This window comes from Methylothermus subterraneus (assembly GCF_054656915.1).
Map to the genome: position 1 here is coordinate 111945 of NZ_BAAHXK010000005.1, position 55609 is coordinate 167553.

At 59.8% G+C, this 55609-nt stretch carries 54 protein-coding genes and 1 tRNA gene (2 of these 55 only partly in view); 30 read left to right on the top strand and 25 right to left on the bottom strand.

Annotated features, from left to right (window positions below; genetic code table 11):
* Positions 1-72, top strand: the final stretch of a protein-coding gene (locus ACYQ3M_RS06090; RefSeq protein WP_460035176.1) for a peroxiredoxin. The gene continues 399 nt to the left of window position 1, outside the view; only the last 72 of its 471 coding nucleotides appear in the window; the start codon falls outside the window, past its left edge; the stop codon is at positions 70-72.
* Here the strand turns inward: ACYQ3M_RS06090 and ACYQ3M_RS06095 are convergent.
* The 4 genes from ACYQ3M_RS06095 to rpoS form a co-directional block, all read right to left on the bottom strand.
* Positions 69-1073 carry a hypothetical protein gene (locus tag ACYQ3M_RS06095; RefSeq protein ID WP_460035177.1) on the bottom strand — a complete coding sequence of 335 codons (1005 nt, stop codon included), beginning with the start codon at positions 1071-1073 and terminating at the stop codon, positions 69-71. The genes ACYQ3M_RS06090 and ACYQ3M_RS06095 overlap by 4 nt on opposite strands.
* Positions 1057-1521 carry a bis(5'-nucleosyl)-tetraphosphatase gene (locus ACYQ3M_RS06100; protein WP_460035178.1) on the bottom strand — a complete coding sequence of 155 codons (465 nt, stop codon included), beginning with the start codon at positions 1519-1521 and terminating at the stop codon, positions 1057-1059. Before ACYQ3M_RS06100 ends, ACYQ3M_RS06095 begins: the two co-directional genes overlap by 17 nt.
* 54 nt (positions 1522-1575) lie before the next feature.
* The gene (locus tag ACYQ3M_RS06105) at positions 1576-2952 is read right to left on the bottom strand and encodes a DEAD/DEAH box helicase (protein WP_460035179.1); all 1377 of its coding nucleotides are present in this window, start codon (positions 2950-2952) and stop codon (positions 1576-1578) included.
* Between the two features lie 175 nt (positions 2953-3127).
* Positions 3128-4066, bottom strand: a complete 939-nt coding sequence (gene rpoS, locus ACYQ3M_RS06110; RefSeq protein WP_460035180.1) for an RNA polymerase sigma factor RpoS — start codon at positions 4064-4066, stop codon at positions 3128-3130.
* Between the two features lie 533 nt (positions 4067-4599).
* Between rpoS and gltB the strand changes: the two genes are divergently transcribed.
* Both gltB and ACYQ3M_RS06120 read left to right on the top strand, forming a co-directional pair.
* Entirely contained in the window at positions 4600-9234 is a 4635-nt protein-coding gene (gene gltB, locus ACYQ3M_RS06115) for a glutamate synthase large subunit (RefSeq protein ID WP_460035181.1), read from the top strand.
* 22 nt (positions 9235-9256) lie between these two features.
* A complete protein-coding gene (locus tag ACYQ3M_RS06120; protein WP_460035182.1) occupies positions 9257-10699 on the top strand; it encodes a glutamate synthase subunit beta in 1443 nt (480 codons plus the stop codon).
* A gap of 25 nt (positions 10700-10724) precedes the next feature.
* Here ACYQ3M_RS06120 and ACYQ3M_RS06125 read toward each other — a convergent pair whose 3' ends face one another.
* Both ACYQ3M_RS06125 and ACYQ3M_RS06130 read right to left on the bottom strand, forming a co-directional pair.
* Positions 10725-10874 carry a hypothetical protein gene (locus tag ACYQ3M_RS06125; RefSeq protein ID WP_460035183.1) on the bottom strand — a complete coding sequence of 50 codons (150 nt, stop codon included), beginning with the start codon at positions 10872-10874 and terminating at the stop codon, positions 10725-10727.
* A 149-nt stretch (positions 10875-11023) separates the two neighbouring features.
* The gene (locus ACYQ3M_RS06130; protein ID WP_460035184.1) at positions 11024-12529 is read right to left on the bottom strand and encodes a R3H domain-containing nucleic acid-binding protein; all 1506 of its coding nucleotides are present in this window, start codon (positions 12527-12529) and stop codon (positions 11024-11026) included.
* A 137-nt stretch (positions 12530-12666) separates the two neighbouring features.
* Here ACYQ3M_RS06130 and ACYQ3M_RS06135 point away from each other — a divergent pair, with 137 nt between their 5' ends.
* Positions 12667-14697, top strand: a complete 2031-nt coding sequence (locus ACYQ3M_RS06135; RefSeq protein ID WP_460035185.1) for a sodium-translocating pyrophosphatase — start codon at positions 12667-12669, stop codon at positions 14695-14697.
* Here the strand turns inward: ACYQ3M_RS06135 and ACYQ3M_RS06140 are convergent.
* Complete coding sequence (locus ACYQ3M_RS06140) at positions 14689-16980, bottom strand: DUF1631 domain-containing protein (RefSeq protein WP_460035186.1); 2292 nt, start codon at positions 16978-16980, stop codon at positions 14689-14691. The two genes, ACYQ3M_RS06135 and ACYQ3M_RS06140, sit on opposite strands and share 9 nt — an antisense overlap.
* A 127-nt stretch (positions 16981-17107) precedes the next feature.
* Here ACYQ3M_RS06140 and ampD point away from each other — a divergent pair, with 127 nt between their 5' ends.
* A complete protein-coding gene (gene ampD, locus ACYQ3M_RS06145; protein WP_460035187.1) occupies positions 17108-17674 on the top strand; it encodes a 1,6-anhydro-N-acetylmuramyl-L-alanine amidase AmpD in 567 nt (188 codons plus the stop codon).
* Positions 17675-17741: 67 nt separating this feature from the next.
* Here the strand turns inward: ampD and ACYQ3M_RS06150 are convergent, their stop codons facing one another.
* Genes ACYQ3M_RS06150 through ribF form a run of 4 tightly spaced genes read right to left on the bottom strand, consistent with a single transcriptional unit; the run spans position 17742 to position 22663 of the window.
* Positions 17742-18419: a hypothetical protein gene (locus tag ACYQ3M_RS06150; protein ID WP_460035188.1), complete on the bottom strand. Its 678-nt coding sequence runs from the start codon at positions 18417-18419 to the stop codon at positions 17742-17744.
* 13 nt (positions 18420-18432) lie between these two features.
* A complete protein-coding gene (lspA, locus tag ACYQ3M_RS06155) occupies positions 18433-18888 on the bottom strand; it encodes a signal peptidase II (protein ID WP_460035189.1) in 456 nt (151 codons plus the stop codon).
* Between the two features lie 10 nt (positions 18889-18898).
* A complete protein-coding gene (gene ileS, locus ACYQ3M_RS06160) occupies positions 18899-21727 on the bottom strand; it encodes an isoleucine--tRNA ligase (RefSeq protein WP_460035190.1) in 2829 nt (942 codons plus the stop codon).
* A 12-nt stretch (positions 21728-21739) separates the two neighbouring features.
* Positions 21740-22663 (bottom strand): bifunctional riboflavin kinase/FAD synthetase, encoded by a 924-nt coding sequence (ribF, locus tag ACYQ3M_RS06165; protein WP_460035191.1) that lies wholly within the window; start codon positions 22661-22663, stop codon positions 21740-21742.
* 219 nt (positions 22664-22882) lie between these two features.
* Here ribF and ACYQ3M_RS06170 point away from each other — a divergent pair, with 219 nt between their 5' ends.
* Genes ACYQ3M_RS06170 through ACYQ3M_RS06195 form a run of 6 tightly spaced genes read left to right on the top strand, consistent with a single transcriptional unit; the run spans position 22883 to position 27488 of the window.
* Positions 22883-23428 carry a hypothetical protein gene (locus ACYQ3M_RS06170; protein WP_460035192.1) on the top strand — a complete coding sequence of 182 codons (546 nt, stop codon included), beginning with the start codon at positions 22883-22885 and terminating at the stop codon, positions 23426-23428.
* Positions 23428-23895, top strand: a complete 468-nt coding sequence (locus ACYQ3M_RS06175; protein ID WP_460035193.1) for a hypothetical protein — start codon at positions 23428-23430, stop codon at positions 23893-23895. The genes ACYQ3M_RS06170 and ACYQ3M_RS06175 overlap by 1 nt, the downstream gene beginning before the upstream one ends.
* Positions 23892-24242 carry a copper resistance CopC family protein gene (locus ACYQ3M_RS06180; protein WP_460035194.1) on the top strand — a complete coding sequence of 117 codons (351 nt, stop codon included), beginning with the start codon at positions 23892-23894 and terminating at the stop codon, positions 24240-24242. The genes ACYQ3M_RS06175 and ACYQ3M_RS06180 overlap by 4 nt, the downstream gene beginning before the upstream one ends.
* Positions 24243-24249: 7 nt before the next feature.
* Positions 24250-24855 (top strand): hypothetical protein, encoded by a 606-nt coding sequence (locus ACYQ3M_RS06185; protein ID WP_460035195.1) that lies wholly within the window; start codon positions 24250-24252, stop codon positions 24853-24855.
* Entirely contained in the window at positions 24852-26954 is a 2103-nt protein-coding gene (locus tag ACYQ3M_RS06190) for a TonB-dependent receptor family protein (protein WP_460035196.1), read from the top strand. The genes ACYQ3M_RS06185 and ACYQ3M_RS06190 overlap by 4 nt, the downstream gene beginning before the upstream one ends.
* 9 nt (positions 26955-26963) lie before the next feature.
* Positions 26964-27488 (top strand): hypothetical protein, encoded by a 525-nt coding sequence (locus tag ACYQ3M_RS06195; RefSeq protein WP_460035197.1) that lies wholly within the window; start codon positions 26964-26966, stop codon positions 27486-27488.
* A 1-nt stretch (position 27489) separates the two neighbouring features.
* Here the strand turns inward: ACYQ3M_RS06195 and ACYQ3M_RS06200 are convergent, their stop codons facing one another.
* Positions 27490-30837: a VanZ family protein gene (locus ACYQ3M_RS06200; protein ID WP_460035198.1), complete on the bottom strand. Its 3348-nt coding sequence runs from the start codon at positions 30835-30837 to the stop codon at positions 27490-27492.
* Entirely contained in the window at positions 30834-32381 is a 1548-nt protein-coding gene (gene murJ, locus ACYQ3M_RS06205; protein ID WP_460035199.1) for a murein biosynthesis integral membrane protein MurJ, read from the bottom strand. Before murJ ends, ACYQ3M_RS06200 begins: the two co-directional genes overlap by 4 nt.
* A 114-nt stretch (positions 32382-32495) precedes the next feature.
* Between murJ and mgtE the strand changes: the two genes are divergently transcribed.
* A complete protein-coding gene (gene mgtE / locus ACYQ3M_RS06210; protein WP_460035200.1) occupies positions 32496-33863 on the top strand; it encodes a magnesium transporter in 1368 nt (455 codons plus the stop codon).
* Positions 33860-34075, top strand: coding sequence for a DUF2905 domain-containing protein (locus ACYQ3M_RS06215; protein ID WP_460035201.1), 216 nt, complete (start codon positions 33860-33862; stop codon positions 34073-34075). Before mgtE ends, ACYQ3M_RS06215 begins: the two co-directional genes overlap by 4 nt.
* 5 nt (positions 34076-34080) lie before the next feature.
* Here the strand turns inward: ACYQ3M_RS06215 and panD are convergent, their stop codons facing one another.
* Positions 34081-34461, bottom strand: coding sequence for an aspartate 1-decarboxylase (gene panD / locus ACYQ3M_RS06220; RefSeq protein WP_460035259.1), 381 nt, complete (start codon positions 34459-34461; stop codon positions 34081-34083).
* Positions 34462-34622: 161 nt separating this feature from the next.
* Here panD and ACYQ3M_RS06225 point away from each other — a divergent pair, with 161 nt between their 5' ends.
* The 13 genes from ACYQ3M_RS06225 to ACYQ3M_RS06285 all read left to right on the top strand — a co-directional run bounded on the left by ACYQ3M_RS06225 (position 34623) and on the right by ACYQ3M_RS06285 (position 45067).
* Positions 34623-35429, top strand: coding sequence for an ABC transporter ATP-binding protein (locus tag ACYQ3M_RS06225; protein ID WP_460035202.1), 807 nt, complete (start codon positions 34623-34625; stop codon positions 35427-35429).
* Entirely contained in the window at positions 35423-36202 is a 780-nt protein-coding gene (gene mlaE, locus ACYQ3M_RS06230; protein ID WP_460035203.1) for a lipid asymmetry maintenance ABC transporter permease subunit MlaE, read from the top strand. Before ACYQ3M_RS06225 ends, mlaE begins: the two co-directional genes overlap by 7 nt.
* Position 36203: 1 nt before the next feature.
* On the top strand, positions 36204-36680 hold the full coding sequence (mlaD, locus tag ACYQ3M_RS06235; RefSeq protein ID WP_460035204.1) for an outer membrane lipid asymmetry maintenance protein MlaD: 477 nt from the start codon (positions 36204-36206) through the stop codon (positions 36678-36680).
* On the top strand, positions 36673-36981 hold the full coding sequence (locus ACYQ3M_RS06240) for an STAS domain-containing protein (RefSeq protein WP_460035205.1): 309 nt from the start codon (positions 36673-36675) through the stop codon (positions 36979-36981). The genes mlaD and ACYQ3M_RS06240 overlap by 8 nt, the downstream gene beginning before the upstream one ends.
* Positions 36974-38233 (top strand): UDP-N-acetylglucosamine 1-carboxyvinyltransferase, encoded by a 1260-nt coding sequence (gene murA / locus ACYQ3M_RS06245; RefSeq protein WP_460035206.1) that lies wholly within the window; start codon positions 36974-36976, stop codon positions 38231-38233. The genes ACYQ3M_RS06240 and murA overlap by 8 nt, the downstream gene beginning before the upstream one ends.
* Complete coding sequence (hisG, locus tag ACYQ3M_RS06250; protein ID WP_460035207.1) at positions 38234-38866, top strand: ATP phosphoribosyltransferase; 633 nt, start codon at positions 38234-38236, stop codon at positions 38864-38866.
* Positions 38863-40167: a histidinol dehydrogenase gene (gene hisD / locus ACYQ3M_RS06255; protein ID WP_460035208.1), complete on the top strand. Its 1305-nt coding sequence runs from the start codon at positions 38863-38865 to the stop codon at positions 40165-40167. Before hisG ends, hisD begins: the two co-directional genes overlap by 4 nt.
* On the top strand, positions 40164-41246 hold the full coding sequence (gene hisC / locus ACYQ3M_RS06260) for a histidinol-phosphate transaminase (RefSeq protein WP_460035209.1): 1083 nt from the start codon (positions 40164-40166) through the stop codon (positions 41244-41246). The genes hisD and hisC overlap by 4 nt, the downstream gene beginning before the upstream one ends.
* A gap of 89 nt (positions 41247-41335) precedes the next feature.
* Complete coding sequence (gene petA, locus ACYQ3M_RS06265) at positions 41336-41929, top strand: ubiquinol-cytochrome c reductase iron-sulfur subunit (RefSeq protein WP_460035210.1); 594 nt, start codon at positions 41336-41338, stop codon at positions 41927-41929.
* Between the two features lie 2 nt (positions 41930-41931).
* Positions 41932-43317, top strand: coding sequence for a cytochrome b (locus ACYQ3M_RS06270; RefSeq protein WP_460035260.1), 1386 nt, complete (start codon positions 41932-41934; stop codon positions 43315-43317).
* Positions 43314-44027: a cytochrome c1 gene (locus ACYQ3M_RS06275; RefSeq protein WP_460035211.1), complete on the top strand. Its 714-nt coding sequence runs from the start codon at positions 43314-43316 to the stop codon at positions 44025-44027. The genes ACYQ3M_RS06270 and ACYQ3M_RS06275 overlap by 4 nt, the downstream gene beginning before the upstream one ends.
* A gap of 44 nt (positions 44028-44071) precedes the next feature.
* The gene (locus ACYQ3M_RS06280; RefSeq protein WP_460035212.1) at positions 44072-44689 is read left to right on the top strand and encodes a glutathione S-transferase N-terminal domain-containing protein; all 618 of its coding nucleotides are present in this window, start codon (positions 44072-44074) and stop codon (positions 44687-44689) included.
* Between the two features lie 3 nt (positions 44690-44692).
* The gene (locus ACYQ3M_RS06285; protein WP_460035213.1) at positions 44693-45067 is read left to right on the top strand and encodes a ClpXP protease specificity-enhancing factor; all 375 of its coding nucleotides are present in this window, start codon (positions 44693-44695) and stop codon (positions 45065-45067) included.
* A gap of 1 nt (position 45068) precedes the next feature.
* Here ACYQ3M_RS06285 and ACYQ3M_RS06290 read toward each other — a convergent pair whose 3' ends face one another.
* The 3 genes from ACYQ3M_RS06290 to ACYQ3M_RS06300 are packed head-to-tail and all read right to left on the bottom strand — an operon-like array spanning position 45069 to position 47679.
* Positions 45069-45386 carry a DUF1820 family protein gene (locus ACYQ3M_RS06290; RefSeq protein ID WP_460035214.1) on the bottom strand — a complete coding sequence of 106 codons (318 nt, stop codon included), beginning with the start codon at positions 45384-45386 and terminating at the stop codon, positions 45069-45071.
* A 27-nt stretch (positions 45387-45413) separates the two neighbouring features.
* Positions 45414-46526, bottom strand: coding sequence for a carboxylate-amine ligase (locus ACYQ3M_RS06295; protein WP_460035215.1), 1113 nt, complete (start codon positions 46524-46526; stop codon positions 45414-45416).
* Positions 46516-47679: a M20 metallopeptidase family protein gene (locus ACYQ3M_RS06300; protein WP_460035216.1), complete on the bottom strand. Its 1164-nt coding sequence runs from the start codon at positions 47677-47679 to the stop codon at positions 46516-46518. Before ACYQ3M_RS06300 ends, ACYQ3M_RS06295 begins: the two co-directional genes overlap by 11 nt.
* Positions 47680-47785: 106 nt before the next feature.
* On the opposite strand from ACYQ3M_RS06300, the gene crp reads away from it, so the two are divergent.
* A complete protein-coding gene (crp, locus tag ACYQ3M_RS06305; RefSeq protein ID WP_460035217.1) occupies positions 47786-48442 on the top strand; it encodes a cAMP-activated global transcriptional regulator CRP in 657 nt (218 codons plus the stop codon).
* Positions 48443-48452: 10 nt separating this feature from the next.
* Here crp and gloB read toward each other — a convergent pair whose 3' ends face one another.
* A complete protein-coding gene (gene gloB, locus ACYQ3M_RS06310) occupies positions 48453-49220 on the bottom strand; it encodes a hydroxyacylglutathione hydrolase (RefSeq protein WP_460035218.1) in 768 nt (255 codons plus the stop codon).
* A 44-nt stretch (positions 49221-49264) separates the two neighbouring features.
* On the opposite strand from gloB, the gene ACYQ3M_RS06315 reads away from it, so the two are divergent.
* Complete coding sequence (locus tag ACYQ3M_RS06315; protein WP_460035219.1) at positions 49265-50014, top strand: metal-dependent hydrolase; 750 nt, start codon at positions 49265-49267, stop codon at positions 50012-50014.
* On the opposite strand, the gene ACYQ3M_RS06320 is transcribed toward ACYQ3M_RS06315, so the two are convergent.
* The 4 genes from ACYQ3M_RS06320 to ACYQ3M_RS06335 are packed head-to-tail and all read right to left on the bottom strand — an operon-like array spanning position 50000 to position 52463.
* A complete protein-coding gene (locus tag ACYQ3M_RS06320) occupies positions 50000-50995 on the bottom strand; it encodes a zinc-binding dehydrogenase (protein WP_460035220.1) in 996 nt (331 codons plus the stop codon). The two genes, ACYQ3M_RS06315 and ACYQ3M_RS06320, sit on opposite strands and share 15 nt — an antisense overlap.
* The gene (locus ACYQ3M_RS06325) at positions 50992-51480 is read right to left on the bottom strand and encodes an NUDIX domain-containing protein (protein WP_460035221.1); all 489 of its coding nucleotides are present in this window, start codon (positions 51478-51480) and stop codon (positions 50992-50994) included. The genes ACYQ3M_RS06320 and ACYQ3M_RS06325 overlap by 4 nt, the downstream gene beginning before the upstream one ends.
* Entirely contained in the window at positions 51477-51761 is a 285-nt protein-coding gene (locus ACYQ3M_RS06330) for a cupin domain-containing protein (protein ID WP_460035222.1), read from the bottom strand. The genes ACYQ3M_RS06325 and ACYQ3M_RS06330 overlap by 4 nt, the downstream gene beginning before the upstream one ends.
* A gap of 12 nt (positions 51762-51773) precedes the next feature.
* Positions 51774-52463 (bottom strand): SDR family oxidoreductase, encoded by a 690-nt coding sequence (locus ACYQ3M_RS06335; protein ID WP_460035223.1) that lies wholly within the window; start codon positions 52461-52463, stop codon positions 51774-51776.
* A 70-nt stretch (positions 52464-52533) separates the two neighbouring features.
* Here ACYQ3M_RS06335 and ACYQ3M_RS06340 point away from each other — a divergent pair, with 70 nt between their 5' ends.
* Together ACYQ3M_RS06340 and ACYQ3M_RS06345 are read left to right on the top strand one after the other, a co-directional pair.
* Positions 52534-53760, top strand: a complete 1227-nt coding sequence (locus ACYQ3M_RS06340; RefSeq protein ID WP_460035224.1) for an MFS transporter — start codon at positions 52534-52536, stop codon at positions 53758-53760.
* 32 nt (positions 53761-53792) lie between these two features.
* A complete protein-coding gene (locus ACYQ3M_RS06345) occupies positions 53793-54809 on the top strand; it encodes a Gfo/Idh/MocA family protein (RefSeq protein ID WP_460035225.1) in 1017 nt (338 codons plus the stop codon).
* A gap of 1 nt (position 54810) precedes the next feature.
* On the opposite strand, the gene ACYQ3M_RS06350 is transcribed toward ACYQ3M_RS06345, so the two are convergent.
* The 3 genes from ACYQ3M_RS06350 to pheT all read right to left on the bottom strand — a co-directional run.
* A tRNA-Pro gene (locus ACYQ3M_RS06350) sits at positions 54811-54887 on the bottom strand.
* Between the two features lie 24 nt (positions 54888-54911).
* Positions 54912-55229, bottom strand: coding sequence for an integration host factor subunit alpha (locus ACYQ3M_RS06355; protein WP_460035226.1), 318 nt, complete (start codon positions 55227-55229; stop codon positions 54912-54914).
* A protein-coding gene (pheT, locus tag ACYQ3M_RS06360; protein ID WP_460035227.1) for a phenylalanine--tRNA ligase subunit beta crosses the window boundary here: on the bottom strand, positions 55226-55609 show its final stretch. It continues 2010 nt past the right edge of the window; 384 of the gene's 2394 nt are visible here — the last part of the coding sequence; its start codon lies off the right edge, out of view — the gene reads right to left on this strand; the stop codon is at positions 55226-55228. The genes ACYQ3M_RS06355 and pheT overlap by 4 nt, the downstream gene beginning before the upstream one ends.

The following is a 55609-nucleotide window of genomic DNA, read 5'->3' on the forward strand; positions in this document are numbered from 1 at the left end:
GCCGAATACGGGGTCAAGCCGGAAGGTCACGCGCAAGCGGTGCTCGAGAAAGTCAAACGCTTGGCGGCTTAGTCTGCCTGCATCCTGCGGGTGTAGCCGGATGCCAGCTCAAGATACCGCGCGGCGCGGCGTCTAAGGCGCGGCCAGACAGAAGCAGCGCTCTCGCGTATCCTAGAGAGCAAAAGCCTAGCCCTTAAGGTCGCCCGGTAGGCGAGATAGAAGTCGAGCAGTCTAGGAGGCGGGACGTCTCGGGCGACTTGCGCGTAAAGCTCGAGAAACCGCCTGCCTGCCTCGGCGTACCCGAGATACTGGCACTCCAAGGCCAAATAGGCGGCTTCGTCGGCGCTGTCGAGCAGGCGAAGCTCGCGGCTAAATTCCAGGCAGTCGATGACCTTTGGCCAAGGAGGCTCGAAACACACGTGCTCGGGCCTAAGATCCCCGTGTCCTTCCACAATCCGGCCAGCGGCCGCCCGGGCATCGAACCAGTCCGCCCGCCGTTCCAGAAACTCCAGCTGGGCTTCGCACAAGGCGGTGCCATTCTTGAAACCCAGGGAACGAAGTTCGCGCAAGTTGGTGAGGATCGCCTCCCGGTAACGCGAGCGGTAACCTTCCCCATCCCAGTCCTGCTGCGCCCCGGCGCCATAGAAATCTTTAAGCACCCAAGCCAAAGCTTTTAGCTGGCGCTCTTCCAGGCGCCGCTGCGCGAGCAAACGGTCGAGCATCCGATCCTGCGGCAGGCGCCGCATCCAAACCAAAAAGTCGATGCTCTCCCCTGGCCCATCCAGAACCAACTCGCTTAAACCCTTCAAGGTCAGCGGGATGACTGCCAAATAGACATCCGGGGCCAGGCGCCGATTAAGGCGCAGTTCCTCACGGCAATAAAACCGCCGCGCGGCGACGGTGCTGAAATCCAGATAAGGATAACGGGCCGGTTTCTTGAGTTTATAGGCAAAGCGGTCGGTTAAAAACACCCAAGCCAGATGCGTCTCGATCGCTTTGACGCGCGTCGGCCGATCCGGATAACTTTCAGGACGCAGCAAAAAGGCGAGCTTGACCTTAAGGGGAACATCCACCGGAGCGCACCTCGCACGCGGTGACGATTCCATGCGCCCAATCGAGCACGGCTTGAAGCCTTGGCACCAGCAACGGCCTCGCCTCGGCGTACGCGAGCCAGCAAAATTCATGATGCTCCGGACGTCCGAGTTCGGGGTTGACGGGAAGCCGAACCTCCCCGCGGGGAGATTCGGCCAAATAATAGCGGGCTACCTTTGCTCGCCCGTAAGGGGGCGTTTGGTAATAAACCTCACCCCACCGGAAAACCAGGTCCGCAAGACCGGTCTCTTCCCGCACCTCTCGGATCGCGGCGGCAAGCGGCGTCTCGTCCGCCTCGACCAGGCCTTTAGGGAAGTCCCAGTAAGCAAACGCGCGCAGCAAGAGATAACGGGGGCGATCCTGCAACCTCACCACCACTACCCCAGCGGAGAGGCGAAGCTGAGCCGACTTGGTTTTGCTCCGGCGCATGCCGTTTATGATGGCGCACCCGCTGCCGCTTGCCAAGCTTGGCGCCGGCGGGCTTTAGCGATGCTCCCGTAGGCGAAGCGTGCGCCTTTCCCGGGAAGAGCCGCTCGCAGCGGCCGTCAACGAAGGCCTATTAGAGTCCTGGACCAGGATGGCCAAGGCCGCCGCGATGTCCATCGCCGGCACGTGCTGCTCCCTCTGATACTGGGTGAGCAGAGCGCGGTAAAACGGCATCTTTGGATCGGCTAAAGCCTCGCGGATACGCTGCTGCAAGCGGAGCATGCGCTGGCGGTGGATGGCTTCGGCCGAAGGCAGTTCCATAGGTTGGATCTTCTGCCGCGTGGCGCGCTCGATCGCTGCAAGCTGCCCCCGCTCCCTCGAGGTCACGAACAAAATGGCCTCCCCCGAGCGGCCCGCCCGACCGGTTCGGCCGATGCGATGGACGTAGGATTCGGTATCGAGAGGAATGTCGTAATTGATCACGTGGCTGATGCGGTGCACGTCCAATCCCCGCGCCGCCACGTCGGTGGCGACCAAAAGGTCCAATTGCCCGCTTTTGAGCTGTTCCACCGTGCGCTGGCGCTGGTTTTGCGGAATGTCGCCGTTGAGCGGTGAGGCGGCAAATCCGCGGGCCACCAGCTTATCGGCCAATTCCACCGTTTGAAGCTTGGTGCGCACGAAGAGGATGGCGGCTTCGAACGCTTCTACCTCCAGAATGCGGGTCAAAGCCTCCAGCTTGGCGTGGTCGGCAAGCAAGCAGTAGCGTTGCCGGACGGTTTCGGCGGTCGTCGTCCTCACCTGAATCTTGATCTCTTGCGGAGCGCGCAGATGGCGCCGGGCGATCCGGCGAATCGGAGGCGGCATGGTCGCGGAGAACAAGGTCACTTGCCGCGTGGCGGGAGTCTGGCCGAGAATCCAATCCACGTCGTCGACGAATCCCATGCGCAGCATTTCGTCGGCTTCGTCTAAAACCACCGTCTTTAAGCTCTCTAAACTCAAGGTGCCGCGGCGCATGTGATCCATCACCCTCCCCGGGGTTCCGACGACCACGTGGACCCCGCGTCTTAATGCGCGGATTTGGCGGCCGTATTCTTGGCCCCCGTAAATCGGCAAAACGTAAAGTCCGGGAAGGCCTGCGGCATAGGCCTGAAACGCCTCGGCCACTTGCAGCGCCAATTCCCGCGTCGGCGTCAACACCAGAACTTGAGGCCGAGGCAGCCCGACCTCGAGGCGGGCAAGGAGCGGCAAGGCGAATGCGGCGGTCTTGCCGGTGCCGGTTTGGGCCTGAGCGATCACGTCTTGCCCGGCCAAAACGTGGGGAATAGTCGCTGCCTGGATCGGCGTGGGACACTCATAGCCCAGCCGAGCCAATTCTTGGAGCAGGAATTCAGGCAGATCGAGTTCGCGAAAACTTGGAGCGATGAAACCAGACATAAAAACACCTTAGAGCCTTGAAGAAACAAAAACCAAGCCGCTCGATGCACTTTAAGCTGCTTGTGTCTTCAAAGGCGCCAAGGCATCGGGACTATCGAAAAACCGCCAGTTTTTGGCGGGGTTTTTTATATTAACATTTTTTGCCGGTTTGGAGGCAATTTTTGTAAATCGCAAATCAATGGAAAATCGTCTCGGCTGAAAACCCTTCCGCCTTGAGGAGCTCGCGCAGCTTTTTGATCGCCTCCATCTGAATCTGGCGCACCCGCTCGCGGGTTACCTGCATTTCTTGCGCTACTTGTTCCAAGGTCGAGGCGTCGTATCCCCAAAGCCCATAACGACGCAATAAAACCTCGCGGTGCTTGTCCGGCAGTTGCCGCAACCAGCGGTCCACGTGCGCGCTCAAGATCTCGTTGTCAAGCAGGACCTCCGGACCGGGCGCTGCCTCATCGGTCATAATCTCCAAAAGCGGTTTGTCCGACTCCTTGCCGTACGCCACATCCACGGAACTGGTCCGCTCGTTGAGCTTGAGCATCCGTTCCACGTCTTTGACCGGCTTGTCCAAATACTCGGCGATCTCCTCCGGGGTAGGATCGCGGTTTAACTTCTGGGCCAAGTGCCGCATCGCTTTGAGGCAAACGTTCATTTCCTTGACGATATGGATCGGCAGGCGGATGGTTCGGGTCTGACTCATCAAGGCCCGTTCGATGGTCTGCCGGATCCACCAGGTGGCGTAGGTGGAGAAACGGAAACCGCGCTCGGGTTCGAATTTTTCCACCGCCCGGATCAGGCCCAGATTGCCTTCCTCGATCAGATCCAAAAGCGGCAAGCCGCGGTTTAGATAACGGCGCGCGATCTTGACTACCAGGCGCAGATTGCTCTCGATCATGCGCCGGCGCGCCTCCTCGTCGCCGCGTCGCGCCAACGCCCCGTAGTATTTTTCCTCCTCCACGGTCAACAGGTCAGACTGACCTAGCTCGTTCAAATACATCTGAGTGGCATCGAACGGCGTGGCAGAATCGGCCTCCGCCACCTCGCCGCTCAACTCAAGCTCGTCCCATTCTAACCCCGCCGCGTCGTCCAATGCGTCTACCGCCTCTAGCATCTCTGGTATCATCTCCCTACCCTCCCGAATTTCTAAGAATTCGCATTTGACGGATGGTCCTCCTAGGTAGCGGCGGGTGCGGGAAAATCTTTAAGTCTTTTTGGGCAATTCCTTGACAAAGTTCACAAAACCAACTCAAGCGACAAGCTTTTAAACTCAATCGCAAAGTCCTTGCAAATCTCGCCTAACTTTCCTATTCTCTAGTGCTTTTCTGTGAAAGCATCAGGACCCTAAAGGAGCTAAACTCTAGTATTACAAAAAGTGCCTGATGGCGTATAACCATACTCATGGAAAGCACTAGGATGAGCGTAGGCACGGCGGCGCTCAACTTAAAACGGCTGGCCACCGCAACGGCCCTACCCGTGGCGAGTCCGTCCGGTAACGGCGGCGCTGCGGCAGAGAGGGTCTCTGCCGCAGTCGGGAAAGTCACGCCTGTCAGATACGACGCGCAAACGTCGGGGCAGGAAGAGAACGGTGCGCATATTTGCGCACTTTCTTGAGAGCAGAAACTGTAGGTCCTACGTATCGTGCAGACGAGGTCAAACATGAGTCACAGCCGATTGCCGCCTAAACAGGGTTTGTACGATCCCGGCTACGAACACGACGCTTGTGGTGTCGGTTTCGTCGCCGACGTCCAAGGCCGCAAAAGCCACGCGATCATTGAACAGGGCTTGGAGATCGTCACCAACTTGACCCATCGCGGTGCCGTGGGAGCCGACCCCCTAGCGGGTGACGGCGCCGGAATCCTGATTCAGATGCCGGACCGCTTCCTGCGTGAAGAATGCGCCAAACAGGGTATCGTCCTGCCGCCAGAGGGCAATTACGGAGTAGGAATGGTGTTTCTCCCGCAACGGTCGGAAAACCGGAAGCGGTGTGAACAGATTCTGGAGCGATTCATCGTCGCCGAAGGGCAAACCGTTTTGGGTTGGCGCGACGTTCCCACGGACAATCGCGAAATCGGCGAATCGGCCAGGGAAGTTGAACCGGTAGTGCGGCAGATCTTCGTCGGCCGGGGCGAAAATTGCCCGGACCAAAACGCCTTCGAGCGCAAACTGTTCGTTATCCGCAAACAGGTGGAAAACCAAATCCGTGCGCTCGGCCTGGACGATCCGGCGGGGTTTTGTATTCCCTCTTTCTCTTCGCGCACTCTGGTCTACAAAGGCATGTTGCTCGCCGCCCAAGTCGGCAAGTACTACCCGGAGCTGCACGATAAGCGCATGGTCTCGGCGCTGGCGCTGGTCCACCAGCGCTTCTCGACCAACACTTTCCCGTCTTGGGAGCTCGCCCAGCCGTTCCACCTCATCGCCCACAACGGCGAGATCAACACCCTGCGCGGCAACCTCAACTGGATGGCGGCGCGCCGGCACGCGATGAAATCCGAAATTTTGGGCGAGGATCTGGACAAGCTTTGGCCGCTGATCGCCGAGGGGCAGTCGGATTCGGCGTGCTTTGACAACGCCCTGGAGCTGTTGGTCGCCGGCGGGTATTCGCTCGCGCACGCGATGATGCTCTTGATCCCCGAAGCTTGGGCCGGCAACCCCCTGATGGACGAAAAACGCCGCGCTTTCTACGAATACCACGCCGCGCTCATGGAGCCTTGGGACGGTCCGGCGGCCATCGCTTTCACCGATGGCGTCCAGATCGGCGCTACCTTAGACCGCAACGGCCTGCGTCCGGCGCGCTATTTTCTGACCGAGGACGGGCTGGTGGTCATGGCCTCGGAGATGGGCGTGCTCAAGGTGCCGGAAGAGAAGATCGTCAAGAAATGGCGCCTGCAGCCCGGCAAGATGCTGTTGATCGACCTTGAAGCGGGCCGAATCATCGACGACGCCGAGCTCAAGGCGGAACTGGCAAGTCGCGCTCCCTACCAGGAGTGGCTGGACAAGACGCAAATCCGGCTGGAGAAGCTGGAACCGGAAGTGGCCCCCATGCCCCCGGACGAAAACACCTTGCACGAGCGGCTCAAAGCATTCGGCTACACCCAGGAAGACATCAAGTTCTTCTTGCAGCCGATGGCAGTAAGCGGGCAGGATCCGGTTGGGTCGATGGGCAACGACGCCGCGTTGGCGGTTTTGTCTAGCCGGGAGCGCCTGCTCTACGACTACTTCAAGCAGGCTTTCGCCCAGGTCACCAATCCGGCCATCGACCCGATCCGCGAAGAGCTGGTCATGTCCTTGGTGAGCCTGATCGGCCCGCGGCCGAATCTGCTTGGCCTGAATCATGGCGGATCGCACATGCGCCTGGAGGCGCAACAACCCATCCTCACCAACGTCGACCTGGAGAAGATCCGCTACATCGAACCGCGCACGCAGGGTGCTTTTCGCACCAAAACTTTAAGCTTTTGCTATCCGGTCGCCGAGGGCGAGGAAGGCATGGCCAGAGCGCTCGATCGCCTGTGCGAGCAAGCCGAGCGCGCCGTCCTCGACGGCAACAACATCCTGATCCTCTCCGACCGGGAAATGAACGCCGACCACGTGGCCATTCCAGCGCTCTTGGCCACCTCAGCCGTGCACCACCACCTGATCCGCAAGGGCTTAAGGACCGAAACCGGGCTGGTGGTCGAAACCGGAGAAGCGCGCGAGGTGCACCACTTCTGCGTCCTGGCCGGTTACGGCGCCGAAGCCATCAACCCTTACCTGGCTTTAGACGCTATTGCGCATTTGCGCCTTTTCGCGCCCGAACCGATCAGCGCAGAAGAAGCGCAAAAACGCTACATCAAAGCGGTGGCCAAAGGTATTCTCAAAGTCATGTCCAAAATGGGTATCTCCACCTATCAATCCTACTGCGGCGCGCAAATTTTTAACGCCTTAGGATTGAATCAGGACTTCCTCGACCGCTACTTCAGCGGCACCACCAGCGTCATTGAAGGCGTAGGTCTTAAAGAAATCGCCGCCGAAACCCTCAAGCGGCACCGACGCGCCTATCAAAACTCCTTAGAATTACGCAAATCTCTGGACCTTGGCGGCGAGTTCGCCTATCGCGTGCGCGGGGAGGTCCACGCCTGGACTCCGGAATCAATCGCCAAGCTCCAGCACGCCACCCGCAGCAACGATTTCAAAACGTACGAAGAATACACCCGCCTGATCAACGACCAGAACGAGCGCGTGTTCACCCTGCGGGGGCTGATGCGCTTTAAATTCGATCGCCCGCCGGTCCCCCTGGATGAAGTGGAACCGGCCAGCTCGATCGTCAGGCGCTTCGCTACCGGGGCGATGTCCTTCGGTTCGATCTCGTGGGAGGCCCACACCACTTTGGCCATCGCGATGAACCGCATCGGCGGTAAATCCAACACCGGCGAAGGCGGAGAGCTCCCGGAACGGTTCCGGCCTCTGCCCAATGGGGATTCGATGCGTTCGGCGATCAAGCAGGTGGCTTCTGGCCGGTTTGGAGTGACCACCGAATATCTGGTCAACGCCGACGACATTCAGATCAAAATCTGTCAGGGGGCTAAACCCGGTGAGGGCGGCCAGTTGCCCGGACACAAGGTGGACCAGATCATCGCCAAGGTGCGCCACTCCACCCCGGGGGTGGGGCTGATCTCGCCGCCCCCCCATCACGATATTTATTCCATCGAAGACCTAAAGCAGCTGATCTACGACCTAAAATGCGTCAACCCCAAGGCGCGCATCAGCGTCAAACTGGTCTCCGGCCTTGGCGTGGGGACGATCGCCGCGGGGGTGGCCAAGGCGCACGCCGACCACGTGACCATTTCCGGTTACGAAGGCGGCACCGGGGCATCCCCTTTGACCTCCATCAAGCACGCCGGTCTCCCGTGGGAGATCGGCCTGGCCGAGACCCACCAGACGCTGGTGCTCAACAAGCTGCGCGGCCGCATTTGCGTGCAGGTCGACGGCGGGCTGCGCACCGGCCGGGATGTGGTGATCGGCGCGTTGCTTGGGGCAGATGAGTTTGGATTTGCCACCGCGCCCCTCATCGTGTCCGGCTGCATCATGATGCGCAAGTGCCACCTCAACACCTGTCCGGTGGGGATCGCGACCCAGGACCCCGTCCTGCGCAAGCGCTTTAAGGGCAAACCGGAATACCTGGTCAACTACTTCTTCTTCGTCGCCGAGGAGGTCCGGCAGCTGATGGCGCAACTCGGCTATCGGCGGTTTGACGAGATGATCGGGCAGTCCGACCGTTTGGATATGACCGACGCCATCGATCACTACAAGGCCAAAGGTTTGGATTTTAGCAAGCTGCTCGCCAAACCCCAGGCCGGCCCCAAGGTAGCGATCTATTGCTGCGAACCCCAGCCCCACGAAATCGATCGCGCCCTAGACCACTTCCTTGTCGCAGCGGCCAAGCCGGCCTTGGAAGCGCAAAAGCCGGTGCGCATCGAACTTAAGGTGAACAACACCGACCGCTCGGTAGGCGCCATGCTCTCCGGTGAGGTCGCAAGGCGCTACGGCCACGAAGGCTTGCCCGACGACACCATCCACATCAAACTCAACGGAACTGCGGGGCAAAGCTTCGGCGCGTGGTTGGCGCGGGGAATCACTTTGGAACTTGAGGGAGAGGGCAACGACTACGTCGGCAAAGGGCTCTCCGGCGGCCGGATTATCATCTATCCGCCGAAAGCAGCGCCGATCGTGGCGGAAGAAAACATCATCGTCGGCAATACCGTCCTGTACGGCGCCATCAGCGGCGAATGCTTCTTCCGTGGGGTGGCCGGCGAACGCTTCGCGGTGCGCAACTCCGGTGCCATCGCGGTGGTCGAGGGCGTAGGCGACCACGGCTGCGAATACATGACCGGCGGCATCGTGGTGGTCCTAGGCGAAACTGGGCGCAACTTCGCTGCTGGCATGTCGGGCGGCATCGCTTACGTGTTGGACGAGCGCGGCGACTTCGAAAAGCGTTGCAACCTCGCGATGGTCGAACTGGAGCCGGTGCTGGCGGAAGACCAAGCTTTGGAAGCCTTAGAACATCAGGGCGGCGATCTGGAAACCCACGGGTGGGTCAAAGTCGCTCACGACTTAACGCGCTACGACGAACAGCGCTTAAAAAGCCTGATTCAGACTCATTGCCATTACACCGGCAGCCTGCGCGCACGCCAGATTTTGGAAAATTGGGCCAAGTTCCGGCCCAAATTCGTCAAAGTGATGCCGATCGATTACCGGCGCGCGCTCGAACAGCTGCAACAGCAATCGCCACGCGCGCGCGCGTTGCTGCCGGCTTAAGGTTCAAAGCAACGAGGTCTATATGGGAAAACCGACCGGTTTTTTGGAAATTCCTCGGCGCGATCGCGGCTATGCGCCGGTATCCGACAGAATCCAACACTTTCGCGAATTCGTCCTTCCCCTCACGGAGGAAGAAGTGTCCGAGCAGGGCGCGCGCTGCATGGACTGCGGCATTCCCTATTGCCACCACGGCTGTCCGGTAAACAACTTGATTCCGGATTGGAACGATCTGGTCTACCGCAACCGTTGGCGCGAAGCGATCGAAGAACTGCACCGCACCAACAATTTTCCCGAGTTTACCGGCCGCATCTGCCCTGCCCCGTGCGAAGCCGCCTGTACCCTAAACCTAGAAGACAGCCCAGTTACCATCAAGACGATCGAGTGCAGCATCGTCGACCGGGCCTGGGAAGAAGGCTGGATCCAACCCCAAATCCCCAAGGTGCGCACCGGCAAATGGGTGGCCGTGGTCGGTTCCGGCCCGGCCGGGCTTGCCTGCGCCCAACAATTGGCGCGGGCCGGTCACCGCGTGGTAGTGTACGAGAAAAACGACCGCATCGGCGGATTGCTGCGCTATGGGATTCCCGATTTCAAACTGGAAAAACACCATATTGACCGGCGCATGGCGCAGATGCGCGCCGAAGGCGTGGAATTTTGCCCAAACACCCACGTTGGGGTAAACGTTTCCGTGCCATCGCTGCTTGCCCGCTACGACGCCGTCGTCCTGGCGGGAGGTGCGGAAAAACCTCGCAATCTTGAAGTTCCCGGGCGCGAGCTCAAAGGCATTCATTACGCCATGGAGTTCCTGACCCAGCAGAACCGGCGCGTGGCCGGCGATGAGATTCCTCCCCACAAGGCTATCCTCGCCACCGGCAAGCGGGTTGTCGTCATCGGCGGCGGCGACACCGGCTCCGACTGCATCGGCACCTCCATCCGGCAAGGCGCGATCTCGGTCGTACAGCTGGAAATCCTGCCTAAACCCCCGGAAAAGGAAAACAAGCTGTTAACCTGGCCGTACTGGCCAAACAAGCTGCGCACCTCCACCTCTCACGAGGAAGGGTGCGAGCGCCTGTTTTCCGTGTCCACGGTGGCCTTTGAAGGCAAAGGCGGTCAGGTCAGGAAAGTTCACTGCGTCCAGGTCGAATGGCAACAGGATGCAAGCGGCCGCTACACGATGCGGGAAATCCCAGGGAGCGAGTTCACCCTCGACGCCGACCTGGTCCTCTTGGCCATGGGGTTCGTCCATCCCGTCCATCAGGGAATGGTAGAGCAGCTTGGGGTTGAGCTGGATCCGCGTGGCAACGTCAAAGCCGATACCCGCACCTACCGGACTTCCATCGACAAAGTGTTTGCCGCCGGCGACATGCGTCGCGGACAGTCCTTGGTCGTATGGGCGATCCGGGAAGGCCGCCAAGCCGCCCGGGCGGTGGACGAATACTTGATGGGCTATTCCGAGCTTCCCGCCTAGGTTTAAGGCGACGGCATCCCGCCGTTCAGGTGTCAAGCAAATACCAATTCAGCGGTTTTGCCAACGCGCTATCCAAGCGCATTTGCACGCTCTGGATGACGACGCCGTAGAACCACGCGCTCGCTACCGCCGGGTCCGCCCGGCGGATTTCCTTCGCCTGCATCCCTGCTTGCATAATCTAGGTAAGCTGCTGAAAGGATTGGGAAAAGTTAAAACCGCGACCTTCCTGCGCCAAAGCGCAGACAAAAAATCGCATCGCTTGGGGCGCGTGTTCAGCCAAGGCAAAAAAAACAATTCGACCCGCGCCCGCAGGCGCTCAAGAGATCAGCCGGGATAGATCACCAAACGCCGAAAAGGATCGCAGCCGACGCTCTCTGCGACCAGGTGATAGCGATTGACGATGTGGTGCTGGATTTTGCGAATCTCGCGTGGCTGAGGCGCCAGCTCCACCGCCACCGATTCTTCTAAAACTTTGCGCACCGCCGCTTCGGTCTCGTTCACGGCGGCCTCCACCTCATCGCCGTCTGCCGCGTCGACCGGCAGGCTAAAGACATGCAGGAGCAAGCGCCGGATCTGGGCGGTGGTGCTCTTTTTGACGCAATGGAGGGGTAGCTTATAGGCGTTGAGAATCCGGCGCAGGCGGGCATCCTCTGCCCGCGAGCGCAACGCCAGCACCATATCGGCGCGTTCGGGGTTGGCCACGGTGCGGGCATCGAAGCGGAAGCTGCGGATCACGCGCTCGACCAAATCGCGGCTGATCGCATAGGGATAAATGCGGATTTCTCCCTTGAGGAGCTCAGGGGACAACGCTTGCCCGGGGAATGGTGATGCGCTTTGGCTCATTGCCACCGGTGTTTCCCCAGCAGCGGTCCGCCGCACTCCCCCGGCGTCTTCGCCTCGCAAGAGGGCGTCCACCGCTGCGGCGGTATCCAAATGAACGATCAACTCGTCGCGACTGACCAATTCCACCACCTGCTCGAAAGTGGGCGGCGCTTTGCGCTCGCTGACGGTTTTTTGGGTACCGCGAAAGCGCGCTTCCTCGTCTCCCAGGGTAACCGTCTGTACCCCTCCCACCAAGTCGCAAAGCGTGGGATTTTGCACCAGGTTCGCCAAGGTGTTGCCATGAGCGGTGCCGATCAATTGCACGCCGCGTTCCGCGATGGTACGGGCGGCCAGGGCCTCAGCGGCGGTGCCGATCTCGTCGATGACGATCACCTCCGGCATGTGGTTCTCCACCGCCTCGATCATCACCGCGTGCTGTTTATCGGGATGGGGCACCTGCATCCGCCGGGCGCTGCCGATGGCTGGGTGGGGAACGTCGCCGTCGCCGCCGATTTCGTTGGAGGTGTCGATAACGATCACCCGCTTGCCGAAATCATCCGCCAAGACCCGCGCCACTTCCCGCAGCTTGGTGGTCTTGCCTACCCCGGGCCGGCCCAGAAGCAAGAGGCTGCGGCCGGATTCGATCAAGTCCCGGATCAGGTCGATGGTGCCGGTCACCGCCCGCCCTACTCGCAAGGTCAACCCGACGATCTCGCCTTTGCGATTGCGAATCGCCGAGATCCGGTGCAAGGTGCCTTCAATACCGGCGCGGTTATCCGCGCCAAATTCCCCGACCCAATCCACCACGTAGTTCAGATCGGCGCGGGTCACCGGCGTTTCCGCAAGAAGGAGCGACCGATCCGCGTAGCGCGCCTGCGGTGGCCGACCTAGATCCAGGACGATTTCCAAGAGGTCTTCGTTGGGAAGCTCGGCGAGCCTATCTCGCAGCGAACCGGGTAAAGTTTGCAACAGCAGTTCAAGATCGTCGTTTACCGGGTAAATACTCATAGGCGTGGCCCGCGGTAGGGTTGCACCGTTGCGATGCGCAATGCATTATTGCAAGAGACTTTAAGGCGTGCAAATCGAATCGCCCGTAAGACCCGCTTTAGGCGGCGGAGTTCAAACGGAAATTTAGGAGACAAGGCATGTGGCCCCTTAAGCTGAGTTTTCTGGCCGCCGCATTGGGCATCGCTTATGCGTTCGGCTGCGCCCTTTGGGTCCTGCGCCAACCGCGCGGAGGAGACGCCTTGCAGGCGCCCTATCGAGCGATACGCGAAGGCGCGGCGGCTTTTATCCAAGTCCAATACGGCACCATCGCTGCCGTCGGCGCGGCGGTGTTTCTTTTATTGTGGGCCCTTCCCCAATTCGGCCTGACAACCGCCTTAGGATTTGCCTTAGGGGGAGTAGGCTCGGCGACCGCCGGTATCTTAGGGATGGCGGTGGCCGTAAGAGCCAACGTACGCACTGCCACGGCTGCTCAAACAAACGTGGCGCGGGCGCTTAAAATCGCTTATCGGAGCGGCTCGGTCACCGGATTCTTGCTTGGGAGTCTGGCGCTCGCGGCCGTTTCTGGCTTTTATCTGTTCTTGCGCGCCGGGCCGGAACCTGACAATCTGACGCCCTTAGCTGGGCTTGGGTTTGGCGCTTCCCTGGTTAGCATCTTCGGCCGACTGGGTGGTGGAATCTTTACTAAAGCTGCCGACGTGGGAGCCGATCTGGCCGGCAAAATAGAGCAGGGCATTGCCGAAGACGATCCGCGCAACCCGGCGGTGATCGCCGACAACGTCGGCGACAACGTGGGTGATTGTGCCGGGATGGCAGCGGATGTGTTCGAAAGTTACACGGTTAGCCTGGCGGCAAGCGTCCTGGTCGCTTCCCGCTTGAGCGCAGAACCCATTTTCCAACATTACCCGTTGGCGCTAGGCAGTGCGGCGCTGCTCGCCCAGTTGCTCGGAAGTCAATTTCTCTGGCTGCTTAAAAACGCCGGCGTTGGTTTTGCCCTGCTGCGCGCAGTGACCATCAGCATTGGGTTTACCGCATTCAGTTATTATTGGATCGGCGAGCAGCTGCTGCAGGCGCATCCGGAATGGAAAAACGCGCTGTTTGGCACGGCTTTAATCGGGCTCGGGGTGGGATTGGGGCTGGTTGTTAACACCGCGTATTTCACCAGTCCCCGCTTCAGGCCGGTACAGCGCATCGCCGCCGCTTCCTGCCAGGGGCACGCCACCAACCTCATCGCCGGGCTGGCCGTGGGTATGCAATCCACCGCCTTTCCCACCCTATTGGTCGCCGCAGGCGTCGTCGGCGCCCATCAGCTTGCGGGGATCTACGGGATCGCGATCGCTACCACCGCTTTGCTGGCCCTGACCCCTATCGTCACCGCCATCGATGCTTACGGACCGGTGGCCGACAACGCCGCCGGTTTAGTCGAGATGGCCCACCTTCCCAAAGCGGTGCGGACGGGGACCGATGCCCTAGACGCCGCCGGCAACACGACCAAGGCCTTGACGAAAGCCTTTACCATCGGCGCGGCGGGGCTGGCCGCCTTGACTCTGATCGTCGCTTACAAGCTGGAGTTTGGGGTTCGCGCCGCCAACCTGAACTTTTCCTTGGACGATCCCTACGTAGTCGCAGGGCTTTTTCTCGGCGCGCTGTTGCCCTTTGAGTTCAGCGGTCTGGCCTTGGATGCGGTAGGAAAGGCCGCTTCCCGAATCGTGGAGGAGGTCCGCCGGCAGTTTCGGGACAATCCGGCTATTTTGACCGGGCAAGCCAAGCCGGATTACGCCCAAGCCGTCGCCATCCTCACCCGCAGCGCCATCCTCGGCATGATGGCTCCAGGTCTGCTGCCTATTCTCGCCCCCGTAGCTGCCGCCTGCATCGCGCCCTGGCTGCCTCCGGGGAGCATGGCGCTTCTGGTCGGCGGCATGTTGCTTGGATCGGTCACTGCCGGCCTGATTCTAGCCTTGTCCATGGGGACCGGCGGCGGCGCCTGGGACAACGCCAAGAAATACATCGAAGCCGGCCACTTCGGCGGCAAAGGTTCGGCGGCCCATCACGCCGCGGTCACCGGCGACACCGTCGGTGACCCTTACAAAGACACCGCCGGCCCCGCAATCAACATCATGAGCAAAGCGCTCAGCCTCGTGGCGGTGCTGCTGGCGCCGCTCTTACACTAATTCCGGCGCGGCCTGGAAATCGCCGCTTCCCATTTGCTTGGCCGGCGATTTGAGCACGTTCATCATCGCCGTCAAGGCCCGATCCATCAGCGGGATCTTGCCCTCGATGGTCTTAGCGCTGCCGCGGCGGAACTCCGCCGCCAGCCCGTGCAAAGTGTATTCGGCCACCTTCATCCCGCGGCGGTTGACAAACACCCGGACTCCGGTCACCTTGCTGATCCAGGAAAGCTTGACACGGTTGATTTTGCCTTGGGCATCGGTCAACTCGAGCCAATCGCCAACCTCCAATTTCCTAGCCTGGGCTAGGAATTCGTCCTCCTCTTCGGATTGGATTTCCGTCGCCAGAACGATTTCCTCGGCGATGTCTTCTTCCCGAATATCGACCAGTTCGGTGACCGAAATCCCTTCCACTTCCGGCAAGTTGGCAGAGATCGCCTCGATTTCCTGCGCAAGATAAGGTTCCGGCCCGCTTTCTTGAAGATGCAGCGCGCGATGCGCCGCCTCCAGCTCCTTGAAAATCAAGGCGATCTGTTTAGGATCGAGCGAGATCGCCTCCAATTCCTGGCGCAATGCGCGCATAAGCCCCGGGAGTCGCTGCCTTATGCGTTTGGCTTCGCTTGCGTCCTTAGGCGGGGTCAGGCTTCGCAGCAAGGTATCGGTCAACGCCAGCTTGGCTTGCCACGCTTGGGGGTCTTTGTCCTGACGCAGACAGGCCAACAGCAACACGTCTTTCCAAGTGGCGGTGAAGAAACGTTTGAGGTTGGGGCTAAGCTGCCGACCGCGCAAGCGGGAAGCCAACTCGTCGGCGACTTGTTTTTTTGCCAACAGCAAATGCTCTTTACTCTGGGTAGCTTGGCGAGTGCGCTCCTCTAAGCGCTCGCTGCGTTGGGCCTCCTGCTCCAAAAACTGAGTAAACTCTTTCAGCAACTCGTCGAACAAACCCACATCCTGCTCGAACTCGAGCAGGACCCTCTCCACCGTGGCGCGGATTTTCTGGAACACCGGGTTCTCTTCCAACGCCTCGTCCCCCGACAAGCCGATGCCCGCGTGGGCCAATTGGTTCAGCAGCAGGCGCGCCGGATGGGATTTTTTGGAGAAGAAGGATTTGTCTAGGAGCGCCACTTTAATGATCGGAATCTGCAGGCGGCCGATCAAAGCCTTAACCGGGGTCGGTAAGCCGCGGTCCTCGAGGATGAAATCGAAGATCATCCCGATCATGTCGATGATGTCTTCGTCCATCGGCGTCAGCGCCCGTTTGCCTCCATGCTCTTCGCCCAGGCGGCCGACCAGCATGAGCTTGAGATTGGCCTCCTCGCCTTTTTGCAGGGCTTCGGTCAACTTGGCCGAAAGCGCCGGATCCTGAAAGGCAGAGAGGGCAGAGACCACCTCTTGGGTGTTGCTGACCACCACCCCCGGTTCGTGACCGCTGGCCGCCAGCGAAGGCAGCCCCGCTTGCGCCCGCCAGGCGGCGAGCAGCGAATGCATGGCCTCAAGCGCCTGCACGTAGGCGGCCTGCTCAGGGCCAAAATCTTGCCGCTTGCCCTCCTCTTGGGCAATTGGGCGATCGTGGCTTGCGCTCTTGCGCGGCTTTCTTGGAATCTCCGGCAGGATCCCCCCCTTGGCCAGAGCTTCGTTCAGGCTGTCGTACACCCCCTCCAGTTCGGCGATGACGTAGCGCTCGTAAAGCTTATAAAGGATCAGCTTGACTTTTAACTCCAAAGTCAATGGCCGCAGCGCCTCGGCCAAAAGCCGCCCTAATCGGTGCGGTCCAAAGGGATTGTCCTCCTCGCTTAGCTCCGCGCATCCGAGCAATTTGGCAAAGCGCTTGTTCAAGGCGTAGAGATCCTTGTAATAGAGGTTGTTGCCCTTGCCGATCAAGGTCGAAACCGCCAAGTCCTCTTCCAGTGCTTCGGGGTCCACCAGCGTTAAATCGTCCTCGCGCAAACGCTTGACCTCGGCCTTGGCGGCTGCCGCCGGCTTGGGCGGCAAAATCCAAAACTCGTCGTAACCTTTTAGGATCGCCTGCAGATAGGCGCGTTCCAGACTGTCCCGCTCGCGGCGCAAATAGCGCATCGCCTCAAAGTACATCTCCTGCAAAATGTGGCTCGTCGCTTTGTCGGACAGGGTAAACAGCTCATCGTCCAATTTCTCAAAAAAACGCGCCCACAAGGGTTGGAATTCCTTCTGAAATAGCGCGCGGCACTCGGCCACCAAAGGGCTGAGCTTGAGATTTTGCGGGCGACTTACCGAGCTCAGATCGACGACTTTGTTTTCCGGAACCATAACGCGTTCTCCAAAAATTAAACCCATGCGTGGTCGTTGTCGCACCTTTGGCTTTAGATTTAAGCTTAAGCGCTCGCTTACCAAGAAGGCGTGACTCAAATCGCAAAAACGGAAACTTTCTGACACCATGCGAACAAAATTGACCATTCGCGAAGGCTGGCTGGAGCCGGTCCGCAAACTCCCTAGCCCAAATCAGGACCTACGCCCGACAGGGGAAATCTCCCTGTTGGTGATTCACTGCATCAGCCTGCCTCCTGGGGAGTTCGGTAAAGGATTTATCGACCAGCTGTTCACCAACCGGCTCGATCCCAAAGCCCATCCTTACTTTGCCGGGATCGCCGAACTTAAAGTGTCGGCGCACCTTTTCATCGACCGTCAGGGAAACCTGACCCAATACGTCCCTTTTCACCGCCGCGCCTGGCACGCGGGGGTTTCCTCTTTTCAAGGGCGCGAAAGATGCAACGACTTTTCCATCGGCATCGAGCTGGAAGGCACCGAAACCCTCCCCTACACCGAGGACCAATACCGAATTTTGGCGAAAGTCGTGCGCGTGCTGCTCAACGCTTACGAAGGGCTGTCCCTAGAGCGCATCGTAGGCCACAGCGACATCGCCCCGGGGCGTAAGACCGACCCCGGGCCGAGTTTTGACTGGCCGCGGCTCCGCCAGCTTGTGGCTTCTTCCGCGCCTATTTGAACTAAAGCGGTCTTGACGCTACGGTTTTCCTTCCCACACGGAAGAATAGCGGCCGGTCCTGGCCGAACTAGTCGGCTGCGGAAGGCGCCTCCAGCAATTCCGGCCGGCTGGCCTGCGGCTCGCCGTCGATTTCGATGAGGTAGTCGAAATTGCCCTCGCCCACGCGCTCTTTGAGCTTGTCCAAAACGTAGCGCACCGTTTTCATATCGTCGTGGGGGCCTTGGATGTAACAAGGCCGGCCCTCCCGCCCGTAGGTGTAATCGGTCGCGCACTGGGAAGGATCGGCCGCGCCAAATAATTTCTCCGCCCGCCAGTAGTCCTCGGCGGGCTCAAAACCAAGCTCCTTGGCGTACGCCACCGCGCCGTGCAAGAGCTTGCGCGCACAGGCCGGTTCGACCGGGCGAATGCCTTGCTCCTCATGGGTCTTGGCCAGCATCGGCTTGAACTTGCCCAAGTAATCGGCCTTGCGCATGACGGTGAAGAACGCCTCTTTGACCCCCAGGCAATAGACGTCCACCACGAAGGCGCTGACTGCGACCTCGGCGTAGGGCGTTTCGCGCGCCAATAACAGGCTGCCTATGCCTACGCGGTGGACGCTCTCGCCCAACAGGCAATCGAGCACGGGGTATTTAAGGTACTTCTCCGGTCGCAGTCCCCGCGCCTGAGTTTTAGCCGCGACTTTCTGCTTGCGCTTTTGCAGCTTGCGCTGCAATTGTTTTTGCCGTCTCGAAGGATCAATCGCCATGTTTTTTCCTTGCTCAGTTCCGCTTGCCTCGCCACATCAGCAGCGCCACCCCTAAAGTGATCGCCGCGTCGGCCAGATTAAAAGCCGGCCAGTGCCAGCTTTGATAGTAAAGGTCCAAAAAGTCGATCACGTAACCAAACCGCGCCCGGTCGATAAAGTTGCCGATCGCCCCGCCCAAGATCAAGGCAAGGCCTACCCCCTCCCAGGGTTTGCGCTCGTCAAGCCGCCACAGCCAGACCAAAATGGCGCCTGCGGCCACCACCGCAAGCCCCAAAAACAACCACCGCTGCCAGCCGGAGGCCGAGGCCAAAAAACTAAACGCCGCGCCTGGGTTGCGCACGTGGGTCAGGCGAAAGCACGGCAAAACCTCCACGCTCTGGCCAAGAGGAAGGCGTGCGGCGATCCAGATTTTGGTGAGCTGATCGAGGGCTGCCACCACCGCCGCCACGCCTAGCCAGATTAATTGCACTCGTTTTGCCTCACGCATACCGCCGCACTTCGCCCTCGCCTTCGACGTTCTCCACGCAGCGCCGACAAAGACCAGGATGCCTAGGATCGGTCCCGACCTCGGGGCGGCGATGCCAACAGCGCACGCACTTGGGATGCGGCGAAGGCTCGGCCAGAATCTTAAGCCCCGCCAGCGCTTCCGCTTCGCTTGCGGCCGGCGGGGCCTGGTCCAGGGGCAGTACCTCGGCTTTGGAGGTAATCAAAACGAAGCGCAATTCGTCTTCGAGCCGGTTGAGCAGCGCGTACAGCTCGTCGTTGCAGTAAAGCCGCACTTCGGCTTCCAGAGAAGCGCCGATCCCGCCGCGCGCGCGCAGCTTCTCCAGCTCTTTGGCGACCTCCCCCCGCACCGCGATCACTTGCTCCCAAAACGCGCGGTTCATGGGGTGGTCTTCCGGCAAAGCGCAAAGGCCCGAATACCAAGTCGTAAGAAACACCGACTCCTCGCGCTCGCCAGGCAGGAATTCCCACACCTCATCGGCGGTGAAGCTCAAAATCGGCGCCAGCCAGCGCACCAGTGCCTCGGCGATGTGGTACATCGCGGTCTGGGTCGAACGTCGCGCCAGACTGTCGGTGCGGCAGGTGTATTGGCGGTCCTTGATCACGTCCAGGTAAAAGCCGCCCAAGTCCACCGCGCAGAAGTTGTGGACCTTCTGATAGACCTGATGGAACTGATAGCTTTCGTAAGCCTTGACCACTTCCTGCTGGAGCCAAAAGGCGCGATCCACCGCCCACGCGTCCAAAGCCAGAAGGTCCGCGTAAGGAACTAGGTGGCAGCCAGGATCAAAGCCGTTCAAGTTGGCGAGCAGATAGCGGGCAGTGTTGCGCAACCGCCGGTAGGTCTCCGCCACCCGGGTCAAGATTTCCTGAGAGACTGCCATCTCGCCGCGGTAATCGGTCGCCGCCACCCACAACCTCAGCACGTCCGCGCCGAGCGTGCTCACCACTTCTTGGGGGGAGACCACGTTGCCGCGGGATTTGGACATCTTGTACCCTTTCTCGTCCACGGTGAACCCGTGGGTCAGCACCGCCCGGTACGGCGCACAGTCTGCCATCGCCACCGCGGTCAATAGCGAAGACTGAAACCAGCCGCGGTGTTGATCCGAACCTTCCAGGTATAAATCCGCCGGAAAACCCAACTCCGGGTGCGTCTTCAGGACGCATTCGTGGGTGACGCCCGAGTCGAACCAGACGTCCAAGATATCGCTAGCTTTTTCGTAGCGCTCGGCTTCTTCGCCGAGCAACTCCTTAGGATCCAGATCGAACCAGGCATCGATTCCCGACGTCTCGATCCGCTGCGCGACCTGTTCGATCAATTCCAACGTGTTGGGGTGCAGATGCCCAGTTTCACGGTGAACGAATACCGCGATCGGCACGCCCCAGTTGCGTTGGCGTGAGATGCACCAATCGGGCCGATTTGCCACCATGGCCTCGATCCGACTCTGCCCCCAGGACGGAACCCATTGAACTTTGCGGATTTCCTCCAAGGCGCGTCGGCGCAGGCCGCATTTGTCCATGGCGATGAACCACTGCGGCGTGGCGCGAAAGACGATCGGGGTTTTATGACGCCAGCAGTGAGGGTAGCTGTGCTCGATCACCTCTTCGTGGAGGAGCGCGCCGTGGGCTTTGAGCACCTCGATCACGCGGTCGTTGGCGGTGAACACGTGCTCCCCCGCAAACAACTCGGTGTCGGGCAAAAAGCGGCCGTCGTCGCCCACCGGATTGACCACCGGCAGACCGTAGCGTCTTCCCACCACGTAGTCCTCCTGGCCGTGGCCGGGAGCGATGTGGACCGCGCCGGTGCCGGCCTCCAGGGTCACGTGCTCGCTCAGGACAATGGGCACCTCGCGCGCGTAGAAGGGATGGCGCAGCCTTAGGCCTTCCAGATCGCGCCCGCGACAGTAGGCTACCACGCGATACTCGGCAATCCCGTACCGACCCATGACGTCCTTGAGCCGGCCTTCGGCGATGAGCAAGCGCTGCGGGCCCTGCGAGGGGCGGCACTGGACCAAGGCGTAGTCGAACTCCGGGTGGAGCGCGACGGCCTGATTGGCGGGCAAGGTCCAAGGCGTGGTCGTCCAGATCACGACCGCGATCGGCCCTTGGCCTTCGTGTCCCGGCACGTGATGGCAGCGCGCCAGAAACGCCGCCTCGTCCGCCGCCGCAAAGCGCACGTCGATCGCGGGCGAGCGCTTGAGCTCGTACTCTACCTCCGCTTCCGCCAAAGCCGAGGCGCAATCGGTGCACCAATACACCGGCCTCAAACCGCGCTCGATGTGCCCGCGGGCGTAAATCTTGCCCAGCGCGCGCAGGATGTCTGCCTCAAAGCGCGGCGCCATGGTCAAGTAAGGCCGATCAAAATCCCCAAGAACCCCAAGCCGAATGAAATCCTGGCGCTGCAGTTCGACCTGAGATCGGGCGTACTCGCGGCAGGCTCGGCGAAACTCGGCCGCAGACACTTTGACGCCGACCTTGCCGAGCTTTTGCTCCACCTTAAGTTCGATCGGCAGGCCATGGCAGTCCCAACCCGGCACGTAGGGTGCGTCAAAACCGCTCAAAGTCTTGGATTTGACGATGATGTCCTTGAGGATCTTGTTGACCGCATGGCCGATGTGGATGGGGCCGTTGGCGTAGGGAGGGCCGTCGTGGAGGATGAATTTCGGCCGGCCCCGGCAGCGCTCGCGCACTTTTTGATACAGGCCCAAAGCCTGCCACTTGGCCAGCCGCTCGGGTTCGCGGCCGGCGAGATTGGCGCGCATGGGAAAGTCGGTTTGGGGTAGGTTTAAAGTGTTTTTATAGTCCATAGGATTTGGCACTCAAAGTTGCAACAGCTTGCGGGCAACCGCCGCGTCTTTTTGAATCTGCGCGCGCAGCGCTGCCACGGTGGGAAATTTAAGCTCATCGCGCAGCTTGTGGTGAAAGAAAACCTCAAGATAACGGCCGTAAAGCTCGCCCGTAAAATCGAACAAGTGCACTTCCAACAGCACTCGACTGCCCCGCTCCACCGTGGGACGCACGCCCACGTTCGCCACCCCCGGCCAGGGCCGGTCGGCCACGCCCTGGACAGTGACCGCAAACACCCCGCAAACCGGGCTTCTTAGGCGCTGCAGGTTGAGGTTGGCGGTAGGAAAACCGAACTCCCGCCCCCGCTTGCGGCCGGCGATCACGCGCCCGCACATGGAATACGGGCGGCCGAGCAGGGCTTGCGCCAGTTTCAAATCTCCCTGCGCCAGCGCCTCGCGGATGCGGGTGCTGCTCACGCGCATCCCGTCCAAGGCAAAAGTGGGCGCAGCGCTCACCTCAAACCGATAGCGCACTCCCGCCGCTTTAAGCAGCGCAAAATCCCCCTCGCGGTTGCGACCAAAGCGGAAATCCTCTCCCACGACCAGGTGCTTCACCTTAAGCCCTTTGGCCAACACCCGCTCGATGAAGTCCCACGCAGGCAAGGCGGCGAGCTTCCAGTTAAACCGCAGCACCACCACCTGATCCACCGGCAACCCCTTAAACTGCGCCAGCTTTTCGCGTAGACAAGTCAGCCGCGCCGGCGCCCGCTCTTTCAAGAAATATTCCAGCGGCTGGGGCTCAAACAAGACCACCGTCACCGGCCAACCTAAGCGCTCACCTTCGCGCGCTAGAGTATGGATGAGATGGCGGTGGCCCAAATGCACCCCGTCGAAATTGCCGACGGTGGCCACGGTACCCGGCGGCGGGGAGCGATGCAGACCGACGATCAAACGCATCGCAAAATTCTAGCAAAATTAGCCGCCGCAACCGATGCGGCATATCCAATAGCTTTAAGGCATCTGCCCCATTCGGGCAGAGCTTTTTATACGAGCAATGGCTTGCGACCAGCGAGTTTTAAGACGGCACAAATTATGCAATTACTCCTTCGCAAAAAGCTCAGCTATGAGGCCAAAAAACCGGCCCGGTCAAGCAACCCGAACTTTTACGAGATTTTTATGCAGGACTTAGTCTGGCTGCAAATTGGCTTCGTTCTTCTCCTCACAGGAGGAGGAGAAGCCTTGCTTTGGTTTTTCCCGAGCCCTTACCAGATCAAGGCGGCGGTCCACGGCTTAAGCTCGATTTTGGCCCTCGCCGCGGTCACCTATCTCGCGCATCGACTCTACCCGGTACTGCGCGGCGCCCGGACTGCGTGGGAAGTCCTGCCAAATGGGCTGCTTATCGCTCTTGCAGCCAATTTGGCCGCTGCCTTGAGCGGCAACTGGATCTACATGCGTTACCGTGGGGAAGAGGGGCCACGCGATTGGATTTTGGCCAACGCGCCGGCCTTTCATAACGTGCTGATGGAATTTAAGGAATTCGTGTCTCTTTTCCCATGCTTGCTTTTGACGACCGCGGTGTTTTGCGCGTTTTATTACGGCGAGCAAGTGCTCCGGCGGCGCGAACTGGCACAGTTTTTCGCCGTGTTGATATTGGCTGCTTGGATGTTTGCGCTCATCGGCTGGGTCAGCGGGGTAACTTTAGCCAAACTCAGGTTCGTATAATGCACCGGCAATCTCATTCTGTACCCTCTTTGCTCGTCTCGGAACCTAAGACGGTCGCTGTCAAGATCTCCAGCGCCCTTAAAGCCAAGCCCTCTGGACCGCTGGTAGCCGCTTCCACTTCCGTGCTGTTTGCCGTTTTCACCTTGCTGGTAACCCACCATTTGTCGCGTCTGACGCCCGAATTAGAGCAAGCGATCTTCGCGTTCGGCGCTTGGATCCCTTGGGCGCACGGGACAGGGCCCAACGGCAATATTGGTTCGTATGCAGGCAAGGAAACCCTAGCTGCGCTCGTTTGGGCAATAAGCTGGGCGGGTTTCCATTTAGCCTGGCGCCGCCTCGACTTCGACCTCAGGATCTGGCTTTGGGTATTCGTTATCGCCCTAGGCACTTTGACCCTAGGATTTCTCCACCCCATCGCGGATCCCTTGGTTTTAACCCTCGCAGGCTGGTTAGGAATTATCCAATGAAGCGCCGTTTTCTCTGGTCTTTGCTCGCGCTTACCCAGATCGCCCAAGGCGACGCCTTGTTAGTCGCCTCGACGCCGCCAGCCGATGCCAAACTCTCTCATTTTGCCGGCCAGGTGATCTTTCGCTTTCGAGGGAATATCTCAGCGCAGGCACCGAGCTTGGTCGTGGTCGACGAATTTGGCAATCGCGTTGATCGAGGCGACATGCAAATCCGTTTGATCGAAGACGGTGCAGAACTCTCCACCACGACTCCGCCTTTGACATTAGGGCGTTATGCCGTGCGTTACCGGGTGCTCACCGAGGATGGTTTGGTGCTCAGCGGCATTCAACATTTCACGATCCATTGAGGAATCTATGCAGCGCCGTTGGTTGTGGAGTTTACTGTTTCTCAGCGCAATCGCTCACGCCTCCGTGCCTTTAGGTAAGCCACGCAACCCAGCAGGCAGCAAAAGCGGTTTATTCGGCTGCCTGCAAACCAACCCCTATTATGCGGCCAACTTTGCTGCCTACCTTGCCGATATCAACATCGCAAAAGGGCGCCAATCCTTAAAGCCCTGGTGCCAAAACCTACCGCGCGCGGGCCTCATCCACATCTCTATCGATCTCCTCGACCGCGATGCACGCCACAAACCGGTGATGCTGCGGATCGTCGATAGCCAAAGGAACGTTTTAGCGCAAACGGAGCCAAAAATAGCCCCAACCGGGGTGGTTACCACCACCGCCGATCTCACCTCGAACGGCGATTACGAAGCAGTCTTGCTCGTGTACGACGACGAGCTTAAAGTCCCTCCGGAAACCTCGGCCTTACACATTCCGATACACGTCGGCCCTGCAGGTAACGGGTCGATCTCCAACCGGCTCGTGTTGAGCCTGGTTGTCCTAATGTTGGGGCTTGCTTTAATCCTAGTTTTGGCCTTACCCAAGCTTATCCCAGTTAGACCGAATCCCATCGAAGAATGAAGAAAAAATGGATTTCCTTGGCTCTGTCTCTCTGGCCGGCGCTTTCCTCTTATTCACATGCCAAAGAGCAGCTCAGCGAGCTTTCTACTCTGGTGGTAGAGAGCCAAAATCCTACGCAAAGCAGCTTGGGCGGATCCAGTCAAACTTTAGACTGGTCGCAGGATTTTTACCCAGCTCACGTCTTCAACGTTAACGAAGCCCTGCGCAAAGCGCCTGGCATTTACGTGCGCGACGAGGAGGGATTTGGTATTCGCCCCAACATTGCCTTTCGCGGTCTAAATCCTTTTCGTTCGACTAAAACCCTGTTTCTAGAAGACGGCCTGCCGTGGAACTTTGCCCCTTATGGCGATAACGACATTTACTACCATCCACCTATAGAACGCTATCAAGCAGTAGAAATCATCAAGGGTCCAGATTTAAATCGCTTCGGACCGCAGACCATAGGCGGTGCAGTCAACTACCTCACCCCGGAGATTCCCATGGGCTTTGCCGGCGAAATAAATTTCACCGGCGGCACTCGCGATTATAAAGCGGGGCACGCGCGTTTAGGCGGGGGAAATGAAACGGCTGGGTTGCTGCTTGACTACGTCCACAAAGAGGGGTTGGGCTCCAGACGCGAAACTTTTGTCGCGTTAGACGATGTGTTTTGGAAAACCCGTCTAAACCTAGGTCAAGCCCATACCCTGCAATTTCATGCCGATTATTACCGGGAGGATTCCCAATCGACCTTTGGTCTGACCGAAGCGGAATGGCGCCACTTTGGTCCAAGATACAATCCTTTCCCCAACGACGAGTTTGCGACCCATCGCTGGTCAGTTGCTGCCACCCATCAATGGCGGCTGAGCGATCGCTGGTTTCTGACCACCCGCTTTTATTGGTCGCGTTTTCACCGCGACTTCTGGCGGCAGATGAACCAGCAGCCCACCGACGATTATGCAAAGTTCGCTGTGGCCGCACGCGATCCAGATTGCGTCAATCTGCGCAACCTACGCATGCTCGGCGAGCGCATCGATGTCAATGCGTGCGACTTCAGCCGCGGCAGGCTGCGCAAATACGAAACCTGGGGCATCACTCCCGTATTTCACGCGAACTATCAACTTTTTGGCTTTGCCGGCGAACTAGAGACCGGATTTAGGGCCCATTTCGAAGACCAGGACCGACGTACTGAAGATGGGGCCGCCCCCAGAGCGCGTAACGGCGAGCCGGTAGAAATCAATAAACGCTATGCCGACGCTTACGCCGGCTATTTTCAAAACAAATTCCTATTTGGCGACCTCAGCCTTACCCCGGGGGTGCGGGTGGAAGCTATTGACTATCGCCGCATCAACCGTTTGAGCTCCCCGAATGTACGGGGGGATTTTTCGCTGACTAAGCCCTTGCCTTCGCTGGCTATAAGCTATACCCCCTGGCCAGAGCTCGAGCTGTTTTTTGGCCTTCACCGCGGTTTTGCCCCGCCTAGAGTAGAAGATGCGGTAGACAATCTCGCCGGCGGTCCGATCGAAATCGATGCCGAGCTAAGCTGGAACTACGAATTTGGCTTGCACGCTCGGCCTATTTCTGGCGTCAAACTCGACTTGAGCTATTTCCGCATGGATTTTGACTCCCTAACAGCGGTCGGCACAGTCGGCGGCAACGATACGCCGGTGGCGCAAGGAAAGGCCTTGTTTCAAGGGATGGAACTAGGGGTCAGGCTGGAGGCTGCGGAAATGTTCAACTGGTCGCACAACTTCTACCTTCAACTGGCCTACACTTGGATTCCCACCGCCGACGCGGAAAGCGCTTTTCGCTGTTTGCCGCAAACCAACGGCATTATTTCCCCGGCTTGCCCAAACGGCTTGGTATTCGGATCGAGTCCCGGCAACCGCCTACCTTATGCTCCCGAACACCTAGTCACCGCCACCGTGGGTTACACCCATCCCACCGGCTTGGACCTGCGCTTTGAGACGGTAGTGGTCAGCGAACAATTCGGCGACTTCATGAACCTCAAGTCCGGCGCCTACCATCCCAATGGGCCAAGCAGCGCTGAGGCCCTCTCGGGCCAATACGGCAGAATCCCGACTTACGCGGTGGTCAACGTTGACTATCGTTTCCACCTTTAGGAGGTCACTATGTATACCCCTCACGACGACACCTTAGGCAGCAACCTCAAAGCTTCGATCTGGCTCGCTATACCGCTTGCGCTTGCTTTCCTTTGGCTAACCTTAGGGTTCTCCCCCAAGGAAAGCACCCCCTATTTCCTAGGCGAAAAGGTCTTGGCGAAATGCCAAGATGCCTATTTGCTTGGCACCATAGAAAAAGTGCGCACCTTGGGCTACGCGGTCCATTTCGGTCCAGAAACCCAGCCGATCTTGTGCGCCAATTACCTCTGGCAAGCCGAGTTTTTAGAAAGCTACCAACCCGTGGCGCAATTCCAGCACGGCCAAACCACCTGGCAAATCGGCGACCAAGTCGAATTGGCTTTTTTGGTAGAAGGCAAGAAACGAACCCTCAAAGCTAAAATTTCCGACTTGACCTCAAGCGGGAAGGTGAGTCTGAAATACCCGGAAGGCGAACCGCTTGCAGTCGCCTATTTTCAAAGCCATATAGGCAAAAACTACGTGCCCCTTGGCGCTTATTGGATGCGTAAGCTGTAAATCACGGCACGGTCAGATCCACTTGCCGGCCAGCCCAGTTTAAGACAAGCCCAGAGCGATCCGACGGATAGCTGAGTTCGACGACGCGCTCCGGTCCTAAAAGGCGGCAGATGAACTCGCCCGCACGCTCGCGCAACTGCACCTGGGTAAGGTTCTCGCGGCCAAAGAGCGAAGGCTTGAGCGCCACCAAAAAGCGGTCGCGCCGTTGGGCCACAGGCGGTACGATCTCGATGCGCCAGCGCCCAGGTTCGGGCGGATGCCGGCGATAGCGGGCGAGAAACGGCCAGATTTTTCCTTCTTCGTCGTAATTTCGGCCGTCGACCCAAAACTCCGCGCCTCGGCCGCCGACCAGGTTCAACCACGCCTCCTTTGGAAACAGCACCTCCCCTTCCAGGCGGCCGCCAACTTGGTTCCGGGCCGGATCGGGAAGCACTTCCACAAAGAATTTGTTGCCTAGGACGCGCGGGCGCTCCTGGGTGTGGAGCAAAACGCGCTTGATGAAAGAAGGGTCGGTAGAGCTTGCGTCGTCGTGGATCAGGACCGTATCTTCTTTGCGGTCGTAGACGAAAGTCCGCACGTAGCGCTGCACCCGGCAGGTGCGGTCGTAAAAATTGCCCTTACCGCAGCGGCGGTTGGTATAGGCCGGGGTCAGATCGGCCACCGCCACGATGAGGTCGTCGCCGGCAAAATAGCGCAGAATTTTTCCGGTGTGATACGTCTCGAAGTTTTCCTGCCACTCGGCAAGATCGATCGGCGCGCGCTTGCCCCAGCCCGAACCCACCCGGCGCTGGCCGCCGTCGTTGGCGATTGGACGCGGCTCTTGCTCGTCTTTGCCCGGCATCCAAGCCGTGTCTTTAGGATCGGTGACGGTGAGGGTATTATGGGCGATGGTCTGATAAGCGTAGTTCAAGTGATGGTCCGAACCGTAGTGCGGGCCATAGACGCCGCTGTCGACGATCAATTCGGCGCCTTTGTAGAGGGTGAAAGACCCCTGATCCAAGTGCGAATGCGACCAAAAATTATCTCCGGCCTTGAACGTCACGTAGGTGGCTTCGCGGCTCCAGTCGCTGCGCGCGATCACCATGCCGATGCCGTCGAACCATTTTTCTAAAGGCAGCGTCGCAACTGCGCCAGGATCGCACAAAGAGTCGTCCGGAAGCGGCCCCCACGGCCAGGCGGTGGGCTGGAAGTTGCGAAGGCAGCCGAAAAAGCGGTAGGCGGCGCGATGGCGATATTCTAAGGCGAGGGCAAAGCGCTCGGGCTCCTCGCGGTCGAAAAACGCCCCATCCCCCCAGCGCATGTGCGTCCCGTCGGGGCGGCGGCGAAAGAGCAAAAAGTCCAAAAACCCCCGGATCCCGGGCTCGCTGGCGAACAGGTCTTCGCCGGTGGCAGAGCGCCACATCGCCGGCACGCTCCAGATCGCCTGGCCGATCCCGATGCCTACGTACTCGCCGCCCTCATGCCAGCCGCCGGCTTTGCCCATCACCTGGCGCCATACCGGAAGCACGCGGTGTTTCCAAAGCTCGTAGGCGAACGCCAGACACGGTTCCCCTTGAGGGTGGTCGCCGTACAGGGAAAGCGCTACCGCCATCAAGGCCTGGAACGGGCGGTTGTAGAAGTACACGTTGTACGGCGACAGCGCCTCCTTGCGGATATAGTCGGCAAGGTAGCGGCAGCCTTCGGCCAGTTTTTCCTGAAGCCTTTGGCGCTGAGGCGAAGACAGTTTTGGATAGAGCCAATCGTAGACCACCGCCAAAGGCTGGGCCTGCTCGTGGCCACGCCAAACGTATTGCAGCCCGGTTAGGCGTTCGACCACCCGATTAAGATCGATTTGCGCCGGGTCTGCTAAAGCCACCAGGGCGATGGAATAAAAGTCCCCTTCTCCTCTTTGCGCCTTTTGCGCGTGCAAGCGAAGATAGCTCGGATTGCGTCGCTTGAGCTCCAAAAGTTCGAGCGGCGAAGGCGCAGGCAGGCGCGGATGGGCAAAGCGAAACTGCGGTAAGTTCGGCGCCGGCAACTCCTCAGGGCGCGGCAGCGCCCGCTCGGATTTGTGGCCTGCCGCAGAATCCATCCAGACCAGGCGGCCGGTGGTCAAACTCACGACCGCCGCCAGCCCGTAAAGCCAAAGGCGGCCTTTGACCTGCGGCCGCCAGGCCAAGGCCGGCGCCTCTGGCCTGGCCTTGACTTTGAGCATCGCATACGCGAAAGCCGCCCAGGCCAAATAGGCGTCGGTCGCATCGGGATAGCGCCCAGGGATGGACCTTTGGCACCATTCCAGATACAGCGCCAGAGAAAATACCGCCGCGCCTCCCAAGAGCGCCGCCAGCCACCGCCTCGGTTCGGACACAAACGTATGGGCAAAAAAGCCTAAGGTCAGATACGGCCAGATTCCAAGGAGGATATCGATCAGGCCGGTGATGCCGTGCTGCTGGGCGGCAAAGGGAATCCAGTTGAGCGTCGGGACGACCCGCCCTCCCTCTTCGGCCGTCAGCGCCTCCGTGACTTGAGCGGCAAGCACTAAGACAATGCCCAAGACCGACCCGGCCCGCTCCTCCAGCCCTTTTAAAAAAGCCAGACCCAAACTCGCCCCGATCAAGCCTAAGCCAGCCTCTAAGCTCAGCTGCCGGCCCACGATCGGAATCTTGGCCAACAGCACCCCGCCCAAGACCGCCCAGAAAATCCTCCCAAACGGCGCCTTGGGCTGCAGGATACGGAACAACAAAAGCCCCAGAGCCGTAAAATGCAGCAGCGCCACCCAGGCTTTGGCCGCTTTCAGCGGCCGGATCCCCTGCCAGGCCTCCCACAGCGGTTTGACCCCGTGCTTGAGCGCGCTTAAGTCCAAAGAAGGCACCAGAGGGGTCAGCTCCGACAAGGCCCAACACGCCAGCGCCAAGGCCCCAAGATCGGCCAGAGGATCGGCGCGGACCCAGCGTAGAATTAAGGTTTTGCACCGCGCGCCCAGCGGCAGGCGCCGAAAAGCTATGCCGGCCAGGGCCCCCAACCCCGTCCCCAAGGTATTCATCGCCACATCGCCCAAAGAGGCGACGCGCGCTGGAAAGAACAGCTGCCAATACTCGACGGTCAAACTCAAGCCAAAGCCGCTCAACACCGCCGCCGCCATCGCCCACCCGACCAGCAAAAAGTCAAGCCGCGCGACTACTAGCCAGCCCCAGGGAAGATACACGAGCAAATTGACCAAGACGTCGGGCGCAGAATAGCTACGCCGCGCCGCCTCCCAATCGAACAAGCGATCGACCGCTACCGGCGTGTCCCAAGGCAGGTGCTCGAAAGGAAACAGGCTGCCATAGACCAAGAGCAGGCCATAGCCTAAGACCCAAAAGCCTCTCATGCGCTTTTGGCCGCTACCGTTACCAAGTGGCGGGGGCGGAGCCCGCCAAGCCACAAGCATCCCCCATAGACCAAAACCCCAACTCCTACCCCCAAGCCGAGCACCCATGCCCTCTCCGAACCCGGCATGGCCGGCCAGTCTCGGCTGGCCACGGCAAAGTACAACCCGCTGCCCAACACGGCGTTGGCCAAGATCACCCGCAGCAAGAACCCCCCCCAGCCGGCACCCGGTCGATAGACCCGCTCGCGCCGCAAGCGGACGAACAGGAGCCAAGCGTTCAAGCACGCCGCCAGCGAAGTCGAAAGCGCCAGTCCGGCATGCGCCAAAGGCCAGATCAGGGCGAAGTTGAAAGCGATGTTGGCGAGCATCGCCCACACCCCAAACCGGACCGGAGTTTTGGTGTCCTGGCGCGAGGTAAATCCGGGGACCAAAATCTTGACCAGGATAAAGCCCAAAAGCCCTCCGCCGTAAGCCATCAGGCTCAAGCTTGCCATGTGGGCATCATAGGCGGTAAACGAGCGGTACTGAAACAAAGTGATGAGGATCGGCTCGGCCAGGATTACCAGCCCCAGGGTCGCCGGCAGCCCGATCAGGATCACCCAGCGCAAGGCTACGTCCAAAGTCGCGGCAAACAACTCCCGCCGCCCTCCTGCCCAGTCCTTGGCCAGGTTGGGCAGAATCACCGTCGCCAGGGCGATCCCGAACACCCCCAAAGGAAACTCAACCAAGCGGTCGGAATAATACAGCCAGCTGATGCTCCCCGCCGGTAAAAACGAAGCAAACAGCGTGTCCACCAACAGGTTGATCTGGGTCACCGAAACGCCGACCAGGCCAGGCAGCATGAGCTTTAAGATCTTGCGCACGCCCGGATCGTGAAAGCCATAGCGCAGCCTGGGCAAAAGCTTAAGGCGCCACAGGCTGGGAAACTGAAATAAAAGCTGCAAAAGACCGGCCGCGAACACGCCCCAGGCCAAAGCCGTAATCGGCTGGGCAAGCTTAGGCGCAAGCCACAGGGCAGAAGCGATCAGGCTCAAGTTCAACCAGATCGGGGTCAAAGCCGGCAGAGCAAAGCGGCCCATAGTGTTGAGGATGCTGCTCGCCAAAGCGGTGGAAGAGATGAAAAACAGGTACGGGAAGGTGATCTTCAGCATCTCCACCGCCAACTCGTACTGGGAGCTAAAGCGCGCAAACCCCGGAGCGAACGCCAGCACGATCCAAGGCGCGGCCCAAATCCCAAGCGCGGTCACCGCCAGCAACACCAAAGCCAAGGAGCCTGCGGTCCGGTCAAGAAACGCTTTTAATTCCGCCTGGCCGCGTTTTTCCTTGTATTCGGCCATCACCGGCACAAAGGCCTGGGAGAACGCGCCCTCGGCGAACAGCCGGCGCAAAAAGTTGGGAATCTTGAACGCCACGAAAAACGCGTCGGTGGCCGCATCGGCCCCGAACACCATGGCCACGACCATGTCGCGTACAAACCCTAAGACCCTAGAAATCAAGGTCATGCCGCCGACGACGGCGGTCGACTTGAACAATCTGCCGCTCAACTTCCCCTCACTTTGGCAAAAGAGGTCTAAGTATAAGCACTTAACCGATACGGAAACAGCAAGCTCTGTTAGAATTTGGCTTTTCGCAATTTTCCGGCCAAGAAAGCTCCTTTTATGCCCCTGAGCGCCGAACACGACGATACCGAGCGGTATTTAAAGACCCTAACCGAAGACCTAGAGCACGGCAAACTGTACGAGCTCAGGCTGCTGCTCAAAGCGCTGACCCCGGCGGAAATCGCTGACCTGCTCGAGGCCCTCCCGCCCGGCGACCGGATCTCAATCTGGCGCCTGCTGCCGCCTGAAACCGCCGGGGAAGTGCTGGTGGAGTTGGGCGACGAGGTCCGCACCGGGCTGATCCGCGCGATCGAACAAACCGATCTGGAGGACCTGGTCCAAGCCGCCGGGAGCCTGGACCCGGACGATCTGGCTTACATTATCGAAGAACTGCCGGAAAAGGTCCGCGACAAGCTCATCCAAACCTTAAGCCAGACCGATCGCCGCCGGCTCGAACAAGTCCTAGCCTACCCCGAAGGCACCGCCGGCAGCCTGATGCACACCGACACCCTCACCGTCCGCCCGGACGTGACTTTGGACGTGGTTCTAAGATACCTGCGCCGCCGCGGCGAATTGCCAGACCTGACCGATAGTCTATACGTGGTGGACGGAAACGACCATCTGCTCGGGATTTTGCCCTTCGCTACCCTTTTGACCCGCGACCCGAAGAAAACCGTGCGCGAGCTGATGCTCACCCAAGTGGAGGCGATCCCGGCCGATCTGCCGAGCTCTGAGGTCGCCGTGCTGTTTGAACACCACGACTGGATATCGGCGCCGGTGGTCGACCGCCAGAACCGCCTCCTAGGCCGCATCACCGTAGACGACGTGGTGGACGTGATCCGCGACGAGGCCGACCACACCCTCATGGGGCTGGCGGGCTTGAGCGAGGAAACCGACATGTTCGCGCCGGCGCTGGAGAGCGCCCAAAAGCGGGCCGTGTGGCTGGGGATCAATTTGCTCACCGCTTTCCTGGCCGCCTCGGTGATCGGCTGGTTCGAGGCCACCATTCAAAAAGAGGTGGCGTTGGCGGTCTTGATGCCCATCGTCGCCGGCATGGGCGGCAATGCCGGCATTCAAACCCAAACGCTGGTCATCCGCGGGCTGGCGCTCAAACAAATCGGGAAATCCAACCTGCGCATGCTGTTCGCTAAGGAACTGACCGTCGCCCTGCTCAACGGCTTGCTTTGGGCGCTCATGGTCGGTGCGGTCGCCTTGCTTTGGTTTGGCAAACCCAAGGTCGCCTTGACGATCGGCGCGGCGATGGTCATTAATCTTCTCTGCGCCGCCGTGGCGGGGACGGCGATCCCCCTGCTGCTGCGTAAGCTCAAGGTGGATCCGGCGATCGCCAGCGGCATCTTTTTGACCACGGTGACCGACGTGGTCGGGTTTATGGCGTTTTTGGGACTGGCAACGTGGTGGTTGTTATGAGCGGAGGTAAGTTTTTCCTCGCTTTAGGCGTCGTTTTTCTCCTGATCGGCTTGATCTTAACCTACGCGCCGGGACTGATCGGCTGGTTTGGACGCTTGCCCGGCGACATTCGCATCCAGGACGAGCATAAATTCATCTTCGTTCCCATCACTTCGATGCTCCTCATCAGCCTGGTGCTGACTTTGATCCTTAACCTGTTTTTCCGCCGCTAGGGGATTTAGGCCGCCTGCACTGGAATGGAATGGCCGACGCGGACGATGCGGTTGCGCTCGTCAAGATAAAGCAAAGTCGGCCGAAAATTGGCGAGCTCTTGGCGATCTAAGGTGGCGTAAGCGCAGATGATCAGCGTATCTCCCACCGCGGCCCGCCGGGCGGCAGCGCCGTTGACGGAGACGATCCCAGAGCCGGCGGCGGCGCAGATTGCGTAAGTAACGAAGCGCTCGCCGTTGTTGACGTTGTAAATGTGGATCTGCTCGTACTCCAAGATCCCGGCTTGCTCGAGCAGGTGGCTGTCGATGGCGCACGAACCTTCGTAAAACAGCTCAGAGTGCGTCACCCGCGCTTGATGGAGCTTGGCCTTGAGCAAAGTCAAGTACATAGCGATATCCAAAGTAATTTTATTCATTATCCTCCAATTACTAAGCTCGCATCAAGCCAAAGCCTTTGGCTTGGGAAGCCACCGCCCAGTCCGGCGTTGACTTGCCGGGGATTCCTTAGGGAAAATGTTTGGCTTTGATCTGATTAACCCAGGCGAACGCTTTGAATCGGCCCTCCGAAGCAGTGGTAGTCATCGAGGACTTGGTGTTTTCGCGCGGCCGTCGCAAGATTTTCGATGGCGTCACGCTTACCATCCGCCGCGGCTCGGTGACCGCGATCATGGGGCCTTCCGGAACCGGCAAAACCACTTTGCTTAAACTCATCGGCGGACAGCTCAAACCGGACCGCGGCCGCATCCTCGTCTTCGGCCAAGAGGTGGCTAAACTCTCTCGCCGCCGCCTGTATGAACTGCGCCAGAGCATCGGCATGCTGTTCCAAACCGGGGCGCTTTTTACCGATCTTTCGGTATTCGACAACGTCGCCTTTCCTTTGCGCGAGCACACCGATCTTCCCGAATCCATGATCCGCACGCTGGTGCTGATGAAACTGGAGGCGGTGGGGTTGCGCGGGGCCAGGCACCTTATGCCGGCCGAGCTGTCCGGCGGCATGGCGCGCAGAGTCGCGCTAGCCCGCGCGATCGCCTTGGATCCGGCGATGATCCTATACGACGAGCCGTTCACCGGCCAGGACCCCATTTCCATGGGGGTGTTGGTAAAGCTGATCCGCACCCTCAACGACGCCTTGGGGCTGACCTCCGTGATCGTCTCCCACGACGTCCAGGAGACCGCCTCGATCGCCGATTACATCTACGTGCTGTCGCAAGGCAAGGTGGTGGGCTGCGGCACCCCCAAAGAGCTGGAGAACGCAGCTTCCCCGTGGGTCGAGCAATTCCTGCACGGGCTTCCCGACGGGCCCTCCCCGTTTCATTACCCTGCGCCCCGCTACGCTGAGGATTTGCTCCAATGCTAGGAGCATTGCAAAAGCTCGGGCACACTACCTTGGCCGGCTTTGCCAAACTGGGCCGCGCCAACCTGTTTTTGCTCCAGGCTTTAATCGGCAGTTTCGAGCTCCTGCGCCGGTTTAGGCTCTTAATCCGCCAGCTGTACGCGGTCGGCGTGCTGAGCCTGCCGTTGATCTCCCTGTCTGGCCTGTTCGTCGGTATGGTGCTGGGCCTGCAAGGCTACAACGTGCTCTCGGACTTTGGCGCCGAGGAGTCCTTAGGGGTGATGGTGGCCGCTTCCTTGGTGCGCGAGCTAGGACCGGTGGTGACCGCCTTGCTTTTCTCCGGGCGGGCAGGTTCGGCCCTGACGGCCGAGATCGGCCTGATGAAAGCCACCGAACAGCTCTCTGGGATGGAGATGATGGCGGTCGACCCCATGCGCTACGTGATCGTCCCGAGGCTGTACGCAGGCATTCTGGCGATGCCGCTTTTGGCGGCGCTGTTCACCTACATTGGCATCTACGGCGGCTACTTCGTCGGCGTGGGGCTTTTGGGGGTCGACGAAGGCTCGTTTTGGTCGCAAATGCGCGCCACCATCGATTTTCGCGAAGACATCGTCAACAGCGCGATCAAAAGCCTGGTGTTCGGAGTCATCGTCACCTGGATCGCGGTGTTCGAAGGCTACGACGCGGTCCCCACCGCCGAAGGGGTCAGCCGCGCCACCACGCGGTCGGTGGTTTACTCGGCGTTTGCGGTTTTGGGCTCGGATTTTATCCTCACCGCACTGATGTTTGGGAAATAACATGGGCAATTCCAGAATCGTCGAAATCTGGGTCGGGGTATTCGTCGCCGCAGGCCTGGCCGCCTTGTTTATGCTCGCCATGCAGGTAAGCAATCTGCGCGAATTTCACGAGGCGGACAGGGGCTATAGGCTGTTTGCCAGGTTTCAAAACGTCGGCACCCTCAAAGTCCGAGCCCCGGTCAAGATCGCCGGGGTGCTGATCGGCCGGGTGGCGAACATCCAGCTCGACAACGATCGTTACGAGGCGATCGTGGAACTGCGCATCGATCCTCGTTACCGCTTGCCGGACGATACCATCGCCAGCATCTACACTTCCGGGCTTTTGGGCGAGCAATACATCGCCCTGGAACCGGGCGGCAGCCCCGATTATCTCAAAGACGGCGACACCCTGGAGATCACCCAGTCGGCGCTGGTGCTGGAAGAGCTGATCGGCAAGTTTCTGGTCAAAAGCTCAGAAAAAAGCGGTACCGATGAGTGAGGTCTCCCTCGAGGAAACCGCCCCAGGCCGCTTGCAAATCCGCGGCGACTTGACCTTTGCCACCGCGGCGGCCGTGTGGAAAACCTCCAGACGCTTGCTCGCCAAGGCGGATCGGGAGATCACCGTCGATCTTTCCGGGGTGCGCCGTGCCGACAGCGCCGGGCTTGCCCTGCTCGTGGAATGGCTGCGTCTGGCCAAGAAGCGCAAGCTCCACCTGACCTTGGCCAATCTTCCTGCTCAGCTTCAGGCCATGGCCAGAGCCTACAACCTAGAAAACCTGCTTCCTATTAGGCATGGATAAGTTGCTCATTTCCGGCGGTCGCCCTTTGAGCGGTGAGGTGCGCATCTCGGGCGCCAAAAACGCTGCCTTGCCGATTCTGGCCGCCACCTTGTTGACCCAAGCGCCGGTGGTGTTAGAGAACGTGCCAGAGCTGCGCGACATTGCGACCATGCTCAAGTTGCTCTCTCAGCTGGGTGTGAGGTATCGCTTTGGCGCCAACACGCTCGAGATTGAGGCCAGCAAGCCGGAAAGTGTTCTTGCCCCGTACGAATTGGTCCGCACCATGCGCGCCTCGATTTTGGTGTTGGGGCCTTTGCTTGCGCGCTGCGGCGAGGCCATCGTTTCCTTGCCGGGCGGCTGCGCCATCGGCGCCCGCCCGGTGGATCTGCACCTTAAGGGGCTTAAAGCGCTAGGCGCCGACATTCGGGTCGAAGCCGGTTACATCCATGCGCGCGCCAAACGGCTCAAGGGCTGCCGGCTGGTGCTCGACCAAGTCACCGTGACCGGGACCGAAAACCTCATGATGGCCGCGGTCCTTGCCCAAGGCAAGACGGTGATCGAAAACGCCGCGCGCGAGCCCGAAGTTACCGATCTTGCCGAGTTTCTGGTCAAACTGGGGGCGAAAATTTCCGGCATCGGCAGCGACGTGCTGGAAATCGAGGGGGTCGATGGCCTAGACAGCGGTCCTGTGCACCACGTTATTCTGCCGGACCGGATCGAAACCGGCACCTACTTGACCGCCGCCGCCATCACCCAAGGCTGCATCCGCACTACCCACACCCGCCCCGAACTCTTGGACGCGGTGCTCGACAAGCTCAAAGAAGCCGGCGCCGCCATTATCCACGGGCCGGATTGGATCGAACTCAGCCAGACGAGCCGCCCCCGCGCCGTTTCCTTTCACACCGCCCCGTATCCCGGTTTTCCTACCGACATGCAAGCCCAGCTGATGGCTTTAAACTGCATCGCGGAAGGGGTGGGAATCATCACCGAGACGATCTTTGAGAACCGCTTTATGCACGCCCTGGAACTTCGCCGCATGGGGGCCGACATCACCCTCGAGGGTCATACCGCCATCTGCCGGGGGGTCGCAAAGCTCGAGGGCGCCCCGGTCTGCGCCTCGGATCTGCGCGCCTCGGCCAGTTTGGTGTTGGCCGCACTGGCGGCAGAAGGTGAAACCGTCATCGATCGCATTTATCATATCGACCGGGGGTACGAGCGCATCGAAGCCAAGCTCGCCAAACTCGGGGCCACCGTCCAAAGAATTCGGGAATAGATGCTGACCATCGCCGTCTCCAAAGGCCGAATTTACCAAGAAGCCCTGCCGCTGTTAGCGCAGGCAGGAATCGTACCGGTCGCCGACCCGGACTCGCGTCGCCTGCTCTTGCCCACCTCGCACCCTCAGGTGCGCTTGCTCATCGTCCGCGCCGCAGACGTGCCTACCTACGTAGAATACGGCGCGGCCGACCTGGGGATCGCCGGCAAGGACGTGCTGGTCGAGTTGGGCGCCGAAGGCTTGTACGAACCGCTGGACCTTAAGATCGCACGCTGCCGCCTGATGACCGCAGGGCCTGTAGGCGCAAGCTGGGACACGCGGCGATTGCGGGTGGCGACCAAATACGTCAACACCGCCAAACGCTATTTCGCCGAGCGCGGCATCCAAGCCGAAGTCATCAAGCTTTACGGCTCCATGGAGCTGGCCCCCCTGGTTGGCCTGGCCGAGTGCATCGTGGACCTGGTCGATACCGGCAATACGCTGCGCGCCAACGGGCTCGAGCCGCGCGATCTGATCCTGGAGGTCAGTTCCCGGCTGGTGGTCAACAAAGCGGCGATGAAGATCAAACACCGACCGATCAAAGCGCTCATCTCGGATTTGGCGCGCGCAGTCCACATCAAGGGGGAAGCATGAACCCGACTCTACGCCGTCTAAACACCCACGACGCCGACTTTGCCTCGCAATTGGCCTGGCTGTTGGCCAAAAACGCCCAGTTCGACCCGAAGATCCATCAGGCCGTGCTCGAAATCCTGACCCGCGTACGGTGCGAAGGAGATGCGGCGGTGTTGGACTACACCCGCCGTTTCGACGGGTTGACGTGCGCTTCGGTGGCCGAATTGGAGCTGCCGCGCGCCCGCCTTCAGGAAGCCCTAATCAAGCTCCCCGAGGAGCAACGCGAGGCCCTTGAAACCGCCGCGGCCCGCATCCGCGCCTACGCCGCGCAGCAAAAGCTGGCTTCCTGGCACTACCGCGACGAATTCGGCAACCTGCTCGGCCAACAGATCACCCCTCTGGAGCGAGTCGGCCTTTATGTACCCGGCGGCAAAGCCGCCTATCCCTCGTCGGTGCTGATGAACGCGATTCCGGCCAAGGTCGCGGAGGTGCCAGAACTGATCCTGACCGTCCCTACCCCCAAGGGCGAGCTCAGCGAGCTGGTGCTGGCGGCCGCCGCCGTCGCGGGGGTGGACCGAGTCTTCCGGATCGGCGGCGCGCAGGCGATCGCCGCCTTGGCCTACGGCACCGAAACCATCCCCAAGGTGGACAAGATCGTCGGCCCCGGCAACGTCTATGTGGCCACCGCCAAGAAGCTGGTGTTCGGGGAGGTAGGGATAGACATGATCGCCGGCCCTTCGGAAATCCTGATCCTTGCCGACGGTTCGGCCGACCCGGCCTGGATCGCCATGGACCTGTTCTCCCAAGCCGAACACGACGAGGACGCCCAAGCGCTGCTTTTGTGCCCGGACGGCGCTTACCTCGACCGCGTCGCCGCGTGCATCGCCAAGCTGTTGCCGGAAATGCCAAGGCAGGCGGTGATCCGCGCTGCGCTCGAAAAGCGCGGCGCGCTGATCCAGGTCCGCGATCTGGAGGAAGCGTGCGCCTTGGCCAACCGCATTGCGCCGGAGCACTTGGAACTTGCGGTGGCCGATCCAGAGGCGCTGTTGCCTAAGCTGCGCCACGCGGGCGCGATCTTTCTAGGTCCTTATACGCCAGAAGCCCTGGGGGATTATTGCGCCGGCCCCAACCACGTGTTGCCCACTTCGGGTACGGCCAGGTTCTCTTCGCCTTTAGGGACTTACGATTTCCAAAAGCGCACCAGCCTGCTCGGATGCAGTGCAGGGGGCGCCTCGCGCTTGGCCAAAACCGCCAAGGTCTTGGCCGAAGGGGAGGGGCTTATCGCCCACGCGCGCTCAGCCGCCTATCGAATCCAACCATGAGCCTAAAGCCGCAAGACTTCTTCCGTCCAGAAATCCTTAAAGCAACGGCCTATTCGGTTGCCGCCGCGGAAGGGAGGATCAAGCTCGATGCGATGGAGAATCCTTATCCGTGGCCGGAAAGCTTGGTCGAGGGCTGGCTTAACTACTTAAGCCAAGCCCGCCCCAACCGTTATCCCGACCCGGAGGCGTCGGCTTTGAAGGCAGCGCTGCGCCGCTACGCCAACCTCCCTAAGGACGCTGAAGTCTTGCTTGGCAACGGCTCCGACGAAATCATCCAGATCGTGCTGTTGGCCTTGGCAGGGCATCCTGGCGCGACTGTTTTAGCCCCGGAACCGAGTTTTGTCATGTACCGGCAGGTAGCGCAATGGCTGGGCGTGAATTTCGTCGGCGTTCCCCTTAACCGCGATTTTTCGCTCGACCTGGACGCCATGCTCGCGAACATCGCGCGTCATCGTCCAAAAATCGTGTTTCTTGCCTATCCCAACAACCCCACCGGCAACCTGTTCGACGCCTCCGCCGTCCTTACCCTCATCGAGCGGACGCCGGGGCTAGTCATTGTGGATGAGGCTTATGCGCCTTTTGCCCAGGTCAGTTTTACGGACCGGCTCGGTCAGTTCCCCAATCTCTTGGTGATGCAGACGCTGTCTAAGCTGGGGCTGGCGGGCCTTAGGCTCGGCTTTCTCGCCGGCCCGAGGGAGTGGCTGGAGCAGTTTAACAAGCTGCGCTTGCCTTACAACATCAACGTCCTGACCCAGCTCAGCGCCGAATTCGCCTTAACCCACCTTGAAGTCTTCCAGCAGCAGACCGCGCGCATCCGCGCCGAACGCGCGGCGCTCTTTACCGAACTGGCTTCGTTGCCGCAAGTTCAAGCCTTTCCCAGCGCCGCCAATTTCATTCTCTTTAGGGTCAAAGAGGCCGACCGGGTATTCAATGGTCTCAAGAGTCAAGGCGTATTGATCAAAAACCTCAATCCCCAGGGCGGGCTGCTTCAAGGCTGCCTGCGGGTGACGGTGGGCACGCCGGCAGAGAATCAGGCCTTCCTGCGCGCCTTGCGCGCTGCCTTGGGCTTTGCTGGCTAAGGGATGAAGCAACATTGACCCTGGCGGCAAATGACGGCAAAATCGGTTTTTTTACAGATGAGCGTCAAGAAGGGAAAAACGAGGTTTGCATGAATGAAACTCCCATCGATCTTGAAAAACGCCGCTTTTTGACGCAAACCGCTGCCGCCTTAGGCGCGGTCGGGGTGGCGTTTGCCGCGATGCCTTTTATCGGTTATTTGCGGCCCAATCACGGAACCTTGGAAGCGGCCAGCCCGATCGAGGTGGACATCGCCAAGCTTGAGCCGGGGCAAATGATCCGGGTGGAATGGCGCGGCCAACCCATCTGGGTGCTGCGGCGTACCCCGGAGATGCTCGCGACCCTCCCTGAGCTGGAGCCTTTGCTGCGCGATCCGGATTCGGATCAGTCCATCCAACCGGAAAACTGCAAAAACCGCTACCGCTCGATCAAGCCGGAGATTTTCGTCGCGGTGGGAATCTGCACTCATCTTGGCTGCTCGCCGAGTTATCGGCCCGAGGTCGCCCCGCCCGATCTGGGAAAGAACTGGCTGGGGGGGTTCTTTTGCCCGTGCCACGGCTCGCGCTTCGATCTGGCCGGGCGGGTGTATAAAAAGGTTCCTGCCCCCACCAACTTGACCGTCCCCCCGTATCGCTACCTCACCGACACGCGCATCGTCGTCGGCGAAGAACAGGAAGAGGCATGACCATGAACCAAGCGCACCCGAACCGACTCATCGCTTGGCTCGATGAGCGCTTCCCGCTGCTCAAGGTCTGGAACGAACATTTTGCCAAGTATTACGCCCCGAAGAATTTCAACTTCTGGTATTTTTTTGGCTCGCTGGCGCTTTTGGTCCTAGTCAACCAGATCGTGACGGGAATCTGGCTGACCATGAACTACAAGCCGGACGCTCGATTGGCGTTCGACTCGGTCGAGACCATCATGCGCGACGTCCGCTGGGGCTGGCTGATCCGCTACATGCACTCGACGGGGGCGTCGATGTTCTTCGTCGTGGTCTACCTCCATATGTTCCGCGGCCTGCTGTACGGTTCCTACAAAAAACCGCGCGAACTGGTGTGGATCCTCGGCATGAGCATGTTCTTAGCGCTGATCGCCGAAGCCTTCATGGGGTACTTGTTGCCTTGGGGACAGATGTCCTATTGGGGGGCCAACGTGATCATCTCGCTGTTTAGCGCCATCCCGGGGGTAGGCGAGACCCTTGCCACTTGGATCCGGGGCGATTTTGTGGTCTCCGACATCACCCTCAACCGCTTTTTCTCCCTTCACGCGATCGCCATCCCGCTGGTTCTGGTCGTTTTGGTGTTCTTGCACATCGTTGCCCTACACAAGGTGGGATCCAACAATCCCGACGGAATCGAGATCAAACAGCTCAAGGATGCCAATGGCGTCCCTCTGGATGGCATTCCTTTCCATCCTTATTACACGGTCAAGGATCTGTTCGGCGCCTGCGTATTTTTGACCCTGTGCGCTGTTATCGTGTTCTACGCCCCAGAAATGGGGGGGCTGTTTTTGGAGCCGCCCAACTTTATCCCCGCCGACCCGCTCAAAACGCCTGAGCATATCAAACCGGTGTGGTATTTCACCCCGTTTTTCACTGTGCTGCGGGCGATCCCGAGCAAGTTTGGCGGCATGCTGGCGATGTTTGCGGCGATTTTTATCTTGTTCTTTTTGCCGTGGCTGGACCGCTGTCCGGTAAAGTCCATCCGTTACCGGGGTAGGAGCTACAAGATCGCTTTGACTTTGTTTGCCATCAGCTTCATCGGCTTAGGCTATCTTGGCACCATTCCGCCTACCCCTACGGCAGCAGTGTTCGGCGTCGTCTTTACCCTAATCTATTTTGGCTTCTTCCTGCTGATGCCGATCTACACTCGCCTGGAGGCGACCTTGCCGGTTCCAGAACGGGTAGTGTGGCCGCCGGCGCCGCTATCCGAGCGTCAGGGCTGGCACTGGGACCGGATCCGCGCCGGCATCGCCTACCTTAAAAGCACCCCTTACTATCCAAAAGTCGCCGGAAAGTGGCAGCAAATCCGCGAAATCATTCAAAACAATAAATTTTTGAGCAAATTTCTATGAGGCTTTACGTTTGGATCCTGCTTGCCCTCTGGCCCATTTTGAGCAAGGCCATTAGCGCCCCCTTGGCACAACCCGATATCGATGTTTACGATACCGCCTCCTTGCGCCGCGGCGCCAAACTCTACGTCGACCGCTGCCTGGGCTGCCATTCCTTAAAACACCTGCGCTATCTGCGCCTTAAACAGGATCTTCAATTTAGCGATGCGGAGTTCAAGGCGCTGTTTCCTTCGCTGGAGCGCATCACCGGCACCTTGACCTCGAGCATGGCGAGCGAGGACGCTACCCATTGGTTCGGAGTGCCGGCGCCGGACCTATCCGAGCGCGCCCGGGCGCTTGGAACCGACTGGCTGTATACTTACCTTCGCGGCTTTTACCAAGACGATGCGCGCCCGTTTGGGGTCAATAACTTAGTCTTCAAAGACGTGGCTATGCCTAACGTGCTTTGGGATCTGCAAGGAAAACAGATCGCGGTAATTGAGGAAGTCGATTCTACCCCCAGCGTGCGCGGGCTTAAATTGGTCGAACCGGGCGCGCTGAGTCCAAAAGAGTTTGATCTGGCCGTGGCCGATCTGGTGAATTTTCTCGCTTACGCAGCCGAGCCGAGTCAACTCGAACGGCGCAGGCTGGGCAAGTACGTGATCGGGTTTCTAATCGTTCTGGCGTTGGTTATGTACCGCCTAAAGCAAGCCTATTGGAAGGACATCCATTGATTTTCTATGATAGAAATTTTACTTGTGTCCACGACCAGACCACGATGATCCTCTACTGCTCTCCCATTTGCCCTTACAGCCACCAGGTGCGTTTTGTCTGGCACGAAAAAGGCATTCATGGGGACATCCGCTTTATCGACTCCCAAAATCCACCGCCGGAGCTCGCCGAGCTCAACCCTTACGGCGATACTCCGACGCTGGTCGATCGCGAACTGGTCCTTTACGAGCCCAAAATCATCATCGAGTATTTGGACGAGCGCTACCCTCATCCGCCCCTTTATCCTTTGGAGCCCATGGCCCGGGCCCACACGAGAATGGTGATCCATCGCATCCACCGCGATTGGTATCGGCTGCTGGAAGAAATTCAACGCTCCCAAGAAAAAAAGGCCGCTCAGCTGCGCACGCAGCTTCAAGAAGAGCTGATCGCAGCTGCGCCGCTGTTTGCTGCCAAACCTTATTTCCTCAGCGACGAGTTTTCCCTCATCGACTGCGTACTGGCCCCTTTGTTGTGGCGGCTGCCTTGGCTAGGACTTGAGTTCTCGCAGACCCCTCGCCCCATCTTCGACTACGCGCAGCGGCTCTTTTCCCGCCCAAGCTTTCGCCGAAGCCTGAGCGGTCCCGAAAAAGAGATGTTCGAATCGCCTCAACGCTTGTCGGCTTAACCCATGACCGCACTTCGCCCTTACTTGATCCGCGCTGTCTACGAATGGATCGTAGACAACGCCATGACCCCTTACATTTTGGTAGATGCCGAACGCGAGGGGGTGGAGGTTCCTCGCCAATATGCTCAGAACGGCAAGATCGTGTTGAACCTAAGCCCCACCGCGGTCGTCAACCTGCAGCTGGGCAATGCAGCGATCGCTTTCAAGGCCCGCTTCGGCGGGATGCCGCTGCAAGTCCAGGTGCCGGTCAACGCGGTTTTGGCGATTTATGCCAAAGAAACCGGCCAAGGCATGATCTTCGACGAAGAAATTGAACCCTCTCCGCCCACGCCGCCCGAAGAAAAACCAAAGCGCCCGAGCTTGAAAGTCGTCAAGTAAACTACTGCTTTGGCGGGTAGATCGCCGTCACCTTGCCCGAACCTTCGGGCAGCGGCAAGATGCGGGCTGCGCCGCGCCTCTCCACTTGGTCGATGCGCAAGATCGCGTGCATGGGGATAAAGCTGCGCTTGACGTTGCCGAACTCGGCTTTGAGCCTTTCTTCGGAAGGATCGACGACGATCGCGCTCGTCTCGCCGAAGACGAAATCCTCCACCACCACGAATCCATACAGCTCGCCCTGGTACACCTGTCTGGCGTACACTTCATAGACTTGATTCTGGTTAATGAAGACGACTTTGAAAACCGATTTTGCGGGCATGGGCGGTTCTTGAATTAAATTTTAATTTTAACACAGCTCAGCCACCAGCTCGGCAACGACCGCGGTCACTCGCCTACGTGCCCAAAATATCCGAAGCTGCCTTTGCCAACCCAAACCTTCCCGCCAGCGCCGGTATAAATGGCGCAGATACGGCTGCAGCTCTCTCCCGGCTCTGGTCAGCAAAACTTGAAACAACCCTTCGATGATCTCGCGCAACGGATGGATGCCTCCCTGGTCGTCGAGATAACGGGCGCTGCTTCCTAAGCGAGTCGCCTGAAAATAATTTTCTTTCTCCAGCCACCAGGGTAAAGACCTGGGCACAAGCGAAGGCCGAAATTCAGGCGAGGTCTCTAGAAAATAATTCGCCAGCGCCTGGACAAACGCGGCGATGGCCAGCGCATCCTGCAGGCTGGACTGGGCGTCCATCGCCCGCACCTCCAAAGTCCCAAGGTCCGGGCGCGGGCGAATATCCCAATGGATATCGCGCAGGCTCGCAAAGACTTGCGCCCGCTGCATGAGCGCAAAAAATCGACAAAACTGCGCCCAGTCGGAAAAGGAAGGCGGGATCCCGTAACTGCGCCCGGAGGCCAAGATTCTTTGCCGGTAACAGGCAAAGCCAGTAGGGTAACCGCGCCAAAAAGGCGAATTGGCGCTCAAGGCGATGAGCACCGGCAGACAGGCTTTAAACTCCCGCATCAATTTCAACGCCGTTTGCGCATCCGGCATCCCCAAATGCACATGAGTGGCAAACGTGATCTGACTGCGCGCGAGATACCCGTACAAAGACTTCTGTTTGAGATAACGCGGCAAGGGCGTGATCTTGGCCAACCGTCGGCAGAAAGGATGGGTCCCCGCCCCGCACAAGCACAGATCCAGGTCGCTACAGACGGACTGAAGCTGCCGCAGCAGCGCCTCAAGATGCGCTTTGAGTTCCTCTAAGCCGGTGCACACCTTGGATGCGATCTCCACGCAGCTTTGGATCAACTCCGGCTTGATCCAAGGGACCTCAGGCAGGGCCTCGAGCACCCACTGGATGCGATCTGCAAGATCCAAACTCTTGCGGTCGAGAATCTGCAGCTCCCACTCCAAACCCAAGGTGGCTTGCTTGGACCCCTTAAAGAGCAAAAACTCATCCGCCATATTCGCGCAGCGCCTCCCAGGCCACCTGGGCAAAATACAGCGCCCCCACTTTCAGTACCTCTTCGTTCACATCAAACGCCGGGCTGTGCAGGGGAATAAACTCGTCTTCGCGCCTGGCGCCAAAGCGCACGTAGCAGCCAGGGATCTTTTCCAGGTAAAACGCAAAATCCTCCGCTCCCATGCTGGGGTGCTCCATGGGAACCAGCCCCTTTTCTCCCACTACTTGGAGGATCGCCCGGCGGGCGATTTCGGTCTCCTTAGGAGAATTGACCACCGGCGGATAGCCCTCGCGGATCTCCAGCGCGATTTCGGCCCGATGCAACTCGGCCAGCGCTTTGATCATGCGCCGCATACCCGCATGCAGATGACGCCGCGCCTCCGCGTGGGTCGTCCGCATGGTCCCCTCAAGCCAGGCCTCTTCCGCAATCACGTTGGGCGCGCTGCCGGCCTGCACCCGGCCGATGGTGACCACCGACGGATGCAGCGGATCGATCTCCCGCGAGATGAGGGTCTGGACCGCCGTGATCAGGAAACCGGCGATCACCACCGCGTCGATCGCCTCGTGGGGACGGGCGCCGTGACCGCCGCGCCCGCAGATATGGATCGCAAAGCTGTCCGACTGGGCGGTCACCACCCCCTCCCCGACCATAATCTCCCCGACGCGGTAATGGTGGGTAACGTGCCCGCCGAAAATCGCCCGTACCCCCTCAAGCGCTCCCGAACGCAGGATCACCCGCGCCCCGCCGCCTTTCTCTTCGGCCGGCTGGAACACCAACAGCACCCGCCCCGGCGGAGGATTTTCCTGGAGCAGCGCCGCCGCCCCGAGCAGCATGGCCATGTGGGCGTCGTGGCCACAGGCGTGCATTTTCCCAGGGATCACCGAGGCAAACGGCAAACCGGTCGTCTCGGTCCCAGGCAGGGCGTCCATGTCGGCGCGCAGCGCTACCGTAAGCTCACCCTTCCCCTCGATCCTACCGAGAACAGCGCCGCCTTTGCCCTGATATTCGTACGGAATACGCAAGCGCTCGAGTTCGGCTATGATCTTCTCGGCGGTCGCCACCTCCTCAAACGCAAGCTCCGGTTCCCGGTGAAAAGCGCGCCTCAGCTCCACCCAGTGGGGATACAAAGCATCGACCAGCTCTTGCGCAAACATCGCCTTCTCCCGATTTTGCCTGCGACCAAAGATACCACGCCGCCAATCCAAACGGTCAACATCGACTAGACTTAAAAACGACTCTTTAAATAGACCCAGAACAACGATGCAAGCTTTGATCCCGCAAAACGCCACCGGCAAAAAATTCCTAGAAGCTTTCCTGCACTGCTGCCATCGCCGCCGTTATCCCGCCCGCTGCGCGATCATCAAGCCGGGCGACCCGGGCGATACTTTGTACTACATCATCGAGGGTTCGGTAAGCGTGAGTTTCCAGGAAGAAGACGGCCGCGAATTGATCCTGGGCTATCTGAACCGGGGCGAGTTCATCGGCGAAATAGGCGTCTTTCTCGGCGAGAACACCCGCACGGTGACGGTGCGCACGCGCGAGCCTTGCCAGCTGGCGGAGATCAGCTACAGACGCCTAGAGCAGTGCTTGAACCACGAACTTGCCCCGCACGCGGTCGAGCTGCTGCGCGCCCTTGGCCAGCAGGTCTCGAAGCGGCTGCTTCAGACCAGCCGTAAAGCCGGTCATCTGGCGTTCTTGGACGTCACCGGCCGCATCGCCCGCACCCTGATGGACCTGTGCAAGGAGCCAGACGCCATGACCCATCCCGAGGGAATGCAGATCCGCATTACCCGCCAAGAGCTCGGGCGCATCGTCGGTTGCTCGCGGGAAATGGCAGGCAGAGTGCTCAAAGCCCTCGCGGCCGACGGCTTGATCTCTGTCCGCGGCAAAACCATTGTGGTCTATGGAATGCGCTAGGGGCTTGACTTTAGCGGAACCGATCCTTGCGCCGCCGGATCTCGGCGAACACCACCACCGCCCTCTCCCCGCGCATCTTAAGGCGCGCCTGAAAATCTAGATCGTCGGCGCGCAAGAACGGATTGGTGAGTTTTTCCTCGCCCAAAAGCGAAGGCACGGTCGGTTGATTGTGCGCGCGTTGTTGTTCCACCTGCCGCGCTCTTTGTAGAAGCGGCGGATAATCGGGTTCCAGAGAAAGCGCAAAGCGGGCATTGTCTAAAGTATACTCGTGGGCGCAGTAGATTCGGGTAGCCTCCGGTAGATCCCGCAGCTTGCACAAGGAATTCCACATCTGCTCGGGAGTGCCCTCAAACAACCTTCCGCAGCCCAAAGCAAACAGAGTGTCCCCGCAGAACAAGGCGTTCGCCTCGGCAAACCAGTAAGCGATGTGGCCGCGGGTATGCCCCGGAACCTCCAAAACCTTGCATGAGCTTGCGCCGAGCTCCAGCGCGTCCCCCTCGCCGACCAGTCGGTCGATGCCGGGGATCCTGGAGGAATCGCCGCCAAACCCCACCACCTGGCAACCCGTGGCTTGTTTTAAGGCCAGGTTGGCGCCCACGTGATCCCAGTGAGGGTGGGTATTAAAAACCCAGCTCAGGCGCCAGCCGCGCGCTGCCAGCGCGCTCAATACCGGTTCGGCCGCGGCCGGATCCACTGCCGCCGTCTGCCCGGACTCGGGTTCATGGAGTAGATAAATGTAATTGTCGCTCAAAGCAGGAACTTGCAGGATTTCCAACATCGGCTTCCCTCCTCGGCGTAAAATCGATTTGATATAGTTAATTTATGGCCAACTTCAAAACCCACCTCATCGGCGCCACCTTAGTCAGCGGCGCGGCGACAACGGCAGCACTGAGCGTCGGCCTGACCCCCTTTAGCCAAACTCCCTTTCTTTTCGGCTTAGGGGTAGCCGGGGGGCTAATGCCCGACCTCGACGCCGACAACTCCACCCCCATTCGGTTGGCCTTCACCGCGCTCGGTCTGATCGGCGCCTTTGGCGCGGTATTCTACGCTTTAGGTCGGGGGCAGTTCAGCATCGCCGAACTGTTCCTCCTAGGGCTTGGCGCCTTCCTCGCGATCCGCTTCGGCATCCTGGAGCTGTTTTTGCGTCTGACCGAACATCGCGGGGTGTTCCATTCGCTGCTGGCGGTTTTGTGTTTTACCCTAGCGACGGCCAGCGCCTCTTACCACCTGGCCGGTTCTAACTCGACGCTGGCCTGGTTGCACGGTTTGTTGCTTGGCTTGGGGTATCTTACGCATCTGATACTTGACGAGCTGTTCAGCGTCGATCTCAAGGGTCGCACGCTAAAGCGCTCTTTCGGCACCGCGCTCAAACCTATAGATTTTAAAAACTTAAAGGCTTCCCTGCTGATGGGCTTAGTGACCGTCGGGCTAGCCGCCACCCTCCCCGAGCCTGCGTTGCTCGCAAAGCCCGCCCACGCCAGGCACCTGTACGCGGCTTTCAAAGCGCGCCTGTGGCCTCAAGGCTCCTGGTTTGCGGGGCTTTGGCCCAAGGTCCCATCAATCGATCGCTAGTACCAGCTTGCCAAGCGGCGCTTGCGTCTCAAGATGGCGCTGGGCCTCGGCGGCGGCCGCGAGGGGATAGACTTTGGCGACTTCGACTTTGAGCTTGCCCTGGTCAAACCACAGCGCCGCCTGCTCCAAAATCTCGCCTTGGTGCCGCTGCCACTTGGGAAGCTCCAAAAGCACGGGGGTAAGCATCATCTCTAGAGCGATCTTGAGGTTGTGCACCCGCGCCGGCGTCCAATCGAAGTCTTGAGGCGGCTGGAGGATCGTGACCACTTCTCCGTAAACTCGGGTGCACGCACAGCACTGGGCAAAGACTTGCCCTCCCACCGTATCGAAGGCCACCTCCACCCCACTGCCGCCGGTCCAGGCCAAAACTTCCGCCGCCACGTCCTGGTCGCGGTAGCGGATGGTCCAATCGGCCCCCAGGCGGCGCGCCAAGGCTTCTTTTTCCGGCGTGCTGATCGTCGTGGCCACCTCGGCGCCGGCCAGTTTCGCCAACTGGATGGCGATGTGCCCTACCCCACCGGCGCCGGCCTGGATCAGCACTTTCATCCCGGGCTTGAGCTGGACGCGATCGTATAAGGATTCCCAGGCCGTAAGCAACACTAACGGCACCGCCGCCGCTTGGATAAAGTCCAGCGATTCCGGCTTCTTGGCCAGCAAAGCCTCGTCGACCGCCGCGTACTCGGCATAAGTCCCCTGCCGGCCGTTGAATCCAGGCTGGCAAAAGTACACCGCATCGCCCACCCGAAACCGGCTCACTGCTTCGCCGACCTCGACGACGACGCCGGCGCCATCGCAACCCAAAATGGCTGGCAAAGTCACCGGAAACCGGTCAAGATCGCGGCGCATTTTGTAGTCGATGGGGTTGATTCCCGCCGCCTTGAGCTTGACCAAAACTTGATTGGGTTTGGGCTTGGGGTCGTCCACCGTCTCAAGGCGCAAGACGTCCGCTCCCCCAGAGTGCCGTGCCACGATCGCTTTCATTTTCCCTCCTTCCAAACCTTCGCTACGAAATCCGCTCCTCGTCCGTCCACGTTCACCAAACCGCCGACCCCTCCTCGATGCAAACGCTGCGCCCGCACCAAGATGGGCCACAGCCCATCGCCCAGCTCGTAAGCCGACCATTCCTCGAGATCGATCCACCGGGCCTCGAGCGCGTCGTCACCGGCTTTGGGTAGAGGCGGATCGAGATGGTCCAAAAAACCCAAAAAATCCACGATCAAATAATGGAAACCGTCCAGCCGCCTTTCCACCACCGCGACGATCGGCCCCAGTCGCACCCCGCAGATCCCAGTCTCTTCGCGCAATTCCCGGTGCACCGCCTGCAGCAAAGATTCCCCTGCCTCCAGCCGCCCTCCGGGAGGATGCCATAGGCCTTCGGCGGGCGGGCGGCCGCGGCGCACCAGCAGCACCCGTCCGCGCCGGTCGAAGACCAACACGCTCACTCCCACCGCCGGCGGCGCGCTCATTCCCGTCGATAACCGTATAACCAGCGCGCGGTGCGGCGGCCGACGTTGCGCGCCGAGTGCACCGCGCCTTTAGGGATGAACAGCTCTTCGCCGGGCTTGGGGCGATAGACTTGCCCCTCCACTTCGAACTCCATCTCCCCTTCCACCACCAAGACCAGTTCGTCCACCGCGTGGACGAAATTCTCCCAGCGCCGGCCCGGCGGGTCCACCCACAGGTCGCAGCTGAACCCGCGTGCCTGCCAATCGCGCGCAATCTCTTCCAAGCGGGCGTCGGTCAACACCTTAATTCCTCCTTAAAATCCAGGTACCGCCAGCGAACGGCCGTTGTGCTTGGGCCCAAGCTCGAGAATGAACGGCGCAGCGGCCTTGGCCCACACGCTCGGATCGGGATACTGACGCGCGTGGACGCCAAAGCAACTGTCCAGCATCGCGGTGTGGACGATCCCGGGATTGAGCGCCACCGCTGCCATTCCTGGCGGAAGCTCTTGGGCCAAGGCTTGGGTTAAGCCTTCGATCGCCCATTTGGTCGCACAATACGGGGCGACCTCCGGCGAAGTCGAGCGCCCCCAGCCGGAACTGAAATTGACGACCACCCCAGTTTGGCGCCTGAGCATCGCCGGCAGGAAATACTTGAGGACGTAGAAGACCCCTTTGAGGTTGACGTCGACGACCGCAGAAAACTCTTCCACCGGGACCTCCCACAACGGCGCGTTGGCGTTGATCAGGGCAGCGTTGTTGAGGAGCAAATCGGGGCACTCGCCCGCCTCGAGCAGCTCCTTTGCCCACGCGGCCACTGCCTTCGGATCGGCCACGTCCACCACGGCAAACTTGCCCTGCGGCCAGCGCCCTTGCAGCTCTTCCAGGGCCCTGCGATTGCGCCCACAGCCCAAGACGCGATGGCCCAAGCTAAAAAGCTCCTCAGCCAAGGCGCGCCCCAACCCTTTGCTGACGCCGGTAATCAGCACGGTCTTGCTTGCTGCCATAGTTTGTCATCCCCCGATCGTTTAGAATCGGTTAATATTGCCGCCAATTGCTATCCCGATTTAAGCCCTTATGCCCATTTCCCCTCGAGTCGCCTGGGCGCTGTACGATTTTGCCAACTCGGCCTTCGCCACCACGGTCATGGCCGGATTCTTCCCGCTGTTTTTTAAACAATACTGGCACCAAGGCGACCCGAGCGCAAGCACCTTTGCGCTGGGGGTGGTCAACGCCGCCTCCAGCGCTCTGATCATGATCTTGGCCCCGCTGCTTGGCGCCATCGCCGATCAGGGGCGGCTGCATAAGGCGCTTTTGTTCGGTTTTTCCCTGCTCGGCATCGCCGCGACGTTTGGCCTGGCCCCCTTAGGTCCAGGGCTGGCGACGGCGGCTTTGATCCTCTACGGGTTTGGGCTGATCGGCTTTTCCGGCGCCAATATTTTCTACGACTCGCTCTTGGTGGAAGTAGCCAAGCCCCAAGACTACGAGCGCGTCTCCAGCTTGGGATTTGCCTTGGGCTATTTGGGCGGCGGCTTGTTGTTCGCCGGCAACGTAGGGACGGTTTTAAACCCGGCGCTTTTGGGCTTGGCTTCGCCGGAACAGGCTATTCGCTTATCTTTTGCCAGCGTGGCGACTTGGTGGCTGGTGTTTTCCGTGCCGCTTTGCCTCTATGTTCCCCAAAAGCCTATAGCCAAACCCAGCTTGAGTTTGGTGCGGCAAGGCTGGCGCCAATGCGTTGCCACTTTAAGTCACCTTCGCGCCCATCGCCCGGCGTTTTTGTTCCTCATCGCCTACTGGTTGTATATCGACGGGGTGGACACCATCGTCCGCATGGCGGTCGATTACGGCCTAAATCTAGGTCTTGCCTGGAAAGATCTGATCTTGGCGCTGCTTCTGGTCCAGTTTATCGGCTTTCCGGCGGCGATCTTGTTTGGCCGACTGGGAGAGAGCATTGGCGCAAAACGCGCCATTTTTCTCGGGCTGTGGGTCTATATCGGCGTGACCGTGTTTGCCGCCGGCCTCTCTAGCACCGCCGAGTTTTACGTTTTGGCGGGGCTGATCGGGCTGGTGCAAGGAGGAGTTCAGGCGCTAAGCCGCAGCCTATACGCGCATTTGATCCCCAAAGCTTGCGCCGCGGAGTTCTTTGGCTTTTACAACATGTTGGGCAAATTCGCCGCGGTCCTTGGGCCATTTCTGGTGGGTGCCACCGGCTTGCTATTCCAAGACCCGCGCGCAGGGATCTTGAGCGTTTTGGTTTTGTTTATCCTCGGAGCGGGGCTTTTACATCAAGTGCCGGCGCGCTAAATTAGGCAAGTTTTTAATTTTAGGAGGTTTGTATGGCAGAACCGCGTAAACTCGGCTGGGGAATTTTGGGCGCGGCGCGGATGGCGGCCACCATGCTGCCTTCGCTGCTCCAGGCAAAAAACGCCAAATTGGTCGCCGTCGCCAGCCGCCGGCCAGGGGCGGCGGCAGAGCTTGTGGCCCAATCGGCTCCCCACCTGAGCGGCGTCAAAACCTTCGATCATCCCGAGCAACTTCTCCAGGACCCGGAGGTGGAAGCGATCTATCTGCCCATGGCCAACGAGGAGCACGCTGCCTGGGCGCTCGCCGGTGTGAAACACCAAAAACACGTCCTGGTGGAAAAACCGCTGGCCTTAAGCGAGACCGACGTCCAAGCGATCCGGCAAGCCGCTCAAGCTAAGCGCGTCAAAGTCATGGAAGGCTTCATGTACCGCTTTCACCCCCAGCACGAACGGGTGCAAGAGATCCTCCGCTCCGGGACAATCGGTGAACTGCGCACAGTGCGCACCTGCTTTTCTTTTCTCATGACCCCCCAGCGCTTGTACCGCATCTCGCGCCCCATCGAACAGGGCGGTGGGGCGCTGTGGGACATCGGCTGTTACGCCGTCCACACCGCGCGCATGTTTTTCCCCCATCCCCCGAAAGCCGTGCTCGCTCTAGCCAAGTTCAACGCGCACGGCGCTGACGTAAGCGCCTGTGGCGCCTTGGATTTTGGCGATGGGCGCTATGCCCTGTTTGACTTTAGCTATGAGCGCGCCCGCCGCGCTGAATACGAGCTTATCGGCACCTTGGGGGGGGTCAAATGCCACAACGTCTGGGCCAAACCGGGCGAGGTTCCGATAATTTCGTGGTGGACTGAGAAAGGCGAACGCCGTGAAGAACAACTACCGCCCGCGGACCACTTTCGCCTGGAAATCGAACACTTCTCGCACTGCGTGCTCAACGACCTAGAACCGGCGTTAAGCTTGGAAGACGCTCAAATCAATTGCCGCGTGCTCGAGAGGACGCTCCAGGCGATCCGGGAAAAGCGCTCGATCAGCTTAGAAACTTGATTGGTCGGGACGGCGGGATTTGAACCCACGACCCCCACCACCCCAAGGTGGTGCGCTACCAGGCTGCGCTACGCCCCGACGACGGTAAAATTATACTATAAATCAATCCGCTGCCAACGGCTTAGGCTTTTTGGCGTTCGTTTCCTCGATTCGGTTTTTGAGCTTTTGCCCCGCGCGGAACGTTACGACGCGCCGCGCAGTCACTGGAACTTCCTCCCCGGTCTTGGGATTGCGGCCAGGGCGCTCGCGTTTTTCGCGTAGATCAAAGCTCCCAAATCCCGACAGTTTGACCGTTTTGCCTTGCTCTAAAGCGTGTTTGATCTCTTCGAAAAACAGATCGACCAAGGCTTTGCCGTCTTTGCGGTTTAAGCCGATGTCCACAAACAGCTTTTCGACGAGGTCGGCCTTGGTCAGCGTCATGATTCGCCCCGGAGTCTAGCCTGAAACCGGTCTGCCAAACGATCTAAAATCCGCGCTACCATTTCATCGACCTCTGCGTCGGTCAAGGTTCGATCAGGACGCTGGAAGACGATCCTCAGCCCGAGGCTTTTTTCTCCTTCAGCCAGCCCCTGGCCCTGCCAAACGTCGAACAACCCCACCTCCGTCCAAAGCCCCGGAAGCGCGTTTGCGACCGCATCCAAAACCTCCTGCGCTTTGATCTCTTCGCGCACGATCACCGCCAGATCGCGGCGAACGGCAGGGTATTTGGACAAAGGCCTAAACGCCGGGATCCTTTTTTCCTCTACGACCGCTTGCGACAATTCGAAGAGGAACACGTCCTGCTCTAGCCCAAGCTCCTG

Excerpts from the sequence above, each read along its gene's own strand:
- ACYQ3M_RS06150 (WP_460035188.1), bottom strand. The coding sequence starts at position 18,419 with ATGGCGATTGATCCTTCGAGACGGCAAAAACAATTGCAGCGCAAGCTG.
- ACYQ3M_RS06325 (WP_460035221.1), bottom strand. The coding sequence starts at position 51,480 with ATGAGCGCGCCGCCGGCGGTGGGAGTGAGCGTGTTGGTCTTCGACCGG.
- ACYQ3M_RS06300 (WP_460035216.1), bottom strand. The coding sequence starts at position 47,679 with ATGTTTGCGCAAGAGCTGGTCGATGCTTTGTATCCCCACTGGGTGGAG.
- ACYQ3M_RS06340 (WP_460035224.1), top strand. The coding sequence starts at position 52,534 with ATGCCCATTTCCCCTCGAGTCGCCTGGGCGCTGTACGATTTTGCCAAC.
- ACYQ3M_RS06180 (WP_460035194.1), top strand. The coding sequence starts at position 23,892 with ATGAAGCGCCGTTTTCTCTGGTCTTTGCTCGCGCTTACCCAGATCGCC.
- hisD (WP_460035208.1), top strand. The coding sequence starts at position 38,863 with ATGAACCCGACTCTACGCCGTCTAAACACCCACGACGCCGACTTTGCC.
- ACYQ3M_RS06175 (WP_460035193.1), top strand. The coding sequence starts at position 23,428 with ATGCACCGGCAATCTCATTCTGTACCCTCTTTGCTCGTCTCGGAACCT.
- ACYQ3M_RS06275 (WP_460035211.1), top strand. The coding sequence starts at position 43,314 with ATGAGGCTTTACGTTTGGATCCTGCTTGCCCTCTGGCCCATTTTGAGC.
- ACYQ3M_RS06345 (WP_460035225.1), top strand. The coding sequence starts at position 53,793 with ATGGCAGAACCGCGTAAACTCGGCTGGGGAATTTTGGGCGCGGCGCGG.
- ACYQ3M_RS06130 (WP_460035184.1), bottom strand. The coding sequence starts at position 12,529 with ATGAGTATTTACCCGGTAAACGACGATCTTGAACTGCTGTTGCAAACT.
- gltB (WP_460035181.1), top strand. The coding sequence starts at position 4,600 with ATGAGTCACAGCCGATTGCCGCCTAAACAGGGTTTGTACGATCCCGGC.
- ribF (WP_460035191.1), bottom strand. The coding sequence starts at position 22,663 with ATGCGTTTGATCGTCGGTCTGCATCGCTCCCCGCCGCCGGGTACCGTG.
- ileS (WP_460035190.1), bottom strand. The coding sequence starts at position 21,727 with ATGGACTATAAAAACACTTTAAACCTACCCCAAACCGACTTTCCCATG.
- ACYQ3M_RS06285 (WP_460035213.1), top strand. The coding sequence starts at position 44,693 with ATGACCGCACTTCGCCCTTACTTGATCCGCGCTGTCTACGAATGGATC.
- murA (WP_460035206.1), top strand. The coding sequence starts at position 36,974 with ATGGATAAGTTGCTCATTTCCGGCGGTCGCCCTTTGAGCGGTGAGGTG.
- gloB (WP_460035218.1), bottom strand. The coding sequence starts at position 49,220 with ATGTTGGAAATCCTGCAAGTTCCTGCTTTGAGCGACAATTACATTTAT.
- ACYQ3M_RS06135 (WP_460035185.1), top strand. The coding sequence starts at position 12,667 with ATGTGGCCCCTTAAGCTGAGTTTTCTGGCCGCCGCATTGGGCATCGCT.
- mlaE (WP_460035203.1), top strand. The coding sequence starts at position 35,423 with ATGCTAGGAGCATTGCAAAAGCTCGGGCACACTACCTTGGCCGGCTTT.
- petA (WP_460035210.1), top strand. The coding sequence starts at position 41,336 with ATGAATGAAACTCCCATCGATCTTGAAAAACGCCGCTTTTTGACGCAA.
- ACYQ3M_RS06215 (WP_460035201.1), top strand. The coding sequence starts at position 33,860 with ATGAGCGGAGGTAAGTTTTTCCTCGCTTTAGGCGTCGTTTTTCTCCTG.
- crp (WP_460035217.1), top strand. The coding sequence starts at position 47,786 with ATGCAAGCTTTGATCCCGCAAAACGCCACCGGCAAAAAATTCCTAGAA.
- ACYQ3M_RS06170 (WP_460035192.1), top strand. The coding sequence starts at position 22,883 with ATGCAGGACTTAGTCTGGCTGCAAATTGGCTTCGTTCTTCTCCTCACA.
- ACYQ3M_RS06195 (WP_460035197.1), top strand. The coding sequence starts at position 26,964 with ATGTATACCCCTCACGACGACACCTTAGGCAGCAACCTCAAAGCTTCG.
- hisC (WP_460035209.1), top strand. The coding sequence starts at position 40,164 with ATGAGCCTAAAGCCGCAAGACTTCTTCCGTCCAGAAATCCTTAAAGCA.
- ACYQ3M_RS06120 (WP_460035182.1), top strand. The coding sequence starts at position 9,257 with ATGGGAAAACCGACCGGTTTTTTGGAAATTCCTCGGCGCGATCGCGGC.
- ACYQ3M_RS06140 (WP_460035186.1), bottom strand. The coding sequence starts at position 16,980 with ATGGTTCCGGAAAACAAAGTCGTCGATCTGAGCTCGGTAAGTCGCCCG.
- ACYQ3M_RS06290 (WP_460035214.1), bottom strand. The coding sequence starts at position 45,386 with ATGCCCGCAAAATCGGTTTTCAAAGTCGTCTTCATTAACCAGAATCAA.
- ACYQ3M_RS06100 (WP_460035178.1), bottom strand. The coding sequence starts at position 1,521 with ATGCGCCGGAGCAAAACCAAGTCGGCTCAGCTTCGCCTCTCCGCTGGG.
- ACYQ3M_RS06200 (WP_460035198.1), bottom strand. The coding sequence starts at position 30,837 with ATGAGAGGCTTTTGGGTCTTAGGCTATGGCCTGCTCTTGGTCTATGGC.
- ACYQ3M_RS06125 (WP_460035183.1), bottom strand. The coding sequence starts at position 10,874 with ATGCAAGCAGGGATGCAGGCGAAGGAAATCCGCCGGGCGGACCCGGCG.
- mlaD (WP_460035204.1), top strand. The coding sequence starts at position 36,204 with ATGGGCAATTCCAGAATCGTCGAAATCTGGGTCGGGGTATTCGTCGCC.
- mgtE (WP_460035200.1), top strand. The coding sequence starts at position 32,496 with ATGCCCCTGAGCGCCGAACACGACGATACCGAGCGGTATTTAAAGACC.
- ACYQ3M_RS06315 (WP_460035219.1), top strand. The coding sequence starts at position 49,265 with ATGGCCAACTTCAAAACCCACCTCATCGGCGCCACCTTAGTCAGCGGC.
- ACYQ3M_RS06295 (WP_460035215.1), bottom strand. The coding sequence starts at position 46,526 with ATGGCGGATGAGTTTTTGCTCTTTAAGGGGTCCAAGCAAGCCACCTTG.
- ACYQ3M_RS06320 (WP_460035220.1), bottom strand. The coding sequence starts at position 50,995 with ATGAAAGCGATCGTGGCACGGCACTCTGGGGGAGCGGACGTCTTGCGC.
- ACYQ3M_RS06105 (WP_460035179.1), bottom strand. The coding sequence starts at position 2,952 with ATGTCTGGTTTCATCGCTCCAAGTTTTCGCGAACTCGATCTGCCTGAA.
- ACYQ3M_RS06270 (WP_460035260.1), top strand. The coding sequence starts at position 41,932 with ATGAACCAAGCGCACCCGAACCGACTCATCGCTTGGCTCGATGAGCGC.
- ACYQ3M_RS06185 (WP_460035195.1), top strand. The coding sequence starts at position 24,250 with ATGCAGCGCCGTTGGTTGTGGAGTTTACTGTTTCTCAGCGCAATCGCT.
- ACYQ3M_RS06280 (WP_460035212.1), top strand. The coding sequence starts at position 44,072 with ATGATCCTCTACTGCTCTCCCATTTGCCCTTACAGCCACCAGGTGCGT.
- rpoS (WP_460035180.1), bottom strand. The coding sequence starts at position 4,066 with ATGATACCAGAGATGCTAGAGGCGGTAGACGCATTGGACGACGCGGCG.
- hisG (WP_460035207.1), top strand. The coding sequence starts at position 38,234 with ATGCTGACCATCGCCGTCTCCAAAGGCCGAATTTACCAAGAAGCCCTG.
- ampD (WP_460035187.1), top strand. The coding sequence starts at position 17,108 with ATGCGAACAAAATTGACCATTCGCGAAGGCTGGCTGGAGCCGGTCCGC.
- ACYQ3M_RS06190 (WP_460035196.1), top strand. The coding sequence starts at position 24,852 with ATGAAGAAAAAATGGATTTCCTTGGCTCTGTCTCTCTGGCCGGCGCTT.
- ACYQ3M_RS06335 (WP_460035223.1), bottom strand. The coding sequence starts at position 52,463 with ATGGCAGCAAGCAAGACCGTGCTGATTACCGGCGTCAGCAAAGGGTTG.
- ACYQ3M_RS06355 (WP_460035226.1), bottom strand. The coding sequence starts at position 55,229 with ATGACGCTGACCAAGGCCGACCTCGTCGAAAAGCTGTTTGTGGACATC.
- ACYQ3M_RS06240 (WP_460035205.1), top strand. The coding sequence starts at position 36,673 with ATGAGTGAGGTCTCCCTCGAGGAAACCGCCCCAGGCCGCTTGCAAATC.
- panD (WP_460035259.1), bottom strand. The coding sequence starts at position 34,461 with ATGTACTTGACTTTGCTCAAGGCCAAGCTCCATCAAGCGCGGGTGACG.